Annotated in this window: 91 protein-coding genes (2 of these 91 only partly in view); 21 read left to right on the forward strand and 70 right to left on the reverse strand. The window is 68.8% G+C overall.

The genetic code is table 11. The annotated features are described in order from the left end of the window. Positions 1 to 117, forward strand: the final stretch of a protein-coding gene (locus tag AMIS_RS09690; RefSeq protein WP_041830664.1) for a cytochrome P450. 1,104 nt of this gene lie to the left of the window's left edge; the window shows 117 of its 1,221 coding nt (coding positions 1,105-1,221); the start codon falls outside the window, past its left edge; the stop codon is at positions 115 to 117. Here the strand turns inward: AMIS_RS09690 and AMIS_RS09695 are convergent. Continuing rightward, positions 52 to 1,092, reverse strand: coding sequence for a helix-turn-helix transcriptional regulator (locus tag AMIS_RS09695; protein WP_051041887.1), 1,041 nt, complete (start codon positions 1,090 to 1,092; stop codon positions 52 to 54). The genes AMIS_RS09690 and AMIS_RS09695 overlap by 66 nt on opposite strands. Before the next feature lie 61 nt (positions 1,093 to 1,153). On the opposite strand from AMIS_RS09695, the gene AMIS_RS09700 reads away from it, so the two are divergent. Continuing rightward, positions 1,154 to 1,555, forward strand: a complete 402-nt coding sequence (locus AMIS_RS09700; RefSeq protein ID WP_014442050.1) for a RidA family protein — start codon at positions 1,154 to 1,156, stop codon at positions 1,553 to 1,555. Positions 1,556 to 1,725: 170 nt separating this feature from the next. Then, positions 1,726 to 3,585 (forward strand): AfsR/SARP family transcriptional regulator, encoded by a 1,860-nt coding sequence (locus AMIS_RS44600; protein WP_041830666.1) that lies wholly within the window; start codon positions 1,726 to 1,728, stop codon positions 3,583 to 3,585. A gap of 84 nt (positions 3,586 to 3,669) precedes the next feature. Here the strand turns inward: AMIS_RS44600 and AMIS_RS40350 are convergent, their stop codons facing one another. The 6 genes from AMIS_RS40350 to AMIS_RS09735 all read right to left on the reverse strand — a co-directional run bounded on the left by AMIS_RS40350 (position 3,670) and on the right by AMIS_RS09735 (position 12,388). Further along, positions 3,670 to 5,523 carry a S8 family serine peptidase gene (locus AMIS_RS40350; protein WP_014442052.1) on the reverse strand — a complete coding sequence of 618 codons (1,854 nt, stop codon included), beginning with the start codon at positions 5,521 to 5,523 and terminating at the stop codon, positions 3,670 to 3,672. Between the two features lie 87 nt (positions 5,524 to 5,610). Next, positions 5,611 to 7,419, reverse strand: coding sequence for a hypothetical protein (locus AMIS_RS43305; protein ID WP_014442053.1), 1,809 nt, complete (start codon positions 7,417 to 7,419; stop codon positions 5,611 to 5,613). Positions 7,420 to 7,578: 159 nt separating this feature from the next. Further along, the gene (locus AMIS_RS09720; protein ID WP_331429007.1) at positions 7,579 to 9,156 is read right to left on the reverse strand and encodes a GMC oxidoreductase; all 1,578 of its coding nucleotides are present in this window, start codon (positions 9,154 to 9,156) and stop codon (positions 7,579 to 7,581) included. Between the two features lie 17 nt (positions 9,157 to 9,173). Further along, the gene (locus tag AMIS_RS09725) at positions 9,174 to 10,325 is read right to left on the reverse strand and encodes a thiolase domain-containing protein (protein ID WP_014442055.1); all 1,152 of its coding nucleotides are present in this window, start codon (positions 10,323 to 10,325) and stop codon (positions 9,174 to 9,176) included. Further along, on the reverse strand, positions 10,322 to 11,317 hold the full coding sequence (locus AMIS_RS09730; RefSeq protein WP_014442056.1) for a Nonspecific lipid-transfer protein: 996 nt from the start codon (positions 11,315 to 11,317) through the stop codon (positions 10,322 to 10,324). Before AMIS_RS09730 ends, AMIS_RS09725 begins: the two co-directional genes overlap by 4 nt. A gap of 150 nt (positions 11,318 to 11,467) precedes the next feature. Continuing rightward, on the reverse strand, positions 11,468 to 12,388 hold the full coding sequence (locus AMIS_RS09735; protein ID WP_014442057.1) for a Zn-ribbon domain-containing OB-fold protein: 921 nt from the start codon (positions 12,386 to 12,388) through the stop codon (positions 11,468 to 11,470). Between the two features lie 101 nt (positions 12,389 to 12,489). On the opposite strand from AMIS_RS09735, the gene AMIS_RS09740 reads away from it, so the two are divergent. Further along, positions 12,490 to 14,028 (forward strand): acyl-CoA synthetase, encoded by a 1,539-nt coding sequence (locus AMIS_RS09740; RefSeq protein ID WP_014442058.1) that lies wholly within the window; start codon positions 12,490 to 12,492, stop codon positions 14,026 to 14,028. 434 nt (positions 14,029 to 14,462) lie between these two features. On the opposite strand, the gene AMIS_RS09745 is transcribed toward AMIS_RS09740, so the two are convergent. Continuing rightward, on the reverse strand, positions 14,463 to 15,236 hold the full coding sequence (locus AMIS_RS09745; protein WP_014442059.1) for a crotonase/enoyl-CoA hydratase family protein: 774 nt from the start codon (positions 15,234 to 15,236) through the stop codon (positions 14,463 to 14,465). 64 nt (positions 15,237 to 15,300) lie between these two features. On the opposite strand from AMIS_RS09745, the gene AMIS_RS09750 reads away from it, so the two are divergent. From AMIS_RS09750 to AMIS_RS41555, 3 genes are all read left to right on the forward strand, one after another. Continuing rightward, the gene (locus tag AMIS_RS09750; protein WP_014442060.1) at positions 15,301 to 16,854 is read left to right on the forward strand and encodes an acyl-CoA synthetase; all 1,554 of its coding nucleotides are present in this window, start codon (positions 15,301 to 15,303) and stop codon (positions 16,852 to 16,854) included. After that, positions 16,844 to 17,938 (forward strand): NAD(P)H-dependent flavin oxidoreductase, encoded by a 1,095-nt coding sequence (locus tag AMIS_RS09755; RefSeq protein WP_014442061.1) that lies wholly within the window; start codon positions 16,844 to 16,846, stop codon positions 17,936 to 17,938. The genes AMIS_RS09750 and AMIS_RS09755 overlap by 11 nt, the downstream gene beginning before the upstream one ends. An 841-nt stretch (positions 17,939 to 18,779) precedes the next feature. Next, entirely contained in the window at positions 18,780 to 20,093 is a 1,314-nt protein-coding gene (locus AMIS_RS41555) for a tyrosine-type recombinase/integrase (protein WP_014442062.1), read from the forward strand. Here the strand turns inward: AMIS_RS41555 and AMIS_RS09765 are convergent. The 17 genes from AMIS_RS09765 to AMIS_RS09825 form a co-directional block, all read right to left on the reverse strand. Further along, positions 20,090 to 20,494: a GntR family transcriptional regulator gene (locus AMIS_RS09765; protein WP_014442063.1), complete on the reverse strand. Its 405-nt coding sequence runs from the start codon at positions 20,492 to 20,494 to the stop codon at positions 20,090 to 20,092. The genes AMIS_RS41555 and AMIS_RS09765 overlap by 4 nt on opposite strands. Positions 20,495 to 20,575: 81 nt before the next feature. Further along, the gene (locus AMIS_RS09770; protein ID WP_014442064.1) at positions 20,576 to 21,157 is read right to left on the reverse strand and encodes a hypothetical protein; all 582 of its coding nucleotides are present in this window, start codon (positions 21,155 to 21,157) and stop codon (positions 20,576 to 20,578) included. A 545-nt stretch (positions 21,158 to 21,702) separates the two neighbouring features. After that, complete coding sequence (locus tag AMIS_RS09775) at positions 21,703 to 21,924, reverse strand: hypothetical protein (RefSeq protein WP_014442065.1); 222 nt, start codon at positions 21,922 to 21,924, stop codon at positions 21,703 to 21,705. Further along, a complete protein-coding gene (locus tag AMIS_RS42400) occupies positions 21,917 to 22,225 on the reverse strand; it encodes a hypothetical protein (RefSeq protein WP_014442066.1) in 309 nt (102 codons plus the stop codon). Before AMIS_RS42400 ends, AMIS_RS09775 begins: the two co-directional genes overlap by 8 nt. Continuing rightward, the gene (locus AMIS_RS42405) at positions 22,222 to 22,410 is read right to left on the reverse strand and encodes a hypothetical protein (RefSeq protein ID WP_014442067.1); all 189 of its coding nucleotides are present in this window, start codon (positions 22,408 to 22,410) and stop codon (positions 22,222 to 22,224) included. The genes AMIS_RS42400 and AMIS_RS42405 overlap by 4 nt, the downstream gene beginning before the upstream one ends. Beyond that, complete coding sequence (locus AMIS_RS09780) at positions 22,407 to 23,105, reverse strand: nucleotidyltransferase domain-containing protein (protein WP_014442068.1); 699 nt, start codon at positions 23,103 to 23,105, stop codon at positions 22,407 to 22,409. Before AMIS_RS09780 ends, AMIS_RS42405 begins: the two co-directional genes overlap by 4 nt. Then, on the reverse strand, positions 23,102 to 23,281 hold the full coding sequence (locus AMIS_RS09785; RefSeq protein ID WP_014442069.1) for a hypothetical protein: 180 nt from the start codon (positions 23,279 to 23,281) through the stop codon (positions 23,102 to 23,104). Before AMIS_RS09785 ends, AMIS_RS09780 begins: the two co-directional genes overlap by 4 nt. Further along, positions 23,278 to 23,496 (reverse strand): hypothetical protein, encoded by a 219-nt coding sequence (locus tag AMIS_RS09790; RefSeq protein ID WP_014442070.1) that lies wholly within the window; start codon positions 23,494 to 23,496, stop codon positions 23,278 to 23,280. The genes AMIS_RS09785 and AMIS_RS09790 overlap by 4 nt, the downstream gene beginning before the upstream one ends. A gap of 106 nt (positions 23,497 to 23,602) precedes the next feature. Further along, positions 23,603 to 23,818: a hypothetical protein gene (locus tag AMIS_RS09795; protein ID WP_014442072.1), complete on the reverse strand. Its 216-nt coding sequence runs from the start codon at positions 23,816 to 23,818 to the stop codon at positions 23,603 to 23,605. Next, a complete protein-coding gene (locus AMIS_RS09800) occupies positions 23,815 to 24,024 on the reverse strand; it encodes a hypothetical protein (RefSeq protein WP_041829653.1) in 210 nt (69 codons plus the stop codon). The genes AMIS_RS09795 and AMIS_RS09800 overlap by 4 nt, the downstream gene beginning before the upstream one ends. A gap of 83 nt (positions 24,025 to 24,107) precedes the next feature. Beyond that, entirely contained in the window at positions 24,108 to 24,413 is a 306-nt protein-coding gene (locus AMIS_RS09805; RefSeq protein WP_014442074.1) for a hypothetical protein, read from the reverse strand. Beyond that, positions 24,410 to 24,604, reverse strand: coding sequence for a hypothetical protein (locus tag AMIS_RS09810; RefSeq protein WP_014442075.1), 195 nt, complete (start codon positions 24,602 to 24,604; stop codon positions 24,410 to 24,412). Before AMIS_RS09810 ends, AMIS_RS09805 begins: the two co-directional genes overlap by 4 nt. Before the next feature lie 77 nt (positions 24,605 to 24,681). After that, positions 24,682 to 24,915 carry a hypothetical protein gene (locus AMIS_RS42410; RefSeq protein WP_014442076.1) on the reverse strand — a complete coding sequence of 78 codons (234 nt, stop codon included), beginning with the start codon at positions 24,913 to 24,915 and terminating at the stop codon, positions 24,682 to 24,684. A gap of 15 nt (positions 24,916 to 24,930) precedes the next feature. Then, on the reverse strand, positions 24,931 to 25,134 hold the full coding sequence (locus tag AMIS_RS09815; RefSeq protein ID WP_014442077.1) for a hypothetical protein: 204 nt from the start codon (positions 25,132 to 25,134) through the stop codon (positions 24,931 to 24,933). Then, positions 25,131 to 25,727: a nucleoside triphosphate pyrophosphohydrolase family protein gene (locus AMIS_RS40360; RefSeq protein WP_014442078.1), complete on the reverse strand. Its 597-nt coding sequence runs from the start codon at positions 25,725 to 25,727 to the stop codon at positions 25,131 to 25,133. Before AMIS_RS40360 ends, AMIS_RS09815 begins: the two co-directional genes overlap by 4 nt. Positions 25,728 to 25,756: 29 nt before the next feature. After that, positions 25,757 to 26,173, reverse strand: a complete 417-nt coding sequence (locus AMIS_RS42415; RefSeq protein ID WP_014442079.1) for a hypothetical protein — start codon at positions 26,171 to 26,173, stop codon at positions 25,757 to 25,759. Next, on the reverse strand, positions 26,170 to 26,442 hold the full coding sequence (locus tag AMIS_RS09825; protein WP_014442080.1) for a hypothetical protein: 273 nt from the start codon (positions 26,440 to 26,442) through the stop codon (positions 26,170 to 26,172). The genes AMIS_RS42415 and AMIS_RS09825 overlap by 4 nt, the downstream gene beginning before the upstream one ends. Before the next feature lie 109 nt (positions 26,443 to 26,551). Here AMIS_RS09825 and AMIS_RS42420 point away from each other — a divergent pair, with 109 nt between their 5' ends. After that, positions 26,552 to 26,767: a hypothetical protein gene (locus AMIS_RS42420; protein ID WP_157434790.1), complete on the forward strand. Its 216-nt coding sequence runs from the start codon at positions 26,552 to 26,554 to the stop codon at positions 26,765 to 26,767. Positions 26,768 to 26,779: 12 nt separating this feature from the next. On the opposite strand, the gene AMIS_RS42425 is transcribed toward AMIS_RS42420, so the two are convergent. The 5 genes from AMIS_RS42425 to AMIS_RS09845 all read right to left on the reverse strand — a co-directional run bounded on the left by AMIS_RS42425 (position 26,780) and on the right by AMIS_RS09845 (position 29,785). Further along, positions 26,780 to 27,049 carry a hypothetical protein gene (locus tag AMIS_RS42425; protein WP_014442082.1) on the reverse strand — a complete coding sequence of 90 codons (270 nt, stop codon included), beginning with the start codon at positions 27,047 to 27,049 and terminating at the stop codon, positions 26,780 to 26,782. Further along, on the reverse strand, positions 27,046 to 27,618 hold the full coding sequence (locus tag AMIS_RS40365) for a GIY-YIG nuclease family protein (protein ID WP_157434791.1): 573 nt from the start codon (positions 27,616 to 27,618) through the stop codon (positions 27,046 to 27,048). The genes AMIS_RS42425 and AMIS_RS40365 overlap by 4 nt, the downstream gene beginning before the upstream one ends. Before the next feature lie 300 nt (positions 27,619 to 27,918). Continuing rightward, the gene (locus AMIS_RS09835) at positions 27,919 to 29,169 is read right to left on the reverse strand and encodes an AAA family ATPase (RefSeq protein ID WP_014442084.1); all 1,251 of its coding nucleotides are present in this window, start codon (positions 29,167 to 29,169) and stop codon (positions 27,919 to 27,921) included. Beyond that, positions 29,166 to 29,417: a hypothetical protein gene (locus AMIS_RS09840; protein WP_231859270.1), complete on the reverse strand. Its 252-nt coding sequence runs from the start codon at positions 29,415 to 29,417 to the stop codon at positions 29,166 to 29,168. The genes AMIS_RS09835 and AMIS_RS09840 overlap by 4 nt, the downstream gene beginning before the upstream one ends. 143 nt (positions 29,418 to 29,560) lie before the next feature. After that, positions 29,561 to 29,785, reverse strand: coding sequence for a hypothetical protein (locus AMIS_RS09845; RefSeq protein WP_157434792.1), 225 nt, complete (start codon positions 29,783 to 29,785; stop codon positions 29,561 to 29,563). A gap of 192 nt (positions 29,786 to 29,977) precedes the next feature. On the opposite strand from AMIS_RS09845, the gene AMIS_RS09850 reads away from it, so the two are divergent. The 10 genes from AMIS_RS09850 (at position 29,978) to AMIS_RS09895 (ending at position 33,266) form a co-directional block, all read left to right on the forward strand. Beyond that, the gene (locus tag AMIS_RS09850) at positions 29,978 to 30,655 is read left to right on the forward strand and encodes a hypothetical protein (RefSeq protein ID WP_014442087.1); all 678 of its coding nucleotides are present in this window, start codon (positions 29,978 to 29,980) and stop codon (positions 30,653 to 30,655) included. Then, positions 30,652 to 30,930 carry a hypothetical protein gene (locus AMIS_RS09855; protein ID WP_014442088.1) on the forward strand — a complete coding sequence of 93 codons (279 nt, stop codon included), beginning with the start codon at positions 30,652 to 30,654 and terminating at the stop codon, positions 30,928 to 30,930. Before AMIS_RS09850 ends, AMIS_RS09855 begins: the two co-directional genes overlap by 4 nt. Further along, on the forward strand, positions 30,927 to 31,229 hold the full coding sequence (locus AMIS_RS09860) for a hypothetical protein (protein ID WP_014442089.1): 303 nt from the start codon (positions 30,927 to 30,929) through the stop codon (positions 31,227 to 31,229). The genes AMIS_RS09855 and AMIS_RS09860 overlap by 4 nt, the downstream gene beginning before the upstream one ends. Then, positions 31,226 to 31,489, forward strand: a complete 264-nt coding sequence (locus AMIS_RS09865) for a hypothetical protein (protein WP_014442090.1) — start codon at positions 31,226 to 31,228, stop codon at positions 31,487 to 31,489. Before AMIS_RS09860 ends, AMIS_RS09865 begins: the two co-directional genes overlap by 4 nt. Continuing rightward, on the forward strand, positions 31,486 to 31,779 hold the full coding sequence (locus AMIS_RS09870) for a hypothetical protein (RefSeq protein WP_014442091.1): 294 nt from the start codon (positions 31,486 to 31,488) through the stop codon (positions 31,777 to 31,779). Before AMIS_RS09865 ends, AMIS_RS09870 begins: the two co-directional genes overlap by 4 nt. Continuing rightward, positions 31,776 to 31,973, forward strand: a complete 198-nt coding sequence (locus tag AMIS_RS09875; protein ID WP_014442092.1) for a hypothetical protein — start codon at positions 31,776 to 31,778, stop codon at positions 31,971 to 31,973. Before AMIS_RS09870 ends, AMIS_RS09875 begins: the two co-directional genes overlap by 4 nt. Beyond that, positions 31,970 to 32,197, forward strand: coding sequence for a hypothetical protein (locus AMIS_RS09880; RefSeq protein ID WP_014442093.1), 228 nt, complete (start codon positions 31,970 to 31,972; stop codon positions 32,195 to 32,197). The genes AMIS_RS09875 and AMIS_RS09880 overlap by 4 nt, the downstream gene beginning before the upstream one ends. Continuing rightward, positions 32,194 to 32,559: a hypothetical protein gene (locus tag AMIS_RS09885; protein WP_014442094.1), complete on the forward strand. Its 366-nt coding sequence runs from the start codon at positions 32,194 to 32,196 to the stop codon at positions 32,557 to 32,559. Before AMIS_RS09880 ends, AMIS_RS09885 begins: the two co-directional genes overlap by 4 nt. Positions 32,560 to 32,778: 219 nt before the next feature. Beyond that, positions 32,779 to 32,985, forward strand: coding sequence for a hypothetical protein (locus AMIS_RS09890; protein ID WP_041829655.1), 207 nt, complete (start codon positions 32,779 to 32,781; stop codon positions 32,983 to 32,985). Continuing rightward, positions 32,985 to 33,266, forward strand: a complete 282-nt coding sequence (locus AMIS_RS09895; protein WP_014442096.1) for a hypothetical protein — start codon at positions 32,985 to 32,987, stop codon at positions 33,264 to 33,266. The genes AMIS_RS09890 and AMIS_RS09895 overlap by 1 nt, the downstream gene beginning before the upstream one ends. Before the next feature lie 145 nt (positions 33,267 to 33,411). On the opposite strand, the gene AMIS_RS42430 is transcribed toward AMIS_RS09895, so the two are convergent. Next, a complete protein-coding gene (locus AMIS_RS42430) occupies positions 33,412 to 34,113 on the reverse strand; it encodes a hypothetical protein (protein WP_014442097.1) in 702 nt (233 codons plus the stop codon). 87 nt (positions 34,114 to 34,200) lie between these two features. Between AMIS_RS42430 and AMIS_RS09905 the strand changes: the two genes are divergently transcribed. Then, on the forward strand, positions 34,201 to 34,704 hold the full coding sequence (locus AMIS_RS09905) for a hypothetical protein (protein ID WP_014442098.1): 504 nt from the start codon (positions 34,201 to 34,203) through the stop codon (positions 34,702 to 34,704). Positions 34,705 to 34,763: 59 nt separating this feature from the next. Here the strand turns inward: AMIS_RS09905 and AMIS_RS09910 are convergent, their stop codons facing one another. The 4 genes from AMIS_RS09910 to AMIS_RS09925 form a co-directional block, all read right to left on the reverse strand. Beyond that, entirely contained in the window at positions 34,764 to 35,177 is a 414-nt protein-coding gene (locus tag AMIS_RS09910) for a hypothetical protein (protein WP_014442099.1), read from the reverse strand. Beyond that, on the reverse strand, positions 35,174 to 36,070 hold the full coding sequence (locus AMIS_RS40370) for a hypothetical protein (RefSeq protein ID WP_051041890.1): 897 nt from the start codon (positions 36,068 to 36,070) through the stop codon (positions 35,174 to 35,176). The genes AMIS_RS09910 and AMIS_RS40370 overlap by 4 nt, the downstream gene beginning before the upstream one ends. Positions 36,071 to 36,209: 139 nt before the next feature. Then, positions 36,210 to 36,419: a hypothetical protein gene (locus tag AMIS_RS09920; protein WP_157434793.1), complete on the reverse strand. Its 210-nt coding sequence runs from the start codon at positions 36,417 to 36,419 to the stop codon at positions 36,210 to 36,212. Positions 36,420 to 36,479: 60 nt separating this feature from the next. Next, the gene (locus AMIS_RS09925) at positions 36,480 to 36,761 is read right to left on the reverse strand and encodes a hypothetical protein (RefSeq protein WP_014442102.1); all 282 of its coding nucleotides are present in this window, start codon (positions 36,759 to 36,761) and stop codon (positions 36,480 to 36,482) included. Between the two features lie 86 nt (positions 36,762 to 36,847). On the opposite strand from AMIS_RS09925, the gene AMIS_RS09930 reads away from it, so the two are divergent. Beyond that, positions 36,848 to 37,072, forward strand: coding sequence for a hypothetical protein (locus AMIS_RS09930; RefSeq protein ID WP_014442103.1), 225 nt, complete (start codon positions 36,848 to 36,850; stop codon positions 37,070 to 37,072). A gap of 48 nt (positions 37,073 to 37,120) precedes the next feature. On the opposite strand, the gene AMIS_RS09935 is transcribed toward AMIS_RS09930, so the two are convergent. From AMIS_RS09935 to AMIS_RS10030, 21 genes are all read right to left on the reverse strand, one after another. Continuing rightward, positions 37,121 to 37,603, reverse strand: coding sequence for a hypothetical protein (locus AMIS_RS09935; RefSeq protein ID WP_157434794.1), 483 nt, complete (start codon positions 37,601 to 37,603; stop codon positions 37,121 to 37,123). Between the two features lie 29 nt (positions 37,604 to 37,632). Then, positions 37,633 to 37,824: a hypothetical protein gene (locus AMIS_RS09940; RefSeq protein ID WP_014442105.1), complete on the reverse strand. Its 192-nt coding sequence runs from the start codon at positions 37,822 to 37,824 to the stop codon at positions 37,633 to 37,635. Beyond that, positions 37,821 to 38,213, reverse strand: a complete 393-nt coding sequence (locus AMIS_RS09945; protein ID WP_014442106.1) for a hypothetical protein — start codon at positions 38,211 to 38,213, stop codon at positions 37,821 to 37,823. The genes AMIS_RS09940 and AMIS_RS09945 overlap by 4 nt, the downstream gene beginning before the upstream one ends. After that, positions 38,210 to 38,350 carry a hypothetical protein gene (locus tag AMIS_RS42435; protein ID WP_014442107.1) on the reverse strand — a complete coding sequence of 47 codons (141 nt, stop codon included), beginning with the start codon at positions 38,348 to 38,350 and terminating at the stop codon, positions 38,210 to 38,212. The genes AMIS_RS09945 and AMIS_RS42435 overlap by 4 nt, the downstream gene beginning before the upstream one ends. Then, positions 38,347 to 38,622 carry a hypothetical protein gene (locus AMIS_RS09950; RefSeq protein WP_157434795.1) on the reverse strand — a complete coding sequence of 92 codons (276 nt, stop codon included), beginning with the start codon at positions 38,620 to 38,622 and terminating at the stop codon, positions 38,347 to 38,349. The genes AMIS_RS42435 and AMIS_RS09950 overlap by 4 nt, the downstream gene beginning before the upstream one ends. A gap of 133 nt (positions 38,623 to 38,755) precedes the next feature. Next, positions 38,756 to 39,043, reverse strand: coding sequence for a hypothetical protein (locus tag AMIS_RS09955; RefSeq protein WP_014442110.1), 288 nt, complete (start codon positions 39,041 to 39,043; stop codon positions 38,756 to 38,758). Positions 39,044 to 39,113: 70 nt separating this feature from the next. Continuing rightward, the gene (locus AMIS_RS09960) at positions 39,114 to 39,332 is read right to left on the reverse strand and encodes a hypothetical protein (RefSeq protein WP_014442111.1); all 219 of its coding nucleotides are present in this window, start codon (positions 39,330 to 39,332) and stop codon (positions 39,114 to 39,116) included. A 1-nt stretch (position 39,333) separates the two neighbouring features. Beyond that, positions 39,334 to 39,519, reverse strand: a complete 186-nt coding sequence (locus tag AMIS_RS09965) for a hypothetical protein (protein ID WP_014442112.1) — start codon at positions 39,517 to 39,519, stop codon at positions 39,334 to 39,336. Beyond that, positions 39,516 to 39,809, reverse strand: coding sequence for an OB-fold nucleic acid binding domain-containing protein (locus tag AMIS_RS09970; RefSeq protein ID WP_014442113.1), 294 nt, complete (start codon positions 39,807 to 39,809; stop codon positions 39,516 to 39,518). The genes AMIS_RS09965 and AMIS_RS09970 overlap by 4 nt, the downstream gene beginning before the upstream one ends. Beyond that, positions 39,806 to 40,039 (reverse strand): hypothetical protein, encoded by a 234-nt coding sequence (locus AMIS_RS09975; protein ID WP_157434796.1) that lies wholly within the window; start codon positions 40,037 to 40,039, stop codon positions 39,806 to 39,808. The genes AMIS_RS09970 and AMIS_RS09975 overlap by 4 nt, the downstream gene beginning before the upstream one ends. A 2-nt stretch (positions 40,040 to 40,041) precedes the next feature. Beyond that, positions 40,042 to 40,245, reverse strand: a complete 204-nt coding sequence (locus AMIS_RS09980) for a hypothetical protein (protein WP_014442115.1) — start codon at positions 40,243 to 40,245, stop codon at positions 40,042 to 40,044. Further along, positions 40,245 to 40,601 carry a hypothetical protein gene (locus AMIS_RS09985; protein WP_014442116.1) on the reverse strand — a complete coding sequence of 119 codons (357 nt, stop codon included), beginning with the start codon at positions 40,599 to 40,601 and terminating at the stop codon, positions 40,245 to 40,247. The genes AMIS_RS09980 and AMIS_RS09985 overlap by 1 nt, the downstream gene beginning before the upstream one ends. Continuing rightward, entirely contained in the window at positions 40,598 to 40,831 is a 234-nt protein-coding gene (locus AMIS_RS09990; protein ID WP_014442117.1) for a hypothetical protein, read from the reverse strand. The genes AMIS_RS09985 and AMIS_RS09990 overlap by 4 nt, the downstream gene beginning before the upstream one ends. Beyond that, the gene (locus tag AMIS_RS09995; protein ID WP_041829660.1) at positions 40,828 to 41,037 is read right to left on the reverse strand and encodes a hypothetical protein; all 210 of its coding nucleotides are present in this window, start codon (positions 41,035 to 41,037) and stop codon (positions 40,828 to 40,830) included. Before AMIS_RS09995 ends, AMIS_RS09990 begins: the two co-directional genes overlap by 4 nt. Continuing rightward, positions 41,037 to 41,288 (reverse strand): hypothetical protein, encoded by a 252-nt coding sequence (locus AMIS_RS10000; protein ID WP_014442119.1) that lies wholly within the window; start codon positions 41,286 to 41,288, stop codon positions 41,037 to 41,039. Before AMIS_RS10000 ends, AMIS_RS09995 begins: the two co-directional genes overlap by 1 nt. After that, on the reverse strand, positions 41,285 to 41,509 hold the full coding sequence (locus tag AMIS_RS10005) for a hypothetical protein (RefSeq protein WP_014442120.1): 225 nt from the start codon (positions 41,507 to 41,509) through the stop codon (positions 41,285 to 41,287). The genes AMIS_RS10000 and AMIS_RS10005 overlap by 4 nt, the downstream gene beginning before the upstream one ends. A 13-nt stretch (positions 41,510 to 41,522) precedes the next feature. Next, entirely contained in the window at positions 41,523 to 41,738 is a 216-nt protein-coding gene (locus AMIS_RS10010; protein ID WP_014442121.1) for a hypothetical protein, read from the reverse strand. Beyond that, a complete protein-coding gene (locus AMIS_RS10015; protein WP_014442122.1) occupies positions 41,735 to 41,953 on the reverse strand; it encodes a hypothetical protein in 219 nt (72 codons plus the stop codon). The genes AMIS_RS10010 and AMIS_RS10015 overlap by 4 nt, the downstream gene beginning before the upstream one ends. After that, positions 41,950 to 42,165, reverse strand: coding sequence for a hypothetical protein (locus AMIS_RS10020; RefSeq protein ID WP_014442123.1), 216 nt, complete (start codon positions 42,163 to 42,165; stop codon positions 41,950 to 41,952). Before AMIS_RS10020 ends, AMIS_RS10015 begins: the two co-directional genes overlap by 4 nt. After that, complete coding sequence (locus tag AMIS_RS10025) at positions 42,162 to 42,425, reverse strand: hypothetical protein (protein ID WP_014442124.1); 264 nt, start codon at positions 42,423 to 42,425, stop codon at positions 42,162 to 42,164. The genes AMIS_RS10020 and AMIS_RS10025 overlap by 4 nt, the downstream gene beginning before the upstream one ends. Continuing rightward, positions 42,425 to 43,018 (reverse strand): DUF262 domain-containing protein, encoded by a 594-nt coding sequence (locus AMIS_RS10030; protein WP_014442125.1) that lies wholly within the window; start codon positions 43,016 to 43,018, stop codon positions 42,425 to 42,427. Before AMIS_RS10030 ends, AMIS_RS10025 begins: the two co-directional genes overlap by 1 nt. A 120-nt stretch (positions 43,019 to 43,138) precedes the next feature. Here AMIS_RS10030 and AMIS_RS42440 point away from each other — a divergent pair, with 120 nt between their 5' ends. Beyond that, positions 43,139 to 43,387, forward strand: a complete 249-nt coding sequence (locus AMIS_RS42440) for a hypothetical protein (RefSeq protein WP_157434797.1) — start codon at positions 43,139 to 43,141, stop codon at positions 43,385 to 43,387. Positions 43,388 to 43,436: 49 nt separating this feature from the next. Here AMIS_RS42440 and AMIS_RS42445 read toward each other — a convergent pair whose 3' ends face one another. The 14 genes from AMIS_RS42445 to AMIS_RS10080 all read right to left on the reverse strand — a co-directional run. Next, entirely contained in the window at positions 43,437 to 43,613 is a 177-nt protein-coding gene (locus AMIS_RS42445) for a hypothetical protein (RefSeq protein ID WP_014442127.1), read from the reverse strand. After that, on the reverse strand, positions 43,613 to 43,792 hold the full coding sequence (locus AMIS_RS10035) for a hypothetical protein (protein WP_014442128.1): 180 nt from the start codon (positions 43,790 to 43,792) through the stop codon (positions 43,613 to 43,615). Before AMIS_RS10035 ends, AMIS_RS42445 begins: the two co-directional genes overlap by 1 nt. A gap of 178 nt (positions 43,793 to 43,970) precedes the next feature. Beyond that, on the reverse strand, positions 43,971 to 44,186 hold the full coding sequence (locus tag AMIS_RS10040) for a hypothetical protein (protein WP_014442130.1): 216 nt from the start codon (positions 44,184 to 44,186) through the stop codon (positions 43,971 to 43,973). A gap of 1 nt (position 44,187) precedes the next feature. Continuing rightward, positions 44,188 to 44,529 (reverse strand): hypothetical protein, encoded by a 342-nt coding sequence (locus AMIS_RS10045; RefSeq protein ID WP_014442131.1) that lies wholly within the window; start codon positions 44,527 to 44,529, stop codon positions 44,188 to 44,190. Further along, on the reverse strand, positions 44,526 to 44,699 hold the full coding sequence (locus AMIS_RS43310; RefSeq protein WP_014442132.1) for a hypothetical protein: 174 nt from the start codon (positions 44,697 to 44,699) through the stop codon (positions 44,526 to 44,528). Before AMIS_RS43310 ends, AMIS_RS10045 begins: the two co-directional genes overlap by 4 nt. Beyond that, entirely contained in the window at positions 44,696 to 44,953 is a 258-nt protein-coding gene (locus AMIS_RS10050; RefSeq protein ID WP_014442133.1) for a hypothetical protein, read from the reverse strand. Before AMIS_RS10050 ends, AMIS_RS43310 begins: the two co-directional genes overlap by 4 nt. Further along, entirely contained in the window at positions 44,950 to 45,144 is a 195-nt protein-coding gene (locus tag AMIS_RS10055; RefSeq protein ID WP_014442134.1) for a hypothetical protein, read from the reverse strand. Before AMIS_RS10055 ends, AMIS_RS10050 begins: the two co-directional genes overlap by 4 nt. Before the next feature lie 103 nt (positions 45,145 to 45,247). Further along, positions 45,248 to 45,490: a hypothetical protein gene (locus AMIS_RS10060; RefSeq protein ID WP_014442135.1), complete on the reverse strand. Its 243-nt coding sequence runs from the start codon at positions 45,488 to 45,490 to the stop codon at positions 45,248 to 45,250. Further along, a complete protein-coding gene (locus AMIS_RS43315; protein WP_014442136.1) occupies positions 45,487 to 45,657 on the reverse strand; it encodes a hypothetical protein in 171 nt (56 codons plus the stop codon). The genes AMIS_RS10060 and AMIS_RS43315 overlap by 4 nt, the downstream gene beginning before the upstream one ends. Further along, positions 45,657 to 46,103, reverse strand: coding sequence for a hypothetical protein (locus AMIS_RS10065; RefSeq protein WP_014442137.1), 447 nt, complete (start codon positions 46,101 to 46,103; stop codon positions 45,657 to 45,659). The genes AMIS_RS43315 and AMIS_RS10065 overlap by 1 nt, the downstream gene beginning before the upstream one ends. Then, positions 46,103 to 46,264 (reverse strand): hypothetical protein, encoded by a 162-nt coding sequence (locus AMIS_RS42450; RefSeq protein WP_014442138.1) that lies wholly within the window; start codon positions 46,262 to 46,264, stop codon positions 46,103 to 46,105. The genes AMIS_RS10065 and AMIS_RS42450 overlap by 1 nt, the downstream gene beginning before the upstream one ends. Then, positions 46,261 to 46,482, reverse strand: coding sequence for a hypothetical protein (locus tag AMIS_RS10070; protein WP_157434798.1), 222 nt, complete (start codon positions 46,480 to 46,482; stop codon positions 46,261 to 46,263). The genes AMIS_RS42450 and AMIS_RS10070 overlap by 4 nt, the downstream gene beginning before the upstream one ends. Beyond that, positions 46,482 to 46,679, reverse strand: coding sequence for a hypothetical protein (locus AMIS_RS10075; protein ID WP_014442140.1), 198 nt, complete (start codon positions 46,677 to 46,679; stop codon positions 46,482 to 46,484). Before AMIS_RS10075 ends, AMIS_RS10070 begins: the two co-directional genes overlap by 1 nt. After that, positions 46,676 to 46,810, reverse strand: the 3' portion of a protein-coding gene (locus tag AMIS_RS10080; protein ID WP_014442141.1) for a hypothetical protein. Its footprint extends 75 nt past the window's final position; 135 of the gene's 210 nt are visible here — the last part of the coding sequence; its start codon lies off the right edge, out of view; it ends in the stop codon at positions 46,676 to 46,678. The genes AMIS_RS10075 and AMIS_RS10080 overlap by 4 nt, the downstream gene beginning before the upstream one ends.

A 46,810-nucleotide genomic window follows, 5' to 3' on the forward strand; every position in this document is an offset into this window, starting at 1 on the left:
CTCATCTTCAACGCGATCGCCGACCAGATGCCGGGCATCACGCTCGCCGGCTCACCGGCCCGGCTGCGGTCCGGCTGGATCAACGGCATCAAGCATCTGCCGGTCCGGTACCGCTGAGTCCGGCACCGTTGAGTCCGGTACCGCTGAGTAGAGCCTTGCCATCGCTGCGGCACGGTCGTGCAGGGCCGCGCGCAGCGACGGGGGATCCAGGACCTCCGCGTCCGTGCCGAGCTGCCACAGCGCCCACACGGCATGCCGGATGTCCTGATAGGTCACCTCCAGCCGCAGCCGGCCGCCAGCGCCGGGCTCCTCGGCGCGGACCGCCACCGCCGTGGTCAGCAACTCCTCCCGGCGCGCCTGCCGCACCCGGACCAGCACCGCGATGTGGTCGCCGGACAGGAACGCGGCGCAGCGATCCCGCCACATCCGATCCAGGTCGACCCGGTCCGGCCGCTGTGCCGGCTCGCCCAGAGCCTCGGCGGCCAGCACCCGGGACAGCCGGTAGGTGCGGTCCTCGCCCGCCCGGGTGGCCAGCAGATATCCGCGGTCCCGGACGGTGACCAGCCCGATCGGATCGACCGTCCGCCACCGTGCGGGCCGCCCGGCGGCCGCGTAGTGGAGGCGCAGCCGGTTGCCGGCCAGCACCGCGCGCCGCACCTCGGCCATGGCGGCGCCCGGCACCTCCTCGACGACCCGGCGGCGGGAGAGCAGGTCGGTCTCCGGTTCGACGAGGAAGCGCTGTGCGGCGTCCCGCTGACTGTCCGGCAGCGCGTCGATCACCTTGCGCATCGCCGAGGCGTGCGCCGATCCGAGGCCGAACACCCGTTCGCCGCCCGCCGAACCACTGGCCAGCAGGGCGAGCGCCTCGTCGTGGCTGAGCCCGGTGAGCTCGGTCCGGAAGCCGGGCAGCAGCCCGAACCCGCCGTGCCGCCCGCGCTCGGCGTAGACCGGGACGCCGGCGGCCGAGAGCGCCTCGATGTCGCGCAGCACGGTACGGGCCGACACCTCCAGCTCGCGGGCCAGCGCGTCAGCGGTCATCCGGCCACGGCGGCGCAACAGCAGAACCAGCGAGACCAGTCGATCGGCGCGCATCGGCGAACTCTATCGGGATACCTGACAGAGGATGTCGTGTTTTCCCGGCAGCCTGAACGGCATGACAGTGAAACGTACGGCGATCAACCCGTGGCCCTGGTCGATCGAGCTGGGCTTCCACCAGGGCGAGCTGGTCTCCGGGCAGACCCGCACCCTCTACTGCTCGGGGCAGACCGCGATGAGCGACGACGGCAAGCCCCAGCACGACGGCGACATGGCAGCGCAGCTGGCGCTGAGCCTCGGCAACCTGGAGGCCGTGCTCGGCGAGGCCGGGATGTCCCTGGCCAACCTGGTCCGGCTCACCGTCTACACCACCGACGTCGACGGGTTGTTCCCGCACTACGGGGTCCTCGCCGGGCGGCTGGCCGCGGCCGGGGTCGCGCCGGCCACCACGATGCTCGGGGTGACCCGGCTGGCGATCCCCGGCCAGCTGGTCGAGCTGGAGGCCACCGCCGTCGACTGACAGCGGCCCCGGCCGGGCGGCTCCGGCGTGAGCGGCCCCGCGTCAGCGGGTCAGCAGGGCGCGGATCTCCCCGGCCAGGCCGGCGGCGACGTGACGCCACCTCAGCTCGGGAAGCCGTGCAGCAGCACGACACGGCATCCCGAGCCGAGCGGCGCGGTAGCGTGATCGTGGTGGGGCGGATCCGATTCGGTGTGCTGGGCCCGGTGACCGCCGAGGACGCGCGGGGCGAGCCGATCGCCCTGAAAGGCCCGATGCACCGCGCCGTGCTGGGCCGGCTGCTGGTGGCGCGACGCCGGGTGGTCCCGGTCAGCTCCCTCGTCGACGATCTCTGGGTGGTGCCTCCGGACGGTCCGGTGGCCGCGGTGCGCACCTTCGTCGCCGCCCTGCGCCGGGCCGTCGAGCCCGGCCGATTGCCGCGCACCCCGCCGGTTCTTCTGGTCACCCGGGGCCAGGGGTACGCGTTGCTCGCCGACCCCGGCGACGTGGACGCCTGGCGGTTCGAGCAGGTGGTGACCGCGGCTGCGACGATGGCGCCCGGCGTCGCCCTCGGTGCTCTCGACGAGGCGCTGTCGTGGTGGCGGGGTCCGGCGTACGCCGACTTCCCGGACGCCGCGTGGCCCCGCGCCGACCGTTCCCGGCTGACCGAGCTCCGTCTGCAGGCGGTCGAACGCCGCGCCCAGGCCCGGCTCGATCTGGGCCGCGCCGCCGAGGCCGTGCCGGACCTGGACGAGCACGTCACCGCACATCCGTGGCGGGAGAACGGGTGGCGGCTGCTGGCCCTGGCGCTGTACCGGGCGGGCCGGCAGGGCGACGCGCTCGCGGTGCTGCGGCGGGCCCGTGAGCTGCTGGCCGGCCAGCTCGGGGTGGATCCGGGCGCGGCGCTGCGAACCTTGGAGACCGCGATCCTCCAGCAGGATCCGGCCCTCGACCCGCCGTCCTCGCCGACGGGCGGCGGGGAGGGGACGGCGGAGGCCGTCTGGGCGCGGGCCGCCTCGGCCTACGACCGGGTGCTGTCCGGCGGATCGCGGGTGCGGCTCGAATCCGCGGTGGGGTTGCTGCGCAATCTCGCGGTCACCGGCCCCGGCGGCCTGGAGATCGCCCGTGAGCAGCGCGCAGCGGCGGTCGCGGCGGCGGAGCGGGCCCTGGCCGTCCTGCCGCGGGCCGGGCACGAGCCGGCCCGGACCCGGCTGCTCGCGACGATCGCGGTGGAGTCGCGGGGCACGCACGATCCGCGTCCGCTTGACTGTGCCCGGCAGGCCGAGCGGATGGCCCGGGGACTCGACGATCCCGCGTTGCTGGCGTTCGCGCTGAACGGGGTGTTCATGCAGAGCTTCCGGCGGACCGGGGGAGCGGCCCGCCGGGACGCCGTCGGCGCCGAACTCGTCGCGCTGGCGAGCAGGCACGGGCTGGTCACCGCGGAGGTGCTCGGTCACCTGATCCGGATGCAGGCGGGCTGCGCGGTGGTGGCGTTCGACGCCGCGGACCGGCACGCGGACGCCGCGGACCGGTTGGCGCAGCGTCACGAGTTGCCGCTGGCCGGGGTCTTCACCGAGTGGTACCGGGCACTGCGCGCGGACGTGGCGGAGGAGACCCCGGACCCGGAGCCGGCCTACCGGGCTGCGGCGGCCCGGCTGGATCGGGCCGGGATGCCGGGAATGCGGGACGGGCTGCTCCCGCTGGTGTTGCTCGGCACGCGACTGCGGCGCGGACTGCCCCTGACGTCACCGCACGACCCGGCCGGCGACGCACGCCGGGGGCCGTACGAGCCGTGGGCGCGGCTCGTCCTCGACCCCCGCAGCACCGGGCCGGCCGGCATTCCGGACCCGCCGGCCGACCTGCTCGCCGAAGCGCTGTGGTGCCTGTACGCCCGGGCCGCGATCGCCGCCGCCGACGTGCCGGCGATGGCGCGAGCCCGGGAGGCCCTGCTCCCGGCATCCGCCGAATGGGCCGGCGCGGCGAGCGGCGTCCTCACGCTCGGCCCGGTGTCGGATCAGATCGCTGCGCTGGACGACGCCCTCCGGAGAGACTGACGGCGCGGTGCCGGTCGTCGCGCGAAGAGAGGGGCATGAGAAAGGCCCGCCCCGGTCACGGAGCGGGCCTTTCTCAGTGCTGACTCAGCGCTTCCAGGTACGCGCGGCCGTCGTCCTGGTGTTGCCCACCTTGTCGACGGCGCGGACCTGCACCTTGAGCTTCTTGCCGTACTTCTTGACCTTGATCTTGAAGGCGTAGCCGGCCTTGTAGTCCTTCGCGACCACCTTGCCGTTGATGATCAGCTCGACCCGGGCGACGCCGCTCGCGTCGCTGGCCGCGGCCTTGAGGGTCACCGTGCCCTTGACCTTCTTGCCGTTCTTCGGCGCACTGGTGATCTTCGCGGCCGGCGCCTTGTTGTCGGCGATGATCCGCCGGTTGTAGACGCCGTAGTTGCCGGCCTTGTCGTACACCCGCCACTGCAGGTTGACGTTGCCGTTGAACGTGCCGCTGCTGTAACGCAGCGCGTACGGCGCCGTGTTGTCCCGGCCCACATACCTGCCGTTGGCGTAGAGCAGCGCGTGCGACAGGCCCGTCCCGCTGTCCGACACCCCGGTCGCGGTGACCGTGACCGCGCCGCGGAACCGCTTGTTCTGCGCGGGGGCGGCGCCGGTGATCCGCGGGGCGGCCGTGTCGACGCTCGCCACGGCCCGTCCGGCGCGGATCTCGCCGAACTGGGTGAACTTGTACTGCACGCTCTGCCGCGCGGTGCGGGTCAGGCTGTAGGTCAGCGCCGCGTTGCTGGCCCTCGGGTGCTTCGACTTCTCCAGCGCGAGCACACCGGCGACCAGCGGGGCGGACGCCGACGTGCCGCAGAAATCGTCGTAGTCGTCGGCGGGATCCGCGGTGCTCAGCCCGGACAGTTCGGCCGCCCAGGTGCAGAACGGCGCCGCGACGTCCACCCAGCCGGCACCGAAGTTGGAGCCGACGATCTCGCCTTCCTCGGTCTCGTACAGCGCCCACTCGCCGTCCGGGGCCGTGCCGCCGATGCTCAGCACGCCGGGGTAGGCAGCCGGGTACTGCGGCGTGGAGACCGCATCGTTGCCCGCCGACGCGACCACCAGGGCACCCTTGCGCTGCGCGTACGCCACGGCGTCGCGCAGGGCCCGGACGTCGCCGGGACCACCGAGCGACATGTTGATGATCTTCGCCCCCAGGTCGGCCGCGTAGATCACACCGGACGCGACGGTGCTCTGCAAGCCGTCGCCTCTGTGGTCCAGCACCTTGACCGGCAGGATGCTGCAGGACCAGCAGAGGCCGGCCATGCCCTGCCCGTCGTTGCCCCGGCCGGCGATCAGCGACGCGACAGCGGTGCCGTGGCCGTCGTCGTCGATCGGCTCGTCGTCGCCGTTGACGAAGTCATAGCCGGACAGAACCCGGCCGGAGAGATCGTCGAACGGCGTGACGCCACTGTCGATCACCGCCACCGTGATGCCGGAGCCGGTGGTGCTGCTCCACGCGTCCGGCACGCCGATCTGCCGCAGGTCGGTCTGCCTCGGATACTGCGGGTCGTTCGGCGTGACCGCGTCCGCCGTGACGGTCGCATCCTCCTCGACGTACGCGACGCCGGGTGTGGTTCGCAGCTTGGCGGCGGCCTCGGCGGCCTCCGCCCTCGGCACGCTGACGGTACGCACGCCGATCCGGGCGAGCGCGGTGTTGCTCCGCGCGCTGAACCCGCCGACCTTTTTCGCGCTGACGGCGTCGCCGGTCAGCCCGACGATCAGGTCCACGGTGGAGCCGGCCGGAGCCGGGGCGTGCCGCCGGGCGGTCGCCGCAGCGTCCGGGAGCGGAATCGTGCCGGCTGCCGCGGCCCGCTTGCGCGCCGCGATGCCGTCGCCGTCACCGGCCGCGGCGTGTGCTGCCGGCGCGCCGATCGCCGTGGCGACCAGCGCGGCCGGCAGCACCAGCCCCGCCGTGATGCGGTGCGTGAAGGTTCCCAATCTGCAGTCCCCCGAGTCGTCGATTGTGGATCGTCGAGATCCTATGCGCGGGGAACGCGTCGCCGGACCTGGCGGTTCGGTTCTTTCTTACAGCGTGACCCGGTTGCCGCCGATGGTCACGACCAGGGTGCCGTCGCCCGCGTAGGACCAGGCGAGCGCCCCCGTGTACGCCGAGCACCGCGACCCGTTCGTCCCGGACCAGAACTGGTTCGAGCCGTCCGAGTTCCCGATGATCCGGTCGTTCGTCCCGCTGCCGCTGCGGCAGGACGTGTTGTTGCGGAACACCGAGCTGCCGGCGTCGAAGTTGAAGTTGCGCTGGGCGTTGTCGACGCTCAGGTTGTTCGAGATCGTCATCGAGCCCGGGTTGCTGTTGTAGGTGAACCCGTGCTTGCCGTTCTGGTAGGCGATGCTGCGGCGCACCACGTGGTTGACCCCGATGTCCTCGCCGCCGAGCTTGTACCCGTTCCGGTCGCCGTTGCCGGCCTGCCCGCCGTTGCTCAGCGTGCCGTTGTCGTAGGCCAGCGAGTCCTCGATGGTGACCACGCCGATCGGGCCGGTGTCCGTTTTCGTGTAGAGGTCCCAGCCGTCGTCGATGTTGTTGTGCGACACCGCGTACCGGAAGACGTTGCCCGAGCCGACGGTCAGCTTCGCGGCGAAACCGTCCGCGTCCTCACCGTCGGAGTCGGCGTTGTCGTGCGACTCGGCGCTGAGCACCAGGTTGTTCGCGGGCCACTGGCTGTTCGGGGTGGTCGACAGCATCCGGGACAGCTGCAGGCCGGTGTCCCGGTTGAAGCGGGTGATCGTGCGCTCGAAGATGTTGTTGCTGCCGCCGACGAAGATGCCGTTGTCGCCGGCCCGCTCGACGACGATCCGCTGGACGTGCCAGTAGTTGCCGTTCACGGCGAGCCCGCGGTTCGCCGGGTCCTCGCTCTGCGCGGCGAAATTCAGGATCGGCACTTCCCCGGGGTACGCGGTGAGCGTCTTGAGCGCGCCCGGCGTGCCGTTGTTCCCGGCCGGGATGGTGACCGTCTGCGCGTACGCGTAGGTCCCGCCCCGCAGGTAGATCGTGCCGCCCGCCGCGATCCGGCCGATCGCCGAGGTCAACGTGGTGGGGCTGGTGACCGTCCCGGCCGCGCCGTCGGTCCCGTTCGGGGCGACGTAGAGCGCGCCCGACGGTGACGGCGGCGGTGACGTGGGCGGCGGTGACGAGGACACCGACGGCGACGGGGACGCGGACGAGGGCGTGGGTGACGACGGCGTGGGGGAGGAGGGCGGCGTCCCCGTCGCGTCGTCCACCACGATGTCGTCGAACCGGCCGGCCGCGTGCTCGGTGAGCAGCCCGATCCGGCCCGCCGCGATCGTGCTGTCGGAGACCGAGCCCACGCTCGTCCCGTTGACCGAGCCGCTGACCGTGCTGCCGGTGACCGACAGCCGCAGCGTGTAGAACGTGCTCGTCGAGATGCTCTGGGCGAGCGAGCCCAGCACCGTCACTGCGCTGCCGTTCATGGTCTCCAGGCGCACCTGGTTGGACCCGGTCAGCGACAGCCGGTACATCTTCGTCGATCCGGCGGCCCGCGCGGTCAGCGCCACCACGCCGGCGCTCGACGCGAACGCGGTCGCCTTGACCCGGGCCTGCACCGCGTAGTTGGTCCAGGCGGTCGACCCGGCGAACTGGCGGGCCCGCTCGCTGCCCGTGTCGCTCTGCTGGAGCACCCGCGAGCCGTCGCTGATCACCGACCACGTGCCGCCCGATTTCGACCAGCCGGACGTGCTGCCGGACTCGAAGTCGGCGCTGAACACGGTCGCCGCTTCGGCGCTGGCCACCGTGGCGACCAGGCCGGCGGTCACCGCCGCGGCGAGCCCGCCCGCCAGAATGAGCCGTCGGGTTGGTGTCATTCTTTCTCCTGACCGAGAATGGACACCGCCGAACAATGGCGCCAAAGGATATCCGCAGGTGGGGATGGGTCCGGCGGTGAGAGGGGAACGACAGAAATCTCTCACCGCCGATATAAGGCAGTCAATGAATTCGATTTGCAGGTTTGTTGCAGAAATGCGTTAGGCGTGGGCGGCCAGGAACCGGTCGAGGCAGCGTTCCGCGTTCGCCGTGATGGTCAGCGCCGGGTTCGCGAGCGCCGCCGAGCCGGGCAGCAGAGCGCCGTCCACGCAGTACAGGTTCTCGTACCCGGCGACCTTGCCGCCGAAGTCGGTGGCCCGGCCCATCACCAGGCCGCCGAGCGGGTGATAGGTGTTCCGCGAGCCCAGTCCCATCCCGGTGTTGCGGTCGTAGGAGGGCAGCCCGGTCAGCAGGCTGCCCCGGCTGCCCTCGGTGGCCCACCAGAGCCGGGTCGCGAGGTCCCGGCCGGCCCGGTCCGCCGCCGTCTCCATCTCCGCGTACGGCCAGTAGACCTTGCCGCCGCCGGTCGCCGCGTCGTAGCGGATCTCCCCGCGCTCACTCACCAGGCTGGTGATCAGGTGCGCCGTGGTGTTCGGCAGCCAGGACGGCATCGGCGCCGACTCCCACGCCATCGCCGCGGGCGCGTACGGGTTCGAGTCGTCGTAGAACTTGACGTTCCCCGGCCCGCCCTGCGCGCTGCCGACCGGCTTGCGCAGGTTGAGCCGGGCCACCAGGAAGTCGCCGTTGTTGCCCCAGCCCTTGCCGACCTCGGTGCCGGTGAGCCGGGGCAGCCCGCCGCGCGCCCGGGAGCCGAGCAGCAGCGATGTCGTGTTCAGCGATCCGGCCGCGAGGAACAGGTAGTCGGCGGCGAACGTCTTGGTGGCCAGCACCGCCCCGGTCTCGTCGATCTGCCGCGCGGTCGCCTCGATGCGATCAGAACCGGACACCTCGCGCAGGGACGTGACCTCGTGCAGCGGCAGCACGGAGACCCTGCCGGTCGCCTCGGCCCACTTCAGGTAGTTGTGGTCCACGCTGTTCTTGGCGCCCGAGTTGCTGCCGAACGGGCCCTCGCCGATCGCGTGGCACTTGACCACCCGACCGGCCAGCTCGTCGCGGATCACATCCCAGTTCACGCCGAAGGGCACCGGCACGGCGGCGCGGCCGAACTCCGACAGGTATTGCAGCCAGCTCCTCGCTCCGACGTACTGCGGATGGTTCTGGATGTCCGAAGGGATGGGCGCGGCGCCGAGACTCTGCCGGGCTCGGGGCCAGTAGGTCTGCTCGAACTCGGAGTACGGCAGCTCGGCGGGGTAGACCTTCTCCCAGTCGGCGCGGCGGGGCTGGGGCAGGAACATGCCGATCACCAGGGAGCCGCCGCCCACACCGGCCCCGCACATCACCTGGATGCCGTCGCCGACGTGTTTCTGGATGAGGCCGGCCCGGCGCTCGATGGGCTTGCTGGTGTCCAGGCCGAGCGGCGGCCGGTCACCGAACCACGCACATCGCCAGTCCGGGTTGCTGATCGTGCAGAACGTCGTCCCGGAGCCGTCCACAGTCCACCGTCGTCCCCGTTCAAGAACGGTCACGACCATTCCTGCCTGAGCGAGCCGCCAGGCCGCGACGGCCCCACCGAAACCACTCCCGATCACCAGCGCGGTCCTTCCCTGCAGCGCCGGGAGGGCGGGCAGCGTGCCGGCCGCCGCGAGGGCGCCGATCCGCAATACGTCACGGCGGGTCACGCTGCGATGGGTGATGTTCACGGGTGTCTCCCTACGACCCACATCGAGAAGAACTGCGATCCGCCCCCGTACGCGTGACCGAGCGCCGTAGCGGCGTCCGCCACCTGGTGTTCGCCCGCCCGGCCCATCACCTGCATCGCCGACTCGGCGAACCGCAGCAGGCCGGACGCGCCGATCGGGTTGGAGCAGAGCACCCCGCCGGAGGGGTTGACGGGCAGCCGGCCGCCGATCCGGGTCTCGCCGGACTCGGTGAGCTTCCAGCCCTGGCCCGGACCGGCAAAGCCGAGGTTCTCCAGCCACATCGGCTCGAACCAGGAGAACGGCACGTAGATCTCGGCGACGTCCACCTCGTCGAGCGGATCGGTGATCCCGGCCGCCGTCCACAGCGCTTGCGCGGCTTCCGCGCCGGCCTGCGGGTTCACGTGGTCCTTGCCGGAGTAGAAGGTCGGCTCGGTGCGCATCGCGGTGGCCCGGATCCAGGCGACCTGCCGGGACGACGCCTCGGCCGCCTCCTGGTCGCCGAGCACCACCGCGCACGCGCCGTCCGATGACGGACACGTCTCGTCGTAGCGGATCGGGTCCCAGAGCATCGGCGAGGCCTGCACCGATTCCAGGGTGATGTCCGGTTGCCGCAGATGGGCGTACGGGTTGAGCGCGCCGTTCCGCCGGTCCTTGACGGCGACCATCGCCCCGACGTGCCCCGGCACGCCGAAACGCCGGATGTAGGACCTGATGTGCGGCGCGAAGTACCCGCCCGCACCGGCCCCGATCGGCGCGGTGAACGGCGGCTGGACCGACAGCGCCCACATCGCGTTCGACTCGGACTGCTTCTCGAACGCCACCGCGAGCACCCGCCGGTGCACGCCGGCCCGGATCAGGCTGGTCGCGACGATCGCCGTCGCGCCGCCGACCGAACCGGCCGTGTGCACCCGGAGCAGCGGTTTCCCGGCCGCGCCGATCGCGTCGGCGAGGAACAGCTCGGGCATCATCACGCCCTCGAAGAGGTCGGGCGCCTTGCCGAGCACGACGGCGTCGATCTGCGACCAGTCGGTCTCCGCGTCGGCGAGGGCGCGGTCGATCGCCTCCCGGCAGAGACCGGCCATCGAGACGTCGGTGCGGCGGGTGCGGTGGTGGGTCTGCCCCGCGCCGAGCACGGCCGCGCGTCTCATCGGTCCCTCCCGAGCACGCAGATCAGGTTCTGCTGCAACGCCGGTCCGCTGGTGGCGTGCGCCGCGGCCCGCTCCGCCCGGCCCGACATGATCTCCTCAGCGGCAGCGCCGATCCGGGACAGCCCGGCCGAGAACATCGCGTCGCCGTCGGTCCCGATGAACCGGGAACTCCCCGTGATGCCGAGCGCGTGCCGCAGCAGCAACTCCTGATGCGTGAACGGCGCGTGCAGGGCCACCACGTCCACGTCGTGATCCAGTCCCGCGTCGCGGGCCGCCGCGGACGCCGAGGGGACCGTCGTCAGATCCCGCTCGCCGAGTCCCTGCGGGTCGATCCGGTGCGCGATCCCGGTGATCCACGCGGGTCTCTCCCGGTGCCGGCTCGCACGCTCGCCGCCGGCCAGCACGACGGCCGCGGCGCCGTCCGTCACCCGCGCCACGTCGTGGGCACGCAGCGGGTCCGCCAGGTACGGGTGACCGAGCAGCTCCTCGGCGCTCCCGCCGGAATCCCGCGCCGCCACCTCGGCCATGTCCCGTTCGGTGAACAGTCCGGCGGCGATCCCGATCCGCGCCTGCAGCGCCGCCACACTCACCGCGTCCGGCCACAGCGGCGCGACCGTGTACGGATCGAGCTGGAGTGCCAGAACACGGTGCACGTCGCCGGCCGTGGCCTTGCCGAACCCGTACACCAGCGCGGTCTCCGCCTCGCCGGCCAGGATCTTCAGGTACGCCTCGTAGAGTGCCCACGCCGCGTCCATCTCCACGTGCGACTCGGCGATCGGCGGCACCGCCCCGATCGCGTCCACCGCGTTGACGAACGAGAACGCCCGCCCGGCCAGATAGTCCGACGAGCCGGAGCACCAGAAGTCGACCTCCCGGCGGCCGAGGCCGGCCCGGTCCAGGGCCTGCTCGAAGACCGGGACCAGGGTCTCCACCCCGCTCGTGGTGACCGACCGGTCCGAGGCGGCGAACCCGATGACGGCAACCTCGCTCATGTCGCCCCCTCCGCTTCGCTCCGGCGTCGACATGAGTTCATGACTGAGCCGGCCGATTCGCTCGCAAGCTCGCTCATGTCGCCCCCTCCGCTTCGCTCCGGCGTCGACATGAGTTCATGACTGAGCCGGCCGATTCGCTCGCAAGCTCGCTCATTGGTGCTCCGCGTAACTCTCGTAGGGCGCGTCCGGCTCGTCGGCCGGCTCGAAGTGCGCGATGTTCTCCGGGGTGAACGTCCACGCCGAGCGGTCCCGCCAGACCGCGACGACCCGCATCCCCATCCGCACGCTCGCGGCGTCCAGCCCCAGGATCAGGTGCGGGATCGGGATGTCCGCGCCGTCCAGCAGGACCTGGGCCACGACGTACGGCGGTGGCAGCCGCTGCCCGGCGAACGGCACGTTCACCACGCAGAACGTGGTGACGGTTCCCCGGTCGGCGACTGCGACGACCTCGCCGGGCGCCACGCCGTCGGCCGGGCAGACGCGGGGCGGGACGTAGACCTTGCGACAGGCCGGGCAGCGCTGCCCGATCAACCGGCCCTCGGCGAGCGCCCGCAGGTAGGCGTCCTCCTCGTCGGAGGTGGTGTGCCGGTAGTGCAGCCGGATCGGCGTGGTCATGATCTCGACAGGTGGTCCCGGTTCGGGAGTCTCCTGACGCTCGGCCTCGCCCGGCTCGAAGCACGCGATGTCGGTGATGTGGCCGGCTCGCACGGGAGCCCAGCGGACCCGTACCCGTGCACCGGTCTTGATCGTGGAAGGCGCCGCGGCGTCCACCGCGTGCAGCAGGGTGGTGTCGGCGCCGTCGAGCCTGATCAGCGCCCAGGCGAAAGGGCGGTCCAGGGGCTGGCCCTCGAGCGGGCGCGCGTTCCACGTCCAGCTGACCACCGTGCCCGTCGGCGCCACCTCGACCAGCTCGGTCACCGGCTCGTGCGTGATCGGGTCGAACTCCAGCGGCGGCACGTGCACGCGTCCGTCGGAGGTCCGGCCGCCGAGCACCCGGCCGTCGCGCAGCCCCGCCATGAACCGGCCCAGCACCGGCCCCAGCGAGCGGGTGTAATCGAAGGCGATCGTCATCGGCGCTTCCACGCCGTTGAGTGAAACACGTTCCAACTTTGCCCGGCAAGCATGCTTGCTGGCGGCTTTTCGAGCGATGGAACGAGTTATAGAGTCGCGGCATGACCGGGATCGGGATGTGGAACATCGCCCAGGAGTCGCCCGCGTTCGTGGCGATCGTGGATCCGAGCGGCCGCGCCATCAGCTACGGCGAACTGGCCGCCGAAGCCGACCGGATCGGGCGCGGCCTGCGCGACGCCGGTCTCGAGGCCGGCGACACCATCGCGTTGCTGCTGCCGAACGGCGCCGACATCCTGATCAGCTATTTCGCGTCGGTGCAGATCGGGCTGCACGTCGTACCGCTGAACTGGCATCTCACCGCCCCCGAGCTGGCCTACATCCTCCGTGACAGCGGAGCGAAAGCGTTCGTCGCGAGCTCGCGCTTCGCCTCCGCCGCGGTGGCGGCGGCCGACGAGGCCGGCCTTCCGGCCGCCGCCCGAATCGCCGTCGGGGACATCCCGGGCTTTCTGCCACTCGGCACGCTGGGCGCCGGCGGATCAGGAAGACCCGGCCCGCGTACGGTCGGAGCGCTCATGGTCTACACATCGGGCACCTCCGGACGACCGAAAGGGGTCAGGCGTCCCCTGCCCGGCCTCGACCCCGACGACGTGCCGCCGGTCTCGCTCTGGTTCTTCGGCCTGTTCGGCCTGCGACCGTTCGACGATCACGTGCATCTGTGCTGCTCACCGCTCTATCACACGGCCGTGATGAACTTCGCCGTGATCTCGGTGCAGCTCGGGCACACGGTCGTGGTGATGGACCACTGGGACGCCGCCACGTTCCTCCGTCTGGTGGCCGATCACCGTGTCACGCACAGCCACATGGTGCCGACACAGTTCCGTCGGCTGCTGGCACTCGGTGATGTCGGCACCGACGTCTCCTCGATGCGCGCGATGATTCACGGCGCCGCGCCGTGTCCGCAACCGGTCAAGCAGGCGATGCTCGACTGGTGGGGTCCCGTGGTGATCGAGTACTACGCGGCCTCGGAGGGCGGCGGCACCCTGATCACGGCGGCGGAGTGGCTGTCCCGTCCCGGATCCGTCGGCCGGGCCTGGCCCGGGTCACGGGTGCGGGTGCTCGACGACGACGGCAAGGACGCCGACCCCGGGACGCCCGGGAAGGTGTACCTGCAGATGGGCGACGCGACGTTCGAGTACCACGGCGACGCGGAGAAGACCCGGGCCTCCTGGCGGGACCGCATGTTCACCGTCGGCGACATCGGATACCTCGACGAGGACGGTTACCTGTACCTCTGCGACCGGGCCAGCGACGTCATCATCACCGGCGGCGTGAACGTCTACCCCGCCGAGATCGAGAACGAGCTGTCGGTCCACCCGGCGGTGGCCGACGTGGCGGTCTTCGGTATCCCGCACGAGGAGTGGGGGGAGGAGATCAAGGCCGTCGTGCAGCCGGCGGAGGGCGCCTCGCCGGGTTCCGCACTGACCGCCGAACTGCTCGACTTCCTGGCGGGGAGGGTGGCGCGCTTCAAGATCCCGCGAACCGTGGACTATGTGGATGAATTGCCCCGCGATCCGAACGGCAAGCTCTACAAGAGGCTGCTCCGTGACCCGTACTGGCAGGGCCGAACCCGCCAGATCTGACCCGCACCCTCGCTGCGTGTGGAGTTCGGGCACGATCCGCACCCTGGTTCCCCACGCAGCCGGTGATCGTCGCTGAGCGTGTGAAGTCCGGGTTCGGCCGGCGCGGACAGCCCGACAAATCCGACATGTTCCGGGGCGGTGAGCGCACGCGGAAGCGGTTGGCGTGCGCTGGTCGCCACAGCCGTAGCTCACGCCGGTCCGGCACCGGTTTTGCCTGTGCGCGCTACGGCTCGGCTGTGGCACGAGCGCGGCGGTGCGGTGCGGGGCGGGGCGGTGTGCACCGAACGACTCCTCCTCGAACGGCAGCTGATGGGAACCCGACCAGCCAGGCGGGGTCGTAGGCGGACGTTCGGGGATAGCGGTCCGGTCGGATGAGGGGATCCAAGTCGGTCACCGCCCCACCCAACCGATCCGCATGCACCTCGGCAACCGATTTATCGGCCGTGGAACTCCGGTGGACGTTTCTCGATGAACGCCCGCGGCCCTTCGCGGGCGTCGTCGCTGGTGAAGACCTGCATCCCGATCTTCGACTCGATGGCGAACGCCTCGCTCTCCGGCAGCCCTTCGGTCTCCCGGACGGTGCGCAGGATGGCCTGCACGGCGAGCGGGCCGTTCGCCGCGATCGTGCCGGCGATCTCCAGCGCCGTGTCGAGGGCCGTCCCGTCCGGCACCACGTGCCCGATGAGACCGGCGGCGAGCGCCTCGGCCGCGGTGATGTGCCGGCCGGTGAGCAGCAGTTCCACCGCGATCGTGTACGGCAGTTGCCGCGGCAGCCGCACCGCGGACCCACCCAGCGGGAACAGTCCCCAGCGCGCCTCGGAGACGCCGAACCGGGCGCTCTGTGCGGCCACCCGGATGTCGGTGGCCTGCAGGATCTCGGTGCCGCCCGCGACGGCCGGCCCCTCCACGGCGGCGATCAGGGGTTTCGTGAGCCGCCGGCCCTTCAGCAGGGCGTCGATCCGGGACAGGTCCGCGCCGTCGAACGAATCGCCCGGATGCGCCGACGTCATCGCCCGCAGGTCGGCCCCGGCGCAGAACGCGCCGCCCGCCCCGGTGAGGATCGCGACGCGGATCGCCGGGTCGCCGTCGATCCGGTCCCAGGCGTCGCGCATCACGGCCATCATCTCGGCGGAGAGCGCGTTGCGCACCTGCGGCCGGTTCATCGTGACGATCAGTATCGGTCCGCGCTGCTCGACAAGGGCGTCCACGTCGCATCTCCTACCTGGCAACTTGGGCTTGCTCCAGAACGATAACAGGTTCTACTTTCTGGTGATGGCGGCCAATATAGCGGACCTGATCGAGCACGCGGTCGACGCCTTTCCCGATCGCGTCGCGGTGGCCTGCGGCGAGCGTGAGCTGTCCTACGCCGAGCTGGAGGCGACCGCCAACCGTCTGGCCCATTTCCTGCACCGTCAAGGAGTGGGCAAGGGCGCCCACGTCGGTCTTTACGCGGGCAACTCGATCGAGGCCGTGGTGGCCATGGTCGCCGTGTACAAGCTCCGTGCCGTGGTCGTCAACGTCAACTACCGGTACGTCGAGAACGAGTTGCAGTATCTCTTCGCGGACGCCGAGCTCACCGCGCTGATCCACGACCCGGAGTACGCCGCGCGGGTGGCGAACGTGGACGCGCCGGGCGTCATCGTGCAGCTGGGTGTCACCGGCTTCGCGCACGAGAGTCCGGAGCGGGACTTCGGCGAACGGTCCGGCGACGACGTCTACCTGCTCTACACCGGCGGGACCACCGGCTACCCGAAAGGCGTGATCTGGCGGCACGAGGACGTCTGGCGGGTGCTCGGCGGCGGCATCGACTTCATGTCCGGCGTGCCGCTCGACGACGAGTGGGCGCAGAGCAAGCGGGAGATGCCCCCGCTGACCCGGCTCTGCCTGGCGCCGCTGATCCACGGCAACGCGCAGTGGGCCACCCTCGCCGCCCTCTTCTGCGGTGACACCGTGGTGGTCCTGCCGCACTTCGACCCGGACGAGGTGTGGCGCACCATCGAGCGCCGCCGGGTCAACGTCGTCGTGCTGATCGGCGACGCGATGGCCCGGCCGATCATCGAGGCGTACCTGAGCGGCGACTACGACAGCTCGTCGCTCGTCTCGGTCTCGTCGAGCGCCGCGCTCTTCTCACCGTCGGTGAAACGGCAGTACATGGAGACGTTCCCGAACGTCATGGTCACCGACGCGATCGGCTCCTCGGAGACCGGGTTCGCGGGCATCGGGATCGTCGCCGACGTCGACGGCGGCGCGGTCGACGGCCCTCGCGTGATGCCCGGACCGGACACCATCGTCATCGACGAGCACGGCCGCAAGGCGCCACCCGGCGTGATCGGCCGCCTCGCCCGGGGCGGGCACGTCCCGCTCGGCTACTACAAGGACCCGGAGAAGACCCGCGCCCTGCTCACCGAGGTCGACGGCAAGCGCTACGCGATACCCGGCGACTTCGCGCGGATCGAGTCCGACGGCACGATCACGCTGCTCGGCCGCGGCAACACCTGCGTCAACACCGGCGGCGAGAAGGTCTTCCCCGAGGAGGTGGAGGGTGCTCTCAAGGCGCATCCGGGCGTCTTCGACGCCCTCGTCATCGGCGCTTCCGACGATCGGCTCGGCCAGCGGGTGGTCGCCCTCGTCCAACCCCGCCCGGGGGTACGGGTGAAGCTCGACGAACTCGAGAGTCACGTCAGACGACGGATCGCCGGGTACAAGGTGCCCCGCGACGTGTGGCTCGTCGACCGGATCCAGCGGACCATCAGCGGTAAGGCCGACTACCGGTGGGCGCATGAATACGCCCGCTCGCACAGCGGGGAGCCGACACGTGCGGACTGACCTCTGCGACCTCCTCGGCATCGACGTCCCGATCGTCGGCTTCAGCCCGTCCGAGCAGGTCGTCGCGGCGATCAGCCGGGCCGGCGGGCTCGGCGTGCTGGGCTGCGTCCGGTTCAACGACGGCGACGAGCTCGACCGTGTCCTGACCTGGCTGGACTCCGAGGTGGGCGGCCGCCCCTACGGCGTCGACGTCGTCATGCCCGGTCGGGTGCCGACCGAGGGCACCCCGGCGGACCTCGGCAAGCTCATCCCGGACGGGCATCGCGACTTCGTCGAGCGGACCCTGCTGCGCCTCGGCGTGCCACCGCTCGGCGTCGACGAGCCCCGGCGGGCGGGCGTTCTCGGGTGGCTGCACTCGGTGGCCCGTACCCATGTCGACGTGGCCCTGACCCACCGGCCGCGCCTGATCGCCAACGCCCTGGGCCCGCCGCCGCCGGACGTGATCGCCCGGGCCCATGCGCACGGCCTGGCCGTGGCCGCCCTCGCCGGACGCGCCGATCACGCGCGCAGCCACCTGGCCGGCGGGGTCGACATCGTGGTGGCGCAGGGCTACGAAGCGGGCGGGCACACCGGGGAGATCGCCAGCATGGTGCTGGTCCCGGAGGTCGTCGACGCGGTCGGCGCGGACGTGCCGGTGCTCGCGGCCGGCGGGATCGGCAGCGGCCGGCAGATCGCGGCGGCTCTCGCCCTCGGCGCCCGTGGCGTGTGGATGGGCTCGGTCTGGCTGGGCACCGCGGAGTACCAGACGACGGAGGCGCTGCGGCAGGCGCTGCTGGACGCGCGGTCCAGCGACACGGTCCGGACCCGGATCTACACGGGCAAGCCGGCCCGGCTGCTGCGCAACCGCTGGACCGAGGCGTGGGCGGACGAGTCGGCGCCGAGCCCGCTGCCGATGCCCCTGCAGAACCTGCTGGTCTCCGGGGCGCACGACCGCCTGATGGAGTCCGGTGACCCCACGGTCGTGCCGATGCCGGTGGGGCAGATCGTCGGCCGGATGAACGAGGTCCGCCCGGTCGCCGCGGTCCTCGCCGATCTGGTCACCGAAGCGGACGAGACCCTTGCCCGGCTCGGCAAGATGGCGTGAGAAAAACAGGCGTCCGCGTTTCTGCGGGCGCCTGTTTCGCACGTGTTAAATCGCGGTTGCTCGTTTCCCGCGAACCGCAGGAAATCAACCGAACCCTGCACCCGCCTGCGACGACCCGCTGAACCAGTCGACCCGTCACAGGCGGGACTATCAGGGAGAGCGCGAAGCCCGAGAAGATCAGAGAAATGTCCGGGGGCGCGCTCTGCACGATCACGAGAAAATATCGAGTTCGTCCGGTGACGGTAGCACGAATCTGCTTTTATGCCGGTGACGTGCGTCATTTGCACGCGTGGATTCCCATGCCGTCCCACACATTTTCCCGCAGTCCGGGGCGACCCCGCGGCCCCGGCGCGCCGTCTCGGTCGCCGGTGGGCGGCCTCGCGCGTGTGAGGTTCGAGGGCTTCGGAGAGAGTCATCCCGCCGGGAGCAGATCCGGTATGTCCGGCCTGTCGATGGGTGGCCGGCCAGGTGAGGGCGCGCCTGGCTGGTGGGGGTGCCGGGGCCGGCGGCGGGATGCGCCGGCGGAAGGGGCGTCAGGGGTGGCGGGCCGGGGAACGGGGCGGGTTTTGCGGGACGGTTGTGCGCGTACCGGAACGCCGGTTGGAAATCGCTTGACCTCAACCCCGCGTGAAGTGGGAGGTTCGTGTCCGGGAGGGACTGACATGAGCATGGAGATGGCGGCGTGGAACTCGATGTTCCCGACATTCCTCTGCCGTGACCAGCGCTTTCACTTAAACGCCCAGGTCAGAGAGTTACCGGGCCGAACCTGACGCGACTTCGAGCAACTCTGCCGAACCTCGCGGTGACCCCACGGGGTCCCCGCCTTTACTACAGTCCGGACATGGCGGTCTTGGAACCACGCGGGAAGTCGGTCCGCGTCAACTGGCGACTCGGTGGCGGCCGAGACGGCGCCCGGCAGTCCTGCACCTTCTCCGGGCCCCCGAAGGCCCGCGACAAGTTCGCCGCAGCCGCCAAACAGCTCGTCGAGTCCCGCCAGCACAACATCACCCGCGACGAGGTCTACCAAGCAGTCCTCGGCAAAGACGTCACCGAAGACGCCGTCGTGCCCACCTTCCGCGCCTGGACCGAAATGTGGCTCACCCAGCGGGCCAAGAACGGCGAAATCCAGCCCGACACCGTCAAGAAATACCGGTGGGAGTTGAAAGCCCGCGCCATGCCCAAACTCGGGCACCTGCGGCTGACCGACATCACCGAAGACACGATCACCGACTGGGTGCACTGGCTGAACAACCGGCGGTCCACGCGCGGAAACCGTAACGGGCACACCGACGAGCCGCTGTCAGCGAACACCATTCGCAAGGCGTACCGGATCGTGCACGCCTGCCTCGGCGCCGCAAACCGCACATGGGTGCCCGTGAATCCGGCGGCGAAACCAGCCGGGGCGAAAGTGACCCATCACGGTCTGCCGAGCCCAGCGAAATTCGACGGCATGTTCCTCGAACCGTTCGAGATCGAGGCGATCCTCGCCAACTGCGATCCGCGGATCACCGACATGCTGAAAGTGTTCCTCGGCACCGGTCTGCGGCTCGGTGAGCTACTCGTGCTGCAGAAGCAGCACATCACCACGAACCGCAGCCAGACGGTGGTGCAGGTACGGCGCACGTTGAAGGACAGCGGCGAGATCGGGAAACCGAAATCGGACGCCGGGATCCGGGCCGTTCCGGTGGACAAGGACACCGCGGCGATCCTGCACACGCATATCGCCGGGAAGCGGATGGCCGATCTGGTGTTCCCGTCGCCGTCCGGTGGGGTGTGGCCGCCGTCGACGTTCCGCCGCTACTGGTGGCAGGCGGTGGCGGGGGCACAGCGCTGCCCGGAACACCCGCCGCCGCTACCGGCCCGCCGGGGTCCGGGCCGCATCCCGTCGTGGGGCGTCAAGGACGTGTCCGACTGTGCCTGCTCTGGCCGGCTGCAACGTCACCCGCGGATCCACGATCTGCGGCACACGCACGGGTCGGCGCTGCTGCAGTCCGGTTGGAATTCGAAGAAGGTTCAGGTGCGGCTGGGGCATTCGCAGCACTCCACCACGATGAACATCTACGCGCACCTGTGGGACCTCGGTGAGGTGGAGGAGTTGGAGGCGGCGTCGGCGTTGCTGTTCCCGGCCCGGCCGGCGTTGACGCTGGTTGCCTAGCTGGGCAGCCGTAACCGCCACCGGTCGGCGGGGTAGACGGTCACGTCGTCGCCGTCGGTGACGGCGAAGACCGGCGTGCCGGGCGGGATGGCGAACTCTTCTACTTCCTCGGGAGTCGGCATCCGGGCGGCCACCGTCGCGCCGGCCGCCGGGGTCACGTATTCCACCTCAGCTGGTTCCCGTACGACCACTCCGCGCCCCCGTCTCAGTTCGGCGAGGCCTTCCGCACGTAGCAGGTTCACGGCGGCGCGTGCGGTCAGCCTGGAGACACCGTACTGCTGGTGCAGCCTGGTTTCAGAGGGCAGAAGTTCGCCGGGCTGGATGCGTCCCCTGCGGATGTCTTCGCGCAGGTCGGCGGCGATGTCCCGGTGGGTTGGCTCACCGCCCTGCGCTTTGATCATCCGGTGACTTTATGAGGCCGTCCGGAGTGGACTATCGGGATAGCGGGCTACCGGGCTATCCCACCCTGCCGATGAGACGTTTCAGTTGTGCCGGCGGTACCGGTCGATCTCATTCGGGCCGACGCCGGGCAGCTGGTCCAGGTCGGCCAGACCCGCGCTGCTGCGGCCGAACTGGTAGCCGTCCCTGAAGATCTGCTCGTATTCCGGCACCGCAGCGACCGTCTTCTCCATCGCGGCGAGCCGCTGATTCATCGCCTCCTGAGCTTCCACCAGGTCGGCGATCAGTTGCGCGTTCATCCCGCCGAGCTCGGCGTTCTGCGTCGCCCTCGACATCGCCAGCCGCATGTGAGTGCGGACCGGGCGGAGCATCTTCTCGATGCCGCCGAGCACGATCAGGCAGCCGGCGTAGACGGTGATGCTCAGGATCGCGAGGGTGGCGAGCATCTGCGCGGCGCCGCTGTCCCAGGTGTATTCCTCGGCGAGGACGGCGCCGCCGAGGGTGACGATGACGGTGCCGACGAGGATGACGGTGCCGCGGCGGCGCTGGGTTGCCCCGTAGGCGCGGGCCTGGTCTTCGGTGTCGGCTTTGGGTAGGCCTTTTTCGGCGGGGTGGGGGACGCCGAGGTCTCTGAGGTCGCGTGTGGTTCCTTCGAGGTCATGCATGGTGCGTGGGCCTCCCCAGTGCCTCTGGATGTGAAAGTGCCTCCGTATTGGCAACCGTGATCGTCCGCCTTGGTTACGGCCTTGTCTCACCTTGATCGATGATCGTGGCGTTTCGTGCCGCAACGTCCGACTGGGTAGATCGTCTCGGGCGGCTGATAGTACGTCTGTACTTATCCTACGTTCGGTTGGTGATCAGCCGTATTCGGACGGTAGGCGTTCCTGGTCATGCTCGCAACCGTGCATTGTGGAGCGTTAGCCCTGCTCAGCCGGTACGTGAGTTATTCACCCGTCTCGTTCGGATTCGGTCACTGCGCCGCCCTCGGCAGTTCTGTGGCACGCATTGGGGGAACGGTGCCACAGAACGACCCACACAACCCGGTACTCACTTAGCCGGCGGCTCGGAACCTGGCTTCCCGTCGTAGTTCAGCACCTCGTGCGTCGGTGTGAACCCAGGACGCTGCACCTCCACCGGCGCCGGCCTTCGCGACAAGGTGGCGTCGCCCGGCGCCGCAGAACCGAGGTGTTGAAGGATGTCGCCCGGCGCGTCAGATAATGCGCCGCTTGAGGAGCAGGGCGGACATGGGCATCGCTGACCGGCTGAGCCCGTGGATATCAACAGGGCCAACCGCTTCCCAGCCCTGGGAGCCAAGAGTGTTCAAGCCGGCTACCCAGGCGTCGAAACTTGCCGGATAGCCGGGGTAGCTGGCAGCGTTGTGGGCATCGGCGACGTGTACCCCGTAGGTCCGGTATTCCCACTGGTCAGGCATGCGGGTTCCCTTGTGCTAGGTGTCCGATGGCGGAGTCTGATTCTGCCCATCGTCCGCAACTGCGTAAACCCTCGTTGCGGGCCTGTAAAAGATTGGCGTTATGCAGCTCGGCGATGTACCGAGCGGTCGCCTCTGCAAGGAACGATGCGACGGCCGGCACACCCGATGAGGGTGGCAGGTCGGCGGGCATGACTACCCACCCACCGATCGTGTCGTCGGCGTGGACGTACCAGCGGGCGGCGAGCTGGGCGTCGACGAGGTCGTTTCCGCGGAGGTGACGCCAGTAGCGTGCGGCGGTCATGACGGCCACTGCGGTGGCGGGTTCGGGATGGCCCAGTCCTCGAGGTGGGCGTCGAGCTCGAGCATGGCGGTGAGCTGGTCACGCATGCTGGACTCGGCGAGCACGGTTTCCTGCCAGGCACCGCAGTACATGCAATACCAGCGGGCGTTCAACGGCGGGCCGGCCTGCGGGTGGGTGCAGGTCACCGCTGCACCTCGTAGAAGGCGGCGCGGACCCGGCGCAGCCACGCTTCCACGACAGCCCTGTTCGGCTCGTCCGGCAGCACACTCGGCTTCTCGTCGAATGCCGCCTCGTAGCCAGCCATCACCCGCCGGGCGTGGTCGATGTCGCCGTCGGCCACTCGTTCACCGAAGTCCAGGTACCGCTGCGGATCGTCGAGACGGATCCGAAGCTGACCGGTGCTGAACAGCTCGAGCCCTTGGCTACAGAGTCTCAGCAGGTGCCTGGCGTGCTTCGCGGTGCGCTTGCGGGTGTCGGCGCTGAACGAGCCGTCGCCGCGGGCTTCAAGCCGCTTGAACTGCTGCGTGGCGTAGCCGAGGTAGGCGTCGCGGGTTCGCTTGGCGGACAGGAAGGCCTGCCGGATGCCGATCAGTTCGTCACCGAGCGGATGCCGGGTCTCGTACAGGTTGTCGGGCAGCCACATCAGCTCGGAGACGGTGGGGTTCCCGCTGAGGGCGAGGCTGGCGTATTTCCGGGCTTCGTGGAGGGTGATGTCTGGCTTGCTCGACACCACTGACTCTTGCGGGAAGTCGAGGCCGTGAAAGTCGGCGGTGGGTGCGGCGAACACACCGAGGCGGTCGATGTCGGAGTCGGGGCCGGCGAGACCGTAGGCGGTGGAGCCGACGATGCCGGACAGGAGGATTTTGCTGGGCTCGGTCACGACGCCTCCTTACTGATGTGGGCGGTCGCGGTCGCGATAACAGCGGCGACGCTGATGCTGTCGGTGTGGTGTTCGGTGCCGCAGGAGGCGCACAGCACGGTCAGGGCGGTGGGCTGCTTGAGCCGGTTGTGGGTGCCGGTGATGTACATCTGCGCCAGGTGCTCGTCTCGGGTCACGGCTGGCCCTCCGCGGTCGGCGGGTTCTGCTCGACGTGCGGCGCGAAGTAGGCGGCGCGGACCTGCGGGTCGATGGGGCCGACCTCGAAGATGATGCAATGCTCCAGTGCGTCGTAGGCGTCGGAGAGGTGTTCGTGTTCGTGTCCGATGCCGACGGGCATGGACTGAGCCCACTTCACCAACGCGATCAGGGCGTTGCGTTCGACCTCGGTCACGGGCGGATCTCGCTTTCCAGGATTTGCGGCGGTGTCGCCCCACCCCACTGGTCGATCTCGTAGCCGTCGGCGGCCAGGCGGGCGGTGACGTCCACGCGAGGCTCGATCACGGCGTCTCCTCGGTGAGTGGGCCGCGATACATGCTCAGCCACCACCACGTCTTCGACGGCTCGGAGAAGGCAAGGTGAGCGGACCGCCAGCCGTTGCGGTTCTTCTCGGAACGATCGCTGGCGCTGACCCACCAGGTGTCGCCGTAGGCATCGACGATGCGCGGTAGGTCTTCGGGTTCGTTGTCGCCCATGTGCCAGGTGCGGGCGTTCACGGCGTCGCGTCCTTGGCGCTCGGCTCGGCGTCTTCGAACGGCAGGTAGCAGCCGGCCTCGTCGCCCTCCTGCGCTAAACACTGTTCGTGCGGACCGACGTCGGCGACGTGCTGGTGGGCGTCGTGCCCGCACTCCCGGTCGAGGCAGATGCCGTCGGTTCCGGGCTCGTAGCGGTCGCAGGAACATTTGATGTAGCCCTGGGACATGATCTCGCCCTTCCGGTCAGTGGCGCCTGATCCGGCCGGGCGTGTAGTCGGCGCGGGTGCGGGCGTGTGGGGTGCGGGGGTGGTCATGACGTCCCCTCGGTGGGCATGGAACCGGCATCCGGTCTGTCCTGGTCGCGGACGCCTGGACCGCTGTCTAGGTTCGGGCCATAACCGCGCTGGTCGTTGGTAAGCGGGTAGATCGTGACCGGCTTGTCGTAGGAGACCAGAGCCCACGCAATGTGGTTGCCGATGCAGGTTCGGCACAGCCGGGATGCCCGCGCCGGGTTGTCGCGGAGTTCGCCGTCGGCGTCGCGCTCGCGGCACGCATCGCAGTCGTTGCGCGAGTGTGGGTAGGCGAACCGGGCGGGCCCGGCCTGATCGCCGGTCATGCGATCACTTCGCCGTTCACCGTGACAATGTCTGCGGTGTCCACCCACTTACCGCAGCCGCACGGGCACTGAGGCTGCCCCTCGGCGGTCACGTTGACCTGCTCGCCGCCCCTACTGATGTCGTACACGGTGTAGACGGTGGGATCATCGGCGAGGGTGACGCGGTCGTTGGTGCGGATTTTCGCGGTCATCGGCTTTCCTCGTAGAAGTCAGCGGGGTGCTCGGTGGCTGGGATCTGGGTGATGGGCTGGGGCATGGCGGGGTCCCTTCAGACTCGGTCGCGGATGAACGCCAGATAGTTGCCGCCCACGGGCGGGCGGGGCTCCCGGCGGCGGTAAGCGATCTCGCAGGCGATGACGTAGACGAGGCCGTCGTCGACGAGCGTGTCGATGAACGCGAGGGCGGCGTCACGGTGGTCCGGGTCGGTGAGGCCGGCCATCACGGTTCGAATGTCATTCGACGACAGGCTGACCGATGGGGGCGGCGTCCAGGTGGTGGTCATGGCGGTCCTTTCGGGTTAGGCGGTGCCGTTGCCGCAGTCCGGGCAGCGGTCGATGACGAGGTCGCCGGTGCGGATGGTCTGCCAACCGCGTTCGGCGAGGCTGTCGCGTAGGTCGCTGGCGGTCTGAGTGGCGCTGGATTCCATGGACCGGCAAGGGCGGTCGCGGTAGACGTCGGGCCCGTTGCACCAGATCTCGGTGACGCCCGTGATGGCGGTCATGCGCCGGTTCCGGTCAGGCTGCGTCCGCCGTGCTGGAAGCTGCGGCTCCGGTTGTAGGCGATCTTGCGCTCGTACTCGAACGTCATGTCGACGCCGAACTTGCCGGCGACGGTCACCAGGGCACGCAGCATGTTGCAGGCCAGATCATCCCTGGTCTTCCAGGTGACGTTGATGGCCGCGGCTTTCTCGTGGAGCCACGCCATGTGGTCACCGAACGACACCGCTGTGGTGGGGATGGGGGACACGTCGGCGAGTTCGGCGTCCATGTCGAACGGCGTGATCCCGAAGATGTCGCACATGTCGAGGAGCCGGATCAGGATGTCGGCGAACTCAGAGCCGACGCCCTCAGGCTTGTCCGGCTTCGCGGTGTTGCGGCCGGTGGCGTCGTCGAGTTTCCAGTCGCGGTACGCCTCCAGTGCTTCGGAGATCTCCGTGTGGAGCAGGGCAACGTAGTCACCCCACGTGTTGTCGCCGGGGCCGCCGGCCGCGGACCGCCAGCCTTTCTCGATGTTGTTGGTGCGGATCTCGGCGGTCATGTCGGCGAGGGTTTTGTTGTAGTCGAGGCGGTGGGTGTGCGGGTTGAGGTAGCTCATGGCGGGTCCTTTCGGTTAGGAGGCTTGGCCTAGCTGCCGGAACGGTTCGAACTGGTCAGCGCGGGAAGGTCCACCAGCCGTCGTATCCGTCCGGCACTGCGGGGTAGTTGTCTAGCGCCCGGAGGAGAGTTTGCGTGACGCAGCGAGGCCACCTCGACCGGCGTTTCCGGCGCCCAGAGCGTCGAGCCGTCCCAGCGAGCTTCCGCACGGCCCCCGTAGCGACCGTCATCGTGGCGCTCCAGGAATTCGATGGCCGACCGGGCGGGCGGGTTCTGGTGGTCCCACAGGTGGCCATAAACCGCGACGGTCTCGCCACGGCGGCGACGGAACCAGATGGCACTGACCGTGGAGGTGGTGTAACCCTCGCCGATCTCCCGGACATGCAAGCTGCCGAGGTCCACCGCGTAGGGCCTGCGGGACAGCAGGAACCGGTCTTCTCGGATCACTGGAAGCTGCCCCACTGCGACACGATGGTCACGTCGTCGGCGGGGTGGCCGGCGGGGCAGGTGGGCGTGAACCGGTCGATGGCTTCGCGCAGCTTCTCGCCGACGGACTGCCACACCTCGGTGCGGGTCTTGACGGTGCCGTCCTGGTTCTTGTTGAACGGGTTCACGGTTTGGGTCTCGGCGATGGTGCGCTGGAAGCGCTTGCCGCAGGCGCACTTCAGTTTGAACGTCTGCGACCGCTTCAGCTCCTCGAACGTGTACGTGGGCATCTCGACGTCCTTTCGTCATTAAGTGGAGTCCACTTATTCTAGCTGTTGAGGCCAAGGTCATGCCTGCTCAGAGAGGGTGAAAATGGAGTCCACATGCCATGCTGATCAGGTGCCAGACCGCCATCGCGATCCCACCGTCAGTGTCCGGCCCAGCCAGGGCGACAAGGATGCGGCGGTCGAAGCGCTCGGCGCTCGCGGCTGGACACTCGGCGATGCGCTGCACGCGGCACTGCTGTGGCTACTCGACGACCCGCGCCGACTCGCCGAGCTCGAACGGTTCCGGCCCCCACCTAAAGCGAAGGGCCGACCGCCGTCCAAACGCTAGTTCAGCCGGATATCAGTGCCCGGCAGGATGGGGCGGGGTCGCCAGCTCCTCAGCAATGTATGCAGACGCAGCCTCGTAGCTGTGAAAAAACCGACGCGTGAAGGCTTCATCTCCTGGGTCTTCGGCATCCGCTAAGGCCACGACGAGTGGCTCACCGCGATCTCCGTCGGGCCGCTGCCTCCAGCCAGTAACGGCAAAGACGCCCGGAAATACGCGGCAGTCCTTGCCGTTCGCGCCCAAATAGATGACAAACAGCGGGTAGTGCTGCGGAACAGTGGTCACGTTGTTCCTTTCGTTACGGCAAGGCGGTTGGTAATGATCAAACACCACGAGCACGCGCAGTCCTCGTAGGCGCAGACCTGGTTACCCCACGAGCACGTCCACTGGTGATCGGCTGGGCAACGGTGCAGCGAGTCCACCCCATCTGCAGTCCAGTCCAGCTCAACCGCCGGATGTGAGCCGAACCCGGCGCCGACCATGCCACACCGGTTGCAGGCATCGATGAAGTGCTGCGGGTCGGTGGGTTGCATCCGCTGCCGGTTGTGGATGACGTTGCACATGGGCCGTTCGGCCAGGATCGCCGCCTTCTCCGTAACCTCAACCTCGGTGCGGGTGGCGTACGGCTCGATCTCGATACGCCGCACGAGCGGCCACCACGGCTTCTTCCGGGAGTGGTTCGACCAGCGGGCGGCGGCATCGCCCGTGATCCCGATGTACAGCAGGATGCCGTGGGCGTCGTAGAACCGGTAGAGCACCTGGGCAAGCGGGTCGGGATTGAGCAGGTCGGGTGCCGAGGTTTCTGGCCCGACGTATGCGATGGTCCGCTGCTGGTTGGCTGCTGTAGGGGGCAAGGCGTCTCCAAAGTCAAAGGCGCATCGGGGGTGTGCAGTCGGTGGTGCCGCTGCCTTCACTCGCGCTGGGTTTGATCTTGTTGGGGGTCTGCCGAAGTTACGCGGACCCCTCTTATAGAGAGGGGTCCGTGCGTAACTTCTCGGCGAGACCCTGGCGCGGAACTTGGCGTAACTTGCCGCGTATCTTCCTGACCTGCGAAGTTACGGCTTCCCTAGATCGCGTAACTTCGGCCGTAACTTGAAGATGAAAAAGCGTCGCGTAACTTAAAACGTAACTTCCAAACCGCACCGAAACGGACATCACGCGGCCTCGCCAGGAACGTCCAGCCGCGACTCCACCGGGAACCAGCGCACCTCCTGGCCCGCCCCCTGACCGTCCGGCTCGCGACGGAACAACAAGCCGTCCTCGACATACTTGTCCAGCCGGCGCCGCGCCTTGTTGATGTCCTTCGTCGCCACCTTCGCCGCGATGTCGAGGTCGAACAACACGATCGCCGCGTCCTTCGCCGACAACCCCATCGACCGGCAGCGGCGCACCAAAGCCAGCAGATCCTTGCTTTCCTCGTACACCCGCGTGGACACGCCCGTCCGGTTGTTGTGCTCGACCTTGAACGGGCCGACCACATCGGCGGGCTGCTTCAGGTGGATGAACTCGACCTCCGGATCGCCAGGCTCACCCCACAACATCACCACCGACCCGGCACCGGAGGTCAGCCACGTCGACCCGTACACGCCGTTGATGTTGTTCGGTTTGCCGCCGTCCGGCCCCGACTTCACGGTGTGGTGCAGCTCCACCAGCTGATGCCCGGCCGTCAACGCGATCTGCCGCGCCCGGTTGTACCCGGCACCCACCTCGTCCTTGGACAGGCCGATCGCGGCGTCCTTCATGCTGTCGATGACCACCACGGCGGCACCGTGGTGATCGCACATCTGTCGCAGCGTCTCCGGTGACTGCGCGAAGTCAGCCGGCGGCGGGCCCTCGACCACGCGCAGCATCTCGTCGAGGTATTCGCGGTGTTCGTCCATCCCGGCGAACAGGCGGGCCAGGTTGCGGCGTGCCTGCTGCGGGCGGTCCATCGCGAGGTAGAGGATGCGGCCTTCGAAGCCTTCGATCGGGTAGCCGAGGACTTCGTCTTGCAGCGACAGGCAGCCTTTGAGTACCTGGCTGGCGAGGGTGGTCTTCCCGACACCCTGCGGCCCGGTGATCATCAAAGATTCGCCGCGCGCCCACAGCACTTCGCTGCCGCTGCCCCAGATCGTCGGTGTCTCGTCGGGCACGTCGAGCAGCCACGACCCTCCGGTGTAGGTGCGGTCGGCGTTGGCGGCGTTGGCTCGCTGCTCGGCGAGTTTCTCCTGTGCCAGTTGCTCGCGGGCTGCCTCGCGGGCGGCCTGCCGAATGTACTCCCACTGGGTTTCGCGGTAGAGCGCGGCGGCGATCCGCTGGTCGTGGAGGGCGCGCTCCTCCGGTGGGGCGTCCGGGCGGGGGAGGGGGATGTGCTGCTGGTCGACGTCGGTCCAGTCGATCGGCGGCATGTTGGCGGCGTTCTTCACGCGGCCACCTGCTGCTTCGAGGCATGCCCGCGGAAGTCGCCGGGGCGGGGCCACCGGGCGGTGGCGTCGGCCCTGGCCCGCTCTGTGGCCTGGTCGAACCAGCGGCCCAAGATGAAGACAGGCTCCGGCGGGTAGGCGGCGTTCTCCTCCGCGATCCGGTTCTCGTAACCCCAGCGCATGGCTTGCGACATCAGCCATGCCACCTGGGCGCGGTCGAATGTGTCTTGGGTGTTGAGTGCCTCGACCACCCGTTCAAGATCGGGAGTCGTACTGCCGTTCGACGGCAGGCTGAAGCTATCGTGCTGCACTAGCGGAGCTACCTCTCCGTCAGGGCCAGGATCACGGGGACGCCAATCCCCGCCTGGCCCGCTTTGCGTTTCGGGCCAGGAAGTCAGGTCATGGACCTGCCGAGGTGCCGGTAGACGGTCTTCCGCTCTACGTCGAGGCGATCAGCGATGTGGGCGATCGGCACTGCGTCGCCGGCCGCGTCGGTGAGCTTCGCGAGTGCTTCCTTGTAGCGGCGCTCTGCTTCTTGTTTCTCCTGGTAGAGCGCTACTACGTCCTCGATGTGTTGCTGGACCTCGGGTGTCGGCGGGGTCCACTTCTGGCGTGCCACCCGGCGAGGGTAGCGGTTTTGTGTGTCCATCTGTCCCATCCTTGGCCGGTTCATGATTACTGGGACGATCGTATACGCGTTCCCACTTGACACGCAATCGGCTTGGGGGAAATAATGTTCCCAAGCGACACGGAAAACCTGCTCCGAGGTGTTGGCGCACCGAAGGAGCCCAATCGGGAGGTAGCCCGAAACATGAACACCAAGCTCAAGGCAGGCGATTCCACGTACATGAACATCACCGACGCCCACGGCGTGCTGCTGTTCGTGGTCCTCGTCCAGCTGTTCACCGACCACGTCAGCTTCACCTTCGCCAACCACCCGATCCTCAACCGGGCCATGCCGATCGGTGAGGGCCGCGCCTACCTGCGGTTCCTGATCGACGAGGCCGCGAAGGGCACCCCCGCCGCGATCATCGAAGACCTCGCCGGCCAGTGGACCAGCGCCGCAGCGGTCGCCGACCAGGCCGAGCAGGACATGCTCGACGACCTGGCCGCCGACTTCGCGCAGCGTGACGCCGATGCTGCCGCCGATCTCGCCGCCCAGCAGACCGCGACCGCCCGCAGCATGACCAAGGCGTACGGCGACGAGTGGTACCGGCTCCGCCACCCGCGCAAGGTCCGGCCCACCCGGACCCGTGTGCACGTGCAGCCGCCCACCGCGGCGATGCTCGACCGGATGCGCCGCCACCGCAACGGTGTCGTCACCTGTGGGCCCGGCCAGCCGTGGACCCTGCTCGACGGCCTCATCCAGCGCGGCCTCGCCGACCAGGCGAGCGCCGTCTACCGGCCCGGCACCCAGATCATCGCCAGCGTGCGGCTCAACGCACGCGGGTGGGCCGCCATCGGGCAGCAGAGCGGGGTGGCGGCATGAACCTCCGGACCTACAAGGCCACCGCCCGGAAAGCCCACGAGGCGTACACCGCGCTGAAGGCAGCGGCCGAGACCGCCGACTACTCCGACGCCCAGCGCATCTGCAAGGTTCTGAATCCGCAGATGCAGGACGCCATCGACGCCCTCCGGCCGCAGGTGTGCCGCGACTGCAACCAGTACGGCAGCCTGCCGATGGACGACAACGGCTGGATCCGTAAGTGCAACCACCCCAACGTTCCGGCCTACGACGTGCGCACCGGAGAGGTGTTGGCGTGAACACCACCGCTCGCCGTGCCGCTCACCGACTGGCCCGGACCACCGCCCCGATTGTCCTGCGCACCTGGCACGGCGTCGAGTTGACCGAAGGCCTGTACGGCGGCCTGCGCGGTTGGCTCATCGGCACCTGCCCCGACAACCCCCGCCTGCTGCGGCTCAAGCGGACCGGAGCGGACGTGATCCTGTGCTGCATTCCGCCGTCACGGCTGACCGGCTCCCGCACCCTGCACGGCGGCAAGCCGTGCCCCGGCAACGACTGCACCGAAGGTGCGGCCATCGACCTGGAGGTAACAGCATGAGCCTCGCCTACCTCGCCACCACCGGGAACCGCAAAGTCCACTTCGAGTTCGCGTCCGGTGCCCTGACCCACATGCCTTCGTGCGGCAGCGGAAACCCGATCGTCGAACGCCTCGCCGAACTCGACGACCTGGACGGCCTCGAAGCGCTGATCGTCGCCCTCACCGCAGCTCGGATCGCCCCGCCGCGGGTGTGCCGACGCTGCTTCGGAGCCAAGACGGTCGCCACCTACGCCACCCGATACGCCGAGGAGGCGTCGTGACCCGCCACTTCATTGCCCGTTGCGTCACCGAGTCCGACGGCATGCACCAGCACGAGTACCGGATCCGGGACACCCGCACCGACCAGGCCGCCACCATCACCGAGCACCTCCACACGTGGACCGCGGAGCATCTCGAACGCTGGCCCGACGCGAAACCTGTGGATGTTGCCACCCTCGGCGGCCAGTGGGGCGGCTATGACCTGCTCGGTAAGTACGACACCCTCGCCGAGGCGTGGGCCGGGCACGCCACCGGTGACATCCCGGACGTCGCCTGCCAGGTGGCGTCATGAGCATCGCGACGTTCCGCTACTACCGCGACGGCAAGCCGGGCTTCACCGGCTACGACACCACCAACCTGACCGCCCAGCAGTACGCAGACCGGAAAGCCGCCCGCACCAACCCGGACTACGCCGACCAGGTGCACGTGTGGTTCGGGTATGCCGACGAGAGCAGCCCGGACGCTGTTGCGGAGGTGCCGGCATGAGTGACGTCTTCCGGGTCGGCATCGAAACCGACGGCGGCCGAGTCTGCACCAACTACGACGACATTACCGCCGAACAGGTCACCGACCTGATGCGCCGCTACGCCGAGCGTGACGGCGACGGCATCCACTCCGTGTCCGGCAGCGGTGCCGCGTTCTGGCCGTGGGAGCAGGTGCACGCCATCCGCGTGGTCCGTGGTCACTTCACCACCGAGGAGTATCCGTGACCGGCAACACCGTCGTCGTGATCACCTCGAAGACCGCCCTGTGCGGGCATGCTCACTGCGACCCGTACCGGCGGCGTAACAGTGTCCTCGATGAGACCGGGGACGTGGTCGTCTACCACGCCTGCGACGACACCCGCTGGATCTTCCGCGACGACGTCTGCCACGGCCTGATCCTGCGCTCGCGGCGCCTCGACCGTGAGGACGGCACCACCGTGGTGACGCTCGAATCCGACGGCGACCGGTCGTGGCTGGCCCGCACCCCGAACCGGGTGCTGGTGCGGCACGACACCTACTACGGGCTGATCGCGAAAGCCGCACGGCGGCTGCTGATGCCGGCCGCGTGCTGCAAGGGCGAGTCGTGAACCAGGCCGACACCCGCATTGTCGGCACGTGCGCTGGGTGCGGTGGCCGGATCGAACCGGCAGGCGGCCCGTCGTGGCGGCACATCGGCCGGCGGATCGGAGGGCAGCAGCATCCGGCAGAACCCGACCAGGCCACCCGCGAACGCACGGCGGCCTGTGAGCCCCATTCCACCAGAGACAGCGCACCGACACACTGACCAAGAGCCGAAGGAGACCGCCATGACGGATCTGCGTTACGCCGCCGCCCGACCCATCCTGCTGGCCAATCTCGAGCCCGGTGACCAAGTCCATAGCCCGTACGGCTATCGAGTCGTCCACGACATCACCGAGGACGTGAACGGCGACATCATCATCTACTTCTGGGACGAGGAACCGATCCGGCGGATCCCGGGCGCAACTGTTCAGGCTATGAAGAGGATCCACTGATGCCCGAGATCACGCTCACGCCCACCCGTGCCGCCGTCCTGCGGGCCGTTGCCGACGGCGAGGTGAAGCACCGCCGAAACTGGGGGCGCGAGCCCGATGAGGACGTGTGGCGGCCCGCTACGGGCGGCTCGAAGAAGGTCAACGCCACGGTGGAATGGCTGCGACAAGTTGGTCTCATCGTGCTGGGACGGCCCGAGCATGCGTCCATGTACGCGCCTAGCTCGTGGCAGCTCACCGAGGCCGGCGAGCGTTGGCTGGCCGAGAACGAGGAGAACACGTGATGCCTGAGACCCGCACCAGCATGGAGGCGCCGGCTTCTCTGCTCAAGACTTGAGCATCAGTCTTTGGCATCCGCCCCGACCAGCCGCCGTGCAGCGAGGCACACGGCGGCTTTCTGCTGCCCGGCCAGCAGTAATGATCAGCTGATCAGGCACGGAAGACCCACACCTCATGCGGCTCCGGCACCTCGATGTACCAGGACCAGTGTGGATCCCCGCCCTCCGTCGCATCCCTGTCGCACGGGCAATGCCACCGCTCACCCGGATCCCCTGGCACCGGCGGCCAGAATCGAATGTGCACCGCGTCCACGCGCGGTCCGACACTCTTGTCCAACTGGACCTTGATGGTCTTCCCGCCCTCCGCAACCGGTGAAAAGCTCAACGGCGAACGGGAACCGCCGGTGATGGCGTCACCTGATATCCGGTAGGTGCGAGGCAAGACGAACTCCAAAAAGCGATCCTCATGTCCGCCTCTGGGGTTCGTTGCTGTGGTGAGCGATGCCGTGATGTCAGGCTCAGTCGGGCGTAGGTCACGGTGTTCGCGTTCTGCTTCGGTTCGAGCGACCGCGGCAGCCGATTCCGCGGAGCTCTTGGCATGCTCCGCTGACTCCTTGGCCGCGTCAGCGGACCGGTCGGCTGCGAGCGAGGACTTGTCGGCAGCGTCGGCGTTTTGCTTGTTGTAGCGAGCGGTGACCCCGGCAACGACGAGGGCGAGGATGCTGACGATCAGTGCAGCGAGAGCCATGAGCGGAGACGATAGATCGGCTGTTCGGTTGACGTTCGTCCGATCCGGCTCATCTGTTCGGCCCATCGATGTATGGGTTTCCGCAAAGGCCTCCACCGTCTGCATGATCGACGGTCGTGCGCGCGGGCCATAGCCGCCGATCGCTGCTGCTAGCTACCGTGCTGATCTACAACGGACACGGGGAGCCCACTCATGCCATCCCTCGTCGACCTGCACATCCGTCTCAACCAACAAGGCACCGAACACCTCACCCTTCTCGGCCGCGCTGCAGGCTGGGGCACCTACCTCGCCTTCGACCCACCGAAAGTCGATCCGATCACCGGGGTCTGCGAGGTCCGCCTGCAGCAGCACCTTCTGATCCGCTTCGACACTGACGACGACTGGAAGCGGCTGCTGATTCGGGAGGTCCACCCGTGGAATCCTGCAACGCCGCTCTCCGCCGTCCCGCCCCTGGAACGAATCGAAAAGGCGGTGAACAAGGCTGCCTACCGCCCTGGCCTTGAGCGGCGTCTGCTGGTCCAACCGGCCACGGTGGAGGAGGTGCGTCAGATGCTGGGCGGTGAACCAACTGTCTGGTTCGACTCGTACGAACGTCGCGCCGCGAGGCCGGCTCGCGTACGCCGCCGAATCCGGCGAGGGACTCCGCGCCCTGAGGTGGGCTGGTCAACGCCGGGCCCGCCAGCCGGGCCGCAGTGACCTCCGGCGGCTTGCTCGGCGGCTGGACGTCCCCCAGCGGCGAGCCGCCACCTCTCCGATCAATGGGTGGCGAAAGCGGCCGCCAAGCGGCCCGCCGTTCCCCAGATGCGTTCGTGCGTTGCGTCGTACCCGATTGGGTCGAGTGCTCGCAGTGAGAAGTGAACGCCGCACACGAAGAGGTCCGCTCTGGTCTGGCTGAATGCGCCAGCTGCTGTCACCTTGCCGAACAGGTACTCGTCGTGTTCGCCGCGGTCGTCGTACAGGCTAAGTCCCAGAAGCCGCATGGCGATCTCGTCGGCGTAGGCGCCGTTCTGCCAGTCCATCGCCCAGCCGCCCGTGCCGCCCTGGGTGCGCCAGTGGTCCAGGTAGGGAAGGTAGGAGCGGATCCCTTGGTCCCGTAGGGCTTGCAAGACCCGGGCGAGTGCATCCAGCGCGATTTGGGGCTCGTGGTGTTGCTCGGACAACACGATCATGTGGTCACGTTGCCTGCGCTTCGATCGCGTCGGGACCTGTTCGGCGCCGTATAGCTCGTTCGTGTCAGCCCAGCCCACGGGTCGGCAGGTAGCGGGGAGGGCTCGAGGTGCGCCCACCGCCCGGTGTCTGCAACGACGGGTTCGACGGGCCGCGGCGGCGCGGGTGGGACCACGATCGGCGGGATCGGCTCCCCAGCAACCGTGATGGTGGCCCTCTTGGGGCGGACGGCCCGGCCTCGTCCGGTCGCCTGCACGTCGAGCTCGCAGTGCCGTAGCCGGCCTCGCCCGTTGCCGAGTCCGTGCCAGTGGCGGCCGGTGACATCGAGGGTGAGTTCGGCGCCCGCCCACGGCTTCGTCGGCAACAGCACACAGCCCTTCTGCCTGGCACGAGCCGAGAGCGACTTCAGCACCCCTTCGGCGGCGCCGGGCGGCGGCTGGACGGCGACTACGTCCACGCCGTCGATGAGCGCGGACACGATCTGCGGCCAGTCCGGGCCGGGCTCCGGCACCAGGGCGAGCCGGTCGACTGGGATGCCGGCCTCCGCAGCGGCCTGGCCACCGAACATGGGTGCGCCGACGACAGCACCCCACGACCCGGTGTCGCGCATGGCACCGGCGAGCAGCAGCATCAGCAGGCTCGTGGAGCCGACCGCAGCGACCGTCGCACCTTTGCGTAGCCCGCCGGGCCAGGGGAGGAGCGGCTGAAGCCTGAAATCGCAGGGCAGGACGCCGGTGACGTCGCCCTGGACGCTGGCTTGGTCGCCAGTGGTGACGGGCTGCGGGACGAGGGCGAGGTTCCCGCGGCTGCGGGCGGTTTCGTTGACGCGTTGCAGGGCGGCGAGCGCGTCGGCTTTGCCGCTGATGCGCCCACTGCCGTTCCACGTCTTGCCCATGTCGCTCCCCGTGCCGTTGCTTCGGCTGCCGGGGAAGGGGCATGCCACCTGCGCTTATTCGAGCCGGTTCGCGGTCGGCTCGAACACCCGTTCTAACTAGCAGGCTACATGATGATCATGCCGGGTGCAGCTCTAACCGTCACACCGTTGACCGGGCCAACTCCTCCTTGGCGTCCTCAGCGAAACGCGACAACTGCTCAGCCACCTTCTGCGCCTGCTGCAAGAGAGCCCGGCGCTCATCGTCGGAACCCGCCTGCCGGAACCCGTCCGCCAACGAGGCCAAATCTTTGGCCCCTCGCAGGCACGGGCCGACAAGCGTATCGAAATGGGACGGAGTCAGGGCTGCCATGCCATCACCCTGCACGACGGGACGAAGCGTCGCCACCTGGGACGGCACGCCCCACCGTCTTCAGTTCGCGCTGATCACGTGCTTCCACTGGCCGCCGATCCACAGCGCGCACGCCCGGTCCAGGTCGGTGAGCGTCTTCTGGTTGCTGGTCGGGGCGACCGCCCAGCCGCCTTGCCGGGCCAGGTGGCGGGCGCCGGCGGCCATCTGCTCGACGGTCAGGTCGAGGCGGTTCATGAGGGCGACGACGGTGACCCAGCCGGACTGTTCGCCGCGCTGCCGCATCTCGGTGGCGTAGGCCTGCTTGATCTGGATGGCGGCCTGCTCGGCGGTGATCGTGGTCATTGTTGGTGTCCTTTCGTGTCGTCCTCCCTGGTGACACCAAGTTTATGGGGTACCCCTTAATTTTGTCTAGGGGGTACCCTTTATGAGTGACCGCCGCTCTCCCCAACCTCCCCATCGCCGAAGCCGACCAACTCGCCCGCCAACAGGTCGAACACCACCGCCAGCAGATGAGCACCTGGCGGCAAGCCCGCGCCCGACGCATCGCCCAGGAACGCGCCACCGGCCGCACCGTCGCCGACATCGCCGCCGACATCGGCGTCCACCAGCAAGTCGTCTACGAACTGCTCCGCGAAGCCAAAAAGGCCAGCTGACGAAGAAAGCCCCAGCCGATGCAGGCTGGGGCTTCGTGCGCTCCGACGTCAGACGACGATGCCCGCCGGGATCTGCCAGTCCGGGTGCAGATCTTCCGCCGGATCCCCGGTCTGCGAACCACCCGACATGGCGCGCAGCAGGACCGTAGTGCCGTCCGCGCATTTGATGCTGACGCCGGCAGGAGTGACGCTGCGGGCATCGGTGGGGCCGAGGTCGGGCAGCGCGACCAGCCGCCACGCCTGGAAGAGGGCGGGTTTCGCAGCGTCGAGGAGCCGGATCGCAAGGGTGGAAATGCGCTGCACGCCCTGTCGCGGAGGGGGCAGGATCTCGGGTGCGTCGACCGGGGTTTCGCCTTTCCACGGTGATGCCACCAGGAACATCTTCCCGCCGCGGACGTCCTTCACCGCGACCCCGCCTGGTGACTCTTTGGTGCCGGCACCGTACGTGTACACCTCGGCGATATCGGGATGCTGGGCAGCCTCGAACAGGCCCTTCATCACGTCGAGTACTTCGGCTTGCTGCACAGCCACCCTCCCCAAGATCGGCTAAGGGGGTGAGCTTACGCCGGAGGCCGGAACGCCGGGGCCTGCGCCGCCGGATCAAGCAGATGCCGCTGCCGGTGCAGCCGCTGAGCATCATCCCGCAACTGCCGCACCGTCTTCTGACCGCGCTCACCGATCAGATCGACCTCGATCTGGCAGCCGCAGGTGTAGTCGACGACATACCGCTCGTCAGGGGCAGACTCGGTCACGGCCACAGCCCTTCCAGGTCTTCGAGCGCAGCGTTGGATTCCCACTGTTCATCCCACAGCGCCTGGAACCGCATCGGCACGTTCGACAGCCGCTCACACACCGCAACGATCGCGGGCGAGTGGACAAGCTGGTACGGATGGTCGCCCCAGGCGACATGCCGGAAGCTGCTGGCCGGACCGTACTCGGCGATGACCGTCGCCAGGTCGATGCGCTCCGCCTCGACGAACGCGGCCAACAGCTCCGGGTAGGCGCCCACCTCATGCGGATACAGGGCGTCGGTCACCGTTTCCAGGACGAGGTCCGTGTAGTCGTCGGCCATGGTGGGCTGCTCATCGGTGAGCGTCCCGTACAGCCGGGCACAGAGGGCGGCGAGCGGTTCGCGGGTCATCGCAGCCTCACCTCCACCTCGGCCAGCCCGAACACGTCCAGCAGGGCAAGACCGGCGGCCAGGACCGCGACCAGCGCCACCACGAGCACAGCAAGGGAAACGAGCGCCCGCCCGAGCAGCCGGTAAGGGCGGCTCACGGCCTGTCCTCGGCGTTCTGCCGGAACCAGGCCAGGAACAGTTCGCCAGCCGCGCCCATGTCGTGTTCATGCGGCGGTGCCTCATCGGTGTGCACGATCACCTGGTCGTCATCCACCCGCAAATCGATGTACCCCCAATACGGGTCGTCGCGCGGGTCGCCGAACAGGGGATAGCCCGCCCTAATCAGATCGCCGAACAGGCCGGGCACTGATGGGTAAGTCCAGGCTCCGCCGTCTCGACCGATCTCGCTGATCGAACCGTCTGAGAACACTTTGAAGACCCCACAACTCACCGCGCACCTGCCAGCACGTCACCCATCGCCACCACCCACAGCCGGGTCTGCGACGGCAGGGCAATCGCGGCGGGCAGGGTGGCGTCCAGGACCGTATGCACGCGCAGGCCGGTCACCGCCCACCTCCGCGGTGCCGCATCCCGAAGATGTCGTAGTAGTCGCCGCCCGACGTTGCTTCCTCCCGGCTGATCTCCTGGTAGTGGCGGTCGCGTACCCACGGCCGGTCATCGATGCCACGCATGCCGCAGCACGGCGCCGTCCACACCGAGCAGTCAGTGAAGCGGCCGGTGACCTGTACGTGCGTCAGGCTGTACACGCCGTGGCAGTGCATGCAGCGCACCGGGAACATCATGTCTTCGACGGGCGGCTGTTCGATCTTCCACTCGGGCTGGCCTGTCATGCCGTCTTCTCCTTGTCACGAGCATCGAAGTCGCCGGGGTACACGGTGCGCCACTTCTTCCGGACCACGGTCACACCGTCCGCTCGGGGTACAGCGCGCCAACTTTGGCGAGGAACGCCCGACCAACGTCGGTGAGGCCGACTTCTTCGCCGCCGGAGAAGAACCCGTTGAATGCGGAGTACGCGAATGCGTCCGTTTCCCACTCGCAGCCTTCTGGCCAGCCGTCGCGGGCCAGTCGCAGCACGTGCACGATCTCGCCGAGGTCCACGGCCTGCATCTCGTCGGTCATGTCACGCCTCGATCGTGGTGGCTTGGAGCCGGGCGATCGAGTCCCGGATGTCGTCGTGATACCCGGCCAGTGCCGGGTCGTCGAGCAGCGCCCGCAGATTGGTCAGGCTCAGCGACTCCGGGGTGGCGGTCGCTTCGTCGTGGACAGCCTGGCGCGGGGCGGGGATGCGGAAGTCGGTGACGGTCATCGGGCCACCTCCTGCACGTTCAGTTCGAACACGTAGTCCGGGTTCCACATCAGGAAGCCCGAGACACGCAGCACGCCATCGCTGGCCAGCAGGTGCTCGTGCTGCTCGTACTCGTCGTAGATGTTGAGGCTGATACTCCCGGTGCTGTCGGTCAGCACCGCGGTCGCCCACTTCGTGCCGTGGTCGGTCTCTTTTGGTTCGATGCGTGACACGATGCCCGTAGTGGACACCGTGTCTCCGTGGCGGCCACGAGCCAGGTCGGCGATGGAGTGGTCAACGTAGGTATTCATCGGTCGTTCTCCTCGTTCAGGGCGCGGCTGGCGCGCTGGTGGATGGTGTTGAGAGCGTCAGCGGGGGAGCCGGCGCCCCGGAAGGCGAGGTCCCGGATCGCGGCGAGTTCGGCTTCCGCCCGGTCCGCGCGTTCACGGTGTTTTTCCAGAGCCCGCACCGTGGCGTCGTAGGCGTCCTGCGTCGGCACGCACTCGTGAGGGCTGTAGTCGGGGACCCAGGTCATTTCCACGCTCACCCCTCCTCGTCGATGTAGGCCAGCCGCGCCACCCGGTAGGTGTCGCGAGTCCGGCCGTAGACATGGTTGGCGTTGTACTGAAGCTCGGCCGCGTGCTCAGTGGCAGCGGTCAGGTCGCTGTCGGGGTGGATGTCGTGCACTTGCTCCTCGACGGTGCGGCCGGTGTCACGGCGGTGCACGATCACGTACTGGGTGGTCATCAGGTCTCCTCGTCGATGGGCTCGTTGCAGGCGCACACGAACTCGCCGGGCTCAAGGTCAGGCGCGTCCCACGACTTCAGCCCGCAGGTGCCGCACGGCGCCGCAGTGACGGGCTCGCAGTCGAGGCAGTCGACTGCGGCAGATGTGGGGTGCAGGTGGCAGCACGCCAGGATCTCCAGGGACCCGGCGGCCACACCGATCTCGGCGGCAGCGGCGGCCAGCAGCCCGGAACGGCCCTGGTCGCTCTGGTAGTCGGCGCCAGCGGGGACCAGGGCCACCAGCTGCCCGTCGGGGGTGAACACGCCGAGCGGCATGTGCCCGGAAGCGTCCTGGCGGCGCAGACTCTCGCTGCTCACGACGGTTCCTCGCCGAGCGCCGGCTGGGTGAAGATGCCCGGCCCGGACAGTCGGCCGTCCTTGTACTCGACGATGCGGCCGGTTGCCTTCAACTCGTCGAGGACGGTGCGCAACGTCGCCGAACCCGACAGGACGTGGAACCGCTCAGCAAGGTCGTCGACCGTGCGGCAGCCCAGGTCGTCGCGGATCGCGGCGTACACGGCCTCGCGGGTGATGTCGAGGGCGCTCACGACGCCGTCTCAGGCCCGGTGCAGGTGACCCGCTCAGGGTCTGAGGTCATCCAGTCGCCGTGCGGCAGACGGTCCGGGTCCCGGCCGCAGCACGGCACGGGTCCTTCCAGGCCGGGCATGGCATGCCGGGCGCCGTCCGGGATCGGATCCGACCAGTCGTCCTGGTCGAGGGCGTAGGCCTCGTCGAACTCTTCCTGGGTCGTCATCACGCGTCCTTCCCGCACGAGCAGTCGGTGTCCTTGCTGATCCCGGACGCCTCCACGAACGCCCGGTCGTAGATGCCGGACGCGCACCACTTGTCGTGGCCGGCGTTGATGAGGCGGCGCTGGGACTCGGCGAGCATGTCCATCGCATGGTTGTAGGAGGCGTCATCGCCGCCGTTCGCCTCGCCCTGGGCGGCGCGGCGGATCGCGGTGACGGTCTCGGCGTACAGGTCGTCGTCGGTCAGGGCGGTCATCGGATCCACGCGATCGTCACGCTCGTGATGTCGGCGATCGGGGCGCTGCTCTCGCCGTTGTCGGTGGTGATGACGAAGGGCGCGCCGGGGGTGTGGATGCCCTCGTCGAGACGGACCAGCAGGTCAGCGATGCTGTCCTTGCCGTGGAACGCCTCCCACGCCGTCATCGTGAGGCGCGCGGACCGGTTGCTGCTGGCGGTCAGGTCAATGGTGATCGGCATGGATGCTCCTTGATCAGAAAGTGGTGGGGAGTCGGCCGGGGCCGCGCACCTCACGTGCGGCAGCCTCGGCCTGGTCATCGCCGACAGCAGCGGCGAGTTCCGCAACCGCATCGGCCACATACCGGCCGACCAGGTCCCGCAGCGACGGGTGGGGGATCAGCACCCACGGGCCGTTCTCGACGAGGCCCTCGGCGGTTTCGGTGAACTCGGACAGGTCGGCTGCGGTCACCGGTCGACCTCGATCCCGACGGCACGGGCGATGGTCTGCTCCAGCCCGTCGGCGAAGTAGTGGCCGACGGGCTCATCGGACGGACCGACCCGGATCGGCCGCATCTGCTCGCACACGTCGAGAACGGCAAGCACGGCAGCGGTTGCGCCAGGGCCAGGCCAGTGGCCGGGCGGCGTCAGATGGTGGCGGATCCGCTCGGCGAGGAGCTGGCTCACCGGTCGACCTCGATCCCGAGGGCGCGGGCAATCGTCTGCTCGAACTCGTCGGCGAAACGCTCGTTCATGTCGCGACGCAGGGCGGGCTCGGCACGCAGCTGCTCGCACTTGTCGACGACCGCGAGGACGGCGGCACGGGTCTCATCGGCGGTCTCGGCAGGGGAGACGTTGTCGAGGTACGTGCGGATCTCCTCCGCAAACGAGTCGCTCACCGGAACTCCGCCAGCTTCTCGCCGAGCGCGTACACGGCGGTCGCGTACTGGATGTGGTTGTGCAGCGTCAGCGGATCGCCGTCGGAATCAGCCAGGTTGAACCAGACATGGCCTCCGGGTTCGCTCCGGTAACAGGCGTACGCAAGGCCGTCATCCCGCTTGATGACTCTCGCCGTGTCGCCGTTCTCTACGACAAGCACAGTGCCGTTCGGCGGCTCGTTCGCGGTGAGGACGGCGGTGGTCTGCTCGCTGTGGGGCATCAGATCTCCTCTGCGATGCGACGGGCGTTGTCCATGTCGGCGTCCGACTGCGGAGTGCCGCCGCCGTTGACCAGCAGGTAGATCTCGGCTTCCTCGCGCAGTGATACGGCCATTGCCTCGCCGACCGGCAGGAGGATGCGTTCACCGGTTGCACGCCGCCCGTAGTCGTTGAGCCCTGTGGACCGCACGTAGGGGCCGTCCGAGGTGTCTTCGGTGTGGTCGATGCACTCGGGTTCGATCCACGACGCCGGGATGGCGAGTTCGCCGTCGAACCAGGCCTTCAGGCAGAGCAGGCGTTGCTTGCCGTCCACGACCGCGTAGGAGGGGGCGTTGCCGCTGTGACGGTCGTAGGTGGCAGTGTCGGTCCAGTGCTGCCCGTGCCGGTCGTTGACGATGAGCGTCGGAACGGGAACGCCGGACAGTAGCGACCGCATGAGGGCGACTTGCTGATCCTCGGTCCAGACGGCACCGCGCTGGTAGGGCGGGTTGATGTCGAGGTCGCCGTCTTCGATCTGCTTCACGAGCCACCGGGCCTGCCGGTTGGACGTCGACAGCGGCAGCCGGGCGAGGACTTCGGAGGTTTGGCGCGTCACGGGTGACTCCCTGATCAGGGCCGAAGAAATGATGTTGCGCTATGGCGATGCGCAACGCTGTTCGTTCCACCGTATCCGACACTCTGTTAATGCGCAATGCCGTTGCGCTATGGTGTGCATATGACAGGCGACGTGCGAGAACAACTAGCCGCGAACGCTGCACGACGCGCCGAAATCGCCGCCGCCGCCTCAGCCAATGAACAAGAAGAACGCGACCTCATCGTGCGGGCCTGGCGGGAAAACGTGCCCCCCGGCGAGATCGCAACCCTCGTGGGTCGATCCGGTGCCCACGTCCGCAAATTCCGGCCCGACGACGTACCGCCCGCAAAACTCGGCGGGAACGCTGCGACCAAGAAACGTCGCAAGTAGCCAGACACGAAGACACCCCGCCGGCCGAGTATCCGAGCGGGGTGCCTGTTCAGTGCCGTTGGTCCACGTGGATGACAGTGGCCTGGACGGTGTCTTCGAACTGCCCGCGGTCGGAGATGACCTCACCGCACGGGCACTCACCCTGCACGTAGTCCTCGTTGTCGCCGACCACCACGATCGGCACCACCGTGGCCTCGTCATCCGACACCACCAGCACGCGGGCCATCAGACCGCCGCCAGCCGTGACGCCCGCGTGTCCAGCACATCGTCATGCCGGGCGATCTGCTCACCGTCCCGGTAGACGGTCACCCCGCCCGGCCACAGGCAGTACGTGACGTGCTCGTAGCGGGTGACGGTGTCGTCGTAGTGGTGGACTTCCAGGGCGTCGGCGAACGTGGCAGCCATCAGCCGGCCCGCCGATCGTCGCGCTTACACTCGGACTCGCCGAGCAGGCCCTTCAGCGTCTCAGCGGGGATCTCGCACTCTGGCTGACGCCACCGTCGCTTACGCTGGTTCACGATTCCTCCTCAGGGATCAGGGGCGGGCTCGGCTTTCCACGGCTGCGAGCCCGCCGCTCTGTTTGTTAGCGCCCGTACGCGTCGGGGTCGTCGTCGCGGGCTTCCTCGTCATGCTCGACACACCAGCGGTAGAACGAGGCGGGTGACGACGGCTCACCGCATCGCACGATCCGCGGATGCATGCCCAAATCGGTTTCCCGGTCGCAGCGGCCCGACGACGCGTACTCCCACTCCTCATCGGAGTAGCGGTCACGGGACAGCAGCGGCTGCAGGTCGGTCACCTCATGCACCGCCCGGCCCGGCGTACGGGTTACGGCCGGCCCGGAACTCGGCGGCATCGGCACGCAGCGACTCCGGCGTGAACGTCGTGAACGCCCGCACCAGCCGCGACCGCTCCATCCGGTCGGCGTGCGAGTCCAGAAGCTTCGCCATCCGATAGCACGCGGCCTGCTCGTCGCCGGTCGGCACGTCGCTGATCCGGTACTGCAGGTCGCAGAGTTCCGCCCACTCGTCGGACGACGCCGACCACTCCCGCAGCTGCTCGACCGCCTGCACGATCTTCCTGGCGGGCCACGGGCCGCGCGGATCGTCGGCGGTGAAGACCTGCCGCCATGCGCCCGTCACGACGTCACCTCCGGCCGCCACTGGGTGACCTCGGCGACGGTGATGACCGGCTCCGTGTACTCCCGGTTGATGCGGTCGCAGATCTGCTCGTCCGACCAGTCCGGGTGATTCGCGGCGAACTCCTCCACGATCGTCTTGCCGACCGGGTCACGGCCCACGATGCCGCTCACGCGGTCACCTCCGCCATCCGCACCGTCCAGCCAGTCCTGCGTTCCGTGTCGGCGCAGCCCAAACCTTCCGGGGACTCGATCAGGTCCAGGTCGGTGGACGACAGCAGCAGCTGCGGCCGGCGTCCCGAAGGCTCGGGCACGTGCGCGGTCGTCACCAGAACCGGGCGGCCGTCCGAGTCGATGATCTGCAGGGCGGCGCCGTGGCGGATCTGCGCCAGGTCGGCGGCGGTCAGGGTCAGAGTTCGGGCGTTCACGACAGCGCCTCGATCCGGTCGACCTGGGCGGCGCCGATCAGTGTTGACGGCATTGGCTCGGCGAGCCCGGCGATGCGTTGCGGGATGCTGAGTTCCAGGTCGACGCCGGCCGTGACATCGGCGGTGGCACGGCCGATGTCGTACTCGTTGGTGTCGACGTGGCTGCCGTCGACCAAATGGATGCGGATCATGCGGTCTTCCTTTCGCCGGGGGTGTGACCGGCCACCAAGACCACGAGCACCGGGGAAGCCGCCCTCCGGGAAGGGTTCGGATGCTCGTGGCCGTGGGAGCCGGTCACACCGCGGCCGGCTGGTAGGCGTCAGCGACGGTGTCCAGGCACCAGCGCATCCGCTGGGCGGCCTGCTCGTGGTGTTCGCCGTACTCCTGAGCGAGCAGATCGGCGCAACCATCCACGCCGTGCCGCAGGATCGCCGTCATCACTTCGACCTGCACCTCACGGGCGGACGGGTGATCCGACGGCTGCAGGTCGGAGACGAACAGAGCCTCGGCGTGCATCACGTCCCAGGTGACGGTCATGACCGCACCTCCGCCAGGATCACCGCAGCGTCGTCGGCGGCGGTCAGGCAGTCGTCGCATTCCAGCTGCCCCGTCTTGGCGTTGAACGACATCAGGCCGCCGCACGGGCAGATCGCGTGTTCGTCGTCGGGGAACTCCGACACCGGAATCAGGTCGAGGTCTGCCATTACGCGGTCCTCCGCTCATGCCAGGCCGTCCGCAGCGCCCGAGCCAGGCCGGCGATGTTCTTCTGCGACGGCGCGAACGGCAGCCGATCGAGGATGTTCCGCACCTCGGCGTCGGGCACCAAAGTGGCCAGCTCGGTGAGCAGGTCTTGGCGGGCGTACACGTCCGGGGTGGCTGCCATGCGGTCCAGGACGGGGCCGAGCAGCGGCTCCCACCGAGTTGCGGTGCAGTGGCGCCGTGACAGGTGTCCGGTGGCCACGAACTCGGCGTCCGCGATCAGCCGCACAATTTCGGCGACGTCGGTGTCGAGCCGGGCACATTCGCTGCCAGGCTCCGCGGCCGACTCGTCGTACAGGTCAGCGAGGTGCAGCAGGTGTGAGGCGCGGGCGGCGTCTTCCAGGTGGGGCAGATGCTCGCGGGCGTCCGTGATCTGACGGTCGAGGTCCATCACCGCACCCCCTGCGCGTACCGGCCCATCGGGTGACCCTCAACCCAGGCGGGAACCTCATCGCGCCAGGCTTTCTCGTACGCGGCGGCCCGCGACGTGTCCCACGGGTTACCGGTCGATCGGTGCAGCAGCCGGGCCACCAGCGCGGTCAGGGCGGTCATGACGTCACCGTCTGACGGTTGCGGCGCCGCACGATCACGTCCGGGTCCCCGTCACGGTCCTCGCCGTTCCACACCCAGATCTCGTGGACCGGTTTCGGATGCGGCAGCGCGGCGAACGCCCGAGCGAAATCATCAGCGCTGGCGAACCGGCCGGTGAAGTCACAGCCGACCGTCGCGGCCGTGCCGTCGTGGATCAGCTTGTACGCGTACGCGATCATCACGCCACCTGCCGTACGACAGCGTCCGGGGCACGGTCGGTGTCACGGCCCTCCCACACGAAGATCTCGTCGGTGGGCTGGTTCGGTTCCAGCCGGAACAGTTCCTCACCGAACCGCTCGGCAGTCACCCCGGAGTCGAACTCGCCGCGATGCCACTCCTCGCCGAGGAACCGGTAGGCGAACGTTTTGACGCTCACGGCGTCACCTCTACGTCGAAAGCGGTGATCGCTTCGAAAGAAACCCGGGTCCGGCCCTGGTCGGCGTTGAACTCGATGTCCCCGTGGCGGCGACCCGACACCCACTCGTCGCGTTTGCGGGTGAAGAACTC

Origin of the sequence: Actinoplanes missouriensis 431, from assembly GCF_000284295.1 — a bacterium.
Taxonomy (GTDB): domain Bacteria; phylum Actinomycetota; class Actinomycetes; order Mycobacteriales; family Micromonosporaceae; genus Actinoplanes; species Actinoplanes missouriensis.

Coding starts and splice junctions, on each gene's coding strand:
- AMIS_RS40370 (WP_051041890.1), bottom strand. CDS start 36,070: ATGGGCAAGACGTGGAACGGCAGTGGGCGCATCAGCGGCAAAGCCGAC.
- AMIS_RS09825 (WP_014442080.1), bottom strand. CDS start 26,442: ATGCCCACGTACACGTTCGAGGAGCTGAAGCGGTCGCAGACGTTCAAA.
- AMIS_RS09980 (WP_014442115.1), bottom strand. CDS start 40,245: ATGACCACCCAGTACGTGATCGTGCACCGCCGTGACACCGGCCGCACC.
- AMIS_RS09700 (WP_014442050.1), top strand. CDS start 1,154: ATGACAGTGAAACGTACGGCGATCAACCCGTGGCCCTGGTCGATCGAG.
- AMIS_RS10005 (WP_014442120.1), bottom strand. CDS start 41,509: ATGCCGATCACCATTGACCTGACCGCCAGCAGCAACCGGTCCGCGCGC.
- AMIS_RS09750 (WP_014442060.1), top strand. CDS start 15,301: ATGGCGGCCAATATAGCGGACCTGATCGAGCACGCGGTCGACGCCTTT.
- AMIS_RS09800 (WP_041829653.1), bottom strand. CDS start 24,024: ATGTCCCAGGGCTACATCAAATGTTCCTGCGACCGCTACGAGCCCGGA.
- AMIS_RS42445 (WP_014442127.1), bottom strand. CDS start 43,613: ATGGCCCGCGTGCTGGTGGTGTCGGATGACGAGGCCACGGTGGTGCCG.
- AMIS_RS10025 (WP_014442124.1), bottom strand. CDS start 42,425: ATGCCCCACAGCGAGCAGACCACCGCCGTCCTCACCGCGAACGAGCCG.
- AMIS_RS09735 (WP_014442057.1), bottom strand. CDS start 12,388: ATGACGATCGCCTTCGATTACACCCGCTCGCTGGGGCCGGTGCTGGGC.
- AMIS_RS42410 (WP_014442076.1), bottom strand. CDS start 24,915: ATGACCACCACCTGGACGCCGCCCCCATCGGTCAGCCTGTCGTCGAAT.
- AMIS_RS09880 (WP_014442093.1), top strand. CDS start 31,970: ATGAGTGACGTCTTCCGGGTCGGCATCGAAACCGACGGCGGCCGAGTC.
- AMIS_RS10060 (WP_014442135.1), bottom strand. CDS start 45,490: ATGACCGTCACCTGGGACGTGATGCACGCCGAGGCTCTGTTCGTCTCC.
- AMIS_RS09920 (WP_157434793.1), bottom strand. CDS start 36,419: ATGGCAGCCCTGACTCCGTCCCATTTCGATACGCTTGTCGGCCCGTGC.
- AMIS_RS42440 (WP_157434797.1), top strand. CDS start 43,139: ATGACAGGCGACGTGCGAGAACAACTAGCCGCGAACGCTGCACGACGC.
- AMIS_RS09770 (WP_014442064.1), bottom strand. CDS start 21,157: ATGCATGACCTCGAAGGAACCACACGCGACCTCAGAGACCTCGGCGTC.
- AMIS_RS09925 (WP_014442102.1), bottom strand. CDS start 36,761: ATGACCACGATCACCGCCGAGCAGGCCGCCATCCAGATCAAGCAGGCC.
- AMIS_RS09955 (WP_014442110.1), bottom strand. CDS start 39,043: ATGACAGGCCAGCCCGAGTGGAAGATCGAACAGCCGCCCGTCGAAGAC.
- AMIS_RS41555 (WP_014442062.1), top strand. CDS start 18,780: ATGGCGGTCTTGGAACCACGCGGGAAGTCGGTCCGCGTCAACTGGCGA.
- AMIS_RS09850 (WP_014442087.1), top strand. CDS start 29,978: ATGAACACCAAGCTCAAGGCAGGCGATTCCACGTACATGAACATCACC.
- AMIS_RS09775 (WP_014442065.1), bottom strand. CDS start 21,924: ATGCCTGACCAGTGGGAATACCGGACCTACGGGGTACACGTCGCCGAT.
- AMIS_RS42400 (WP_014442066.1), bottom strand. CDS start 22,225: ATGACCGCCGCACGCTACTGGCGTCACCTCCGCGGAAACGACCTCGTC.
- AMIS_RS43315 (WP_014442136.1), bottom strand. CDS start 45,657: ATGGCAGACCTCGACCTGATTCCGGTGTCGGAGTTCCCCGACGACGAA.
- AMIS_RS09945 (WP_014442106.1), bottom strand. CDS start 38,213: ATGACCCGCGAACCGCTCGCCGCCCTCTGTGCCCGGCTGTACGGGACG.
- AMIS_RS09970 (WP_014442113.1), bottom strand. CDS start 39,809: ATGAATACCTACGTTGACCACTCCATCGCCGACCTGGCTCGTGGCCGC.
- AMIS_RS09965 (WP_014442112.1), bottom strand. CDS start 39,519: ATGACCGTCACCGACTTCCGCATCCCCGCCCCGCGCCAGGCTGTCCAC.
- AMIS_RS09765 (WP_014442063.1), bottom strand. CDS start 20,494: ATGATCAAAGCGCAGGGCGGTGAGCCAACCCACCGGGACATCGCCGCC.
- AMIS_RS10065 (WP_014442137.1), bottom strand. CDS start 46,103: ATGGACCTCGACCGTCAGATCACGGACGCCCGCGAGCATCTGCCCCAC.
- AMIS_RS43305 (WP_014442053.1), bottom strand. CDS start 7,419: ATGACACCAACCCGACGGCTCATTCTGGCGGGCGGGCTCGCCGCGGCG.
- AMIS_RS09815 (WP_014442077.1), bottom strand. CDS start 25,134: ATGACCGCCATCACGGGCGTCACCGAGATCTGGTGCAACGGGCCCGAC.
- AMIS_RS42450 (WP_014442138.1), bottom strand. CDS start 46,264: ATGACCGCCCTGACCGCGCTGGTGGCCCGGCTGCTGCACCGATCGACC.
- AMIS_RS09695 (WP_051041887.1), bottom strand. CDS start 1,092: ATGCGCGCCGATCGACTGGTCTCGCTGGTTCTGCTGTTGCGCCGCCGT.
- AMIS_RS10035 (WP_014442128.1), bottom strand. CDS start 43,792: ATGGCTGCCACGTTCGCCGACGCCCTGGAAGTCCACCACTACGACGAC.
- AMIS_RS09730 (WP_014442056.1), bottom strand. CDS start 11,317: ATGAGCGAGGTTGCCGTCATCGGGTTCGCCGCCTCGGACCGGTCGGTC.
- AMIS_RS09995 (WP_041829660.1), bottom strand. CDS start 41,037: ATGACGACCCAGGAAGAGTTCGACGAGGCCTACGCCCTCGACCAGGAC.
- AMIS_RS09890 (WP_041829655.1), top strand. CDS start 32,779: ATGACGGATCTGCGTTACGCCGCCGCCCGACCCATCCTGCTGGCCAAT.
- AMIS_RS09960 (WP_014442111.1), bottom strand. CDS start 39,332: ATGACCGACGAGATGCAGGCCGTGGACCTCGGCGAGATCGTGCACGTG.
- AMIS_RS09725 (WP_014442055.1), bottom strand. CDS start 10,325: ATGAGACGCGCGGCCGTGCTCGGCGCGGGGCAGACCCACCACCGCACC.
- AMIS_RS10055 (WP_014442134.1), bottom strand. CDS start 45,144: ATGATCCGCATCCATTTGGTCGACGGCAGCCACGTCGACACCAACGAG.
- AMIS_RS09905 (WP_014442098.1), top strand. CDS start 34,201: ATGCCATCCCTCGTCGACCTGCACATCCGTCTCAACCAACAAGGCACC.
- AMIS_RS09910 (WP_014442099.1), bottom strand. CDS start 35,177: ATGATCGTGTTGTCCGAGCAACACCACGAGCCCCAAATCGCGCTGGAT.
- AMIS_RS09895 (WP_014442096.1), top strand. CDS start 32,985: ATGCCCGAGATCACGCTCACGCCCACCCGTGCCGCCGTCCTGCGGGCC.
- AMIS_RS09805 (WP_014442074.1), bottom strand. CDS start 24,413: ATGACCGGCGATCAGGCCGGGCCCGCCCGGTTCGCCTACCCACACTCG.
- AMIS_RS40360 (WP_014442078.1), bottom strand. CDS start 25,727: ATGAGCTACCTCAACCCGCACACCCACCGCCTCGACTACAACAAAACC.
- AMIS_RS42430 (WP_014442097.1), bottom strand. CDS start 34,113: ATGCAGACGGTGGAGGCCTTTGCGGAAACCCATACATCGATGGGCCGA.
- AMIS_RS09740 (WP_014442058.1), top strand. CDS start 12,490: ATGACCGGGATCGGGATGTGGAACATCGCCCAGGAGTCGCCCGCGTTC.
- AMIS_RS09855 (WP_014442088.1), top strand. CDS start 30,652: ATGAACCTCCGGACCTACAAGGCCACCGCCCGGAAAGCCCACGAGGCG.
- AMIS_RS09865 (WP_014442090.1), top strand. CDS start 31,226: ATGAGCCTCGCCTACCTCGCCACCACCGGGAACCGCAAAGTCCACTTC.
- AMIS_RS09810 (WP_014442075.1), bottom strand. CDS start 24,604: ATGACCGCGAAAATCCGCACCAACGACCGCGTCACCCTCGCCGATGAT.
- AMIS_RS10070 (WP_157434798.1), bottom strand. CDS start 46,482: ATGATCGCGTACGCGTACAAGCTGATCCACGACGGCACGGCCGCGACG.
- AMIS_RS10000 (WP_014442119.1), bottom strand. CDS start 41,288: ATGACCGCCCTGACCGACGACGACCTGTACGCCGAGACCGTCACCGCG.
- AMIS_RS09875 (WP_014442092.1), top strand. CDS start 31,776: ATGAGCATCGCGACGTTCCGCTACTACCGCGACGGCAAGCCGGGCTTC.